General features: G+C 55.9%; 49 protein-coding genes. 17 read left to right on the top strand and 32 right to left on the bottom strand.

Features of this window, described 5'->3' with window-relative positions; translation table 11 throughout:
* The 9 genes from tuf to fkpA form a co-directional block, all read right to left on the bottom strand.
* A partial coding sequence (gene tuf, locus ACTJI7_RS22360; protein ID WP_048957925.1) for an elongation factor Tu occupies positions 1 to 1,178 on the bottom strand: 1,178 nt, incomplete at its 3' end.
* Positions 1,179 to 1,247: 69 nt separating this feature from the next.
* Positions 1,248 to 3,362: an elongation factor G gene (gene fusA, locus ACTJI7_RS22355; RefSeq protein WP_028014637.1), complete on the bottom strand. Its 2,115-nt coding sequence runs from the start codon at positions 3,360 to 3,362 to the stop codon at positions 1,248 to 1,250.
* Positions 3,363 to 3,458: 96 nt separating this feature from the next.
* Positions 3,459 to 3,929, bottom strand: coding sequence for a 30S ribosomal protein S7 (gene rpsG / locus ACTJI7_RS22350; protein ID WP_003861706.1), 471 nt, complete (start codon positions 3,927 to 3,929; stop codon positions 3,459 to 3,461).
* A gap of 96 nt (positions 3,930 to 4,025) precedes the next feature.
* Positions 4,026 to 4,400, bottom strand: coding sequence for a 30S ribosomal protein S12 (rpsL, locus tag ACTJI7_RS22345; RefSeq protein WP_000246815.1), 375 nt, complete (start codon positions 4,398 to 4,400; stop codon positions 4,026 to 4,028).
* A gap of 124 nt (positions 4,401 to 4,524) precedes the next feature.
* Positions 4,525 to 4,812 carry a sulfurtransferase complex subunit TusB gene (gene tusB / locus ACTJI7_RS22340; protein WP_041911943.1) on the bottom strand — a complete coding sequence of 96 codons (288 nt, stop codon included), beginning with the start codon at positions 4,810 to 4,812 and terminating at the stop codon, positions 4,525 to 4,527.
* 7 nt (positions 4,813 to 4,819) lie between these two features.
* Entirely contained in the window at positions 4,820 to 5,179 is a 360-nt protein-coding gene (gene tusC / locus ACTJI7_RS22335; RefSeq protein ID WP_028014639.1) for a sulfurtransferase complex subunit TusC, read from the bottom strand.
* Complete coding sequence (gene tusD / locus ACTJI7_RS22330; protein ID WP_063155644.1) at positions 5,179 to 5,565, bottom strand: sulfurtransferase complex subunit TusD; 387 nt, start codon at positions 5,563 to 5,565, stop codon at positions 5,179 to 5,181. The genes tusC and tusD overlap by 1 nt, the downstream gene beginning before the upstream one ends.
* The gene (locus tag ACTJI7_RS22325) at positions 5,565 to 6,287 is read right to left on the bottom strand and encodes a helix-turn-helix transcriptional regulator (RefSeq protein WP_014885489.1); all 723 of its coding nucleotides are present in this window, start codon (positions 6,285 to 6,287) and stop codon (positions 5,565 to 5,567) included. The genes tusD and ACTJI7_RS22325 overlap by 1 nt, the downstream gene beginning before the upstream one ends.
* A 165-nt stretch (positions 6,288 to 6,452) precedes the next feature.
* The gene (fkpA, locus tag ACTJI7_RS22320) at positions 6,453 to 7,274 is read right to left on the bottom strand and encodes an FKBP-type peptidyl-prolyl cis-trans isomerase (RefSeq protein WP_047027061.1); all 822 of its coding nucleotides are present in this window, start codon (positions 7,272 to 7,274) and stop codon (positions 6,453 to 6,455) included.
* Between the two features lie 238 nt (positions 7,275 to 7,512).
* Here fkpA and ACTJI7_RS22315 point away from each other — a divergent pair, with 238 nt between their 5' ends.
* Positions 7,513 to 7,731 (top strand): protein SlyX, encoded by a 219-nt coding sequence (locus tag ACTJI7_RS22315; RefSeq protein ID WP_028014642.1) that lies wholly within the window; start codon positions 7,513 to 7,515, stop codon positions 7,729 to 7,731.
* 51 nt (positions 7,732 to 7,782) lie between these two features.
* Here the strand turns inward: ACTJI7_RS22315 and slyD are convergent, their stop codons facing one another.
* From slyD to kefG, 4 genes are all read right to left on the bottom strand, one after another.
* Positions 7,783 to 8,373 (bottom strand): peptidylprolyl isomerase, encoded by a 591-nt coding sequence (gene slyD, locus ACTJI7_RS22310; RefSeq protein ID WP_003861691.1) that lies wholly within the window; start codon positions 8,371 to 8,373, stop codon positions 7,783 to 7,785.
* A 94-nt stretch (positions 8,374 to 8,467) separates the two neighbouring features.
* Positions 8,468 to 8,668 (bottom strand): YheV family putative zinc ribbon protein, encoded by a 201-nt coding sequence (locus tag ACTJI7_RS22305; RefSeq protein ID WP_003861689.1) that lies wholly within the window; start codon positions 8,666 to 8,668, stop codon positions 8,468 to 8,470.
* A gap of 13 nt (positions 8,669 to 8,681) precedes the next feature.
* Positions 8,682 to 10,487, bottom strand: coding sequence for a glutathione-regulated potassium-efflux system protein KefB (kefB, locus tag ACTJI7_RS22300; protein ID WP_047362518.1), 1,806 nt, complete (start codon positions 10,485 to 10,487; stop codon positions 8,682 to 8,684).
* Entirely contained in the window at positions 10,487 to 11,038 is a 552-nt protein-coding gene (kefG, locus tag ACTJI7_RS22295; RefSeq protein ID WP_006812200.1) for a glutathione-regulated potassium-efflux system ancillary protein KefG, read from the bottom strand. Before kefG ends, kefB begins: the two co-directional genes overlap by 1 nt.
* Before the next feature lie 132 nt (positions 11,039 to 11,170).
* On the opposite strand from kefG, the gene ACTJI7_RS22290 reads away from it, so the two are divergent.
* The 4 genes from ACTJI7_RS22290 to ACTJI7_RS22275 all read left to right on the top strand — a co-directional run bounded on the left by ACTJI7_RS22290 (position 11,171) and on the right by ACTJI7_RS22275 (position 15,324).
* The gene (locus ACTJI7_RS22290; RefSeq protein ID WP_028014644.1) at positions 11,171 to 13,075 is read left to right on the top strand and encodes an ABC transporter ATP-binding protein; all 1,905 of its coding nucleotides are present in this window, start codon (positions 11,171 to 11,173) and stop codon (positions 13,073 to 13,075) included.
* A 111-nt stretch (positions 13,076 to 13,186) separates the two neighbouring features.
* Positions 13,187 to 14,209: a hydrolase gene (locus ACTJI7_RS22285; protein ID WP_063155645.1), complete on the top strand. Its 1,023-nt coding sequence runs from the start codon at positions 13,187 to 13,189 to the stop codon at positions 14,207 to 14,209.
* The gene (locus tag ACTJI7_RS22280) at positions 14,206 to 14,424 is read left to right on the top strand and encodes a YheU family protein (RefSeq protein WP_013099053.1); all 219 of its coding nucleotides are present in this window, start codon (positions 14,206 to 14,208) and stop codon (positions 14,422 to 14,424) included. Before ACTJI7_RS22285 ends, ACTJI7_RS22280 begins: the two co-directional genes overlap by 4 nt.
* A gap of 30 nt (positions 14,425 to 14,454) precedes the next feature.
* Entirely contained in the window at positions 14,455 to 15,324 is an 870-nt protein-coding gene (locus ACTJI7_RS22275; RefSeq protein WP_028014646.1) for a phosphoribulokinase, read from the top strand.
* Positions 15,325 to 15,390: 66 nt separating this feature from the next.
* Here the strand turns inward: ACTJI7_RS22275 and ACTJI7_RS22270 are convergent, their stop codons facing one another.
* Positions 15,391 to 15,795 carry an OsmC family protein gene (locus ACTJI7_RS22270; RefSeq protein WP_039024075.1) on the bottom strand — a complete coding sequence of 135 codons (405 nt, stop codon included), beginning with the start codon at positions 15,793 to 15,795 and terminating at the stop codon, positions 15,391 to 15,393.
* A 311-nt stretch (positions 15,796 to 16,106) separates the two neighbouring features.
* Here ACTJI7_RS22270 and crp point away from each other — a divergent pair, with 311 nt between their 5' ends.
* Both crp and ACTJI7_RS22260 read left to right on the top strand, forming a co-directional pair.
* The gene (gene crp, locus ACTJI7_RS22265; protein WP_000242758.1) at positions 16,107 to 16,739 is read left to right on the top strand and encodes a cAMP-activated global transcriptional regulator CRP; all 633 of its coding nucleotides are present in this window, start codon (positions 16,107 to 16,109) and stop codon (positions 16,737 to 16,739) included.
* A gap of 57 nt (positions 16,740 to 16,796) precedes the next feature.
* On the top strand, positions 16,797 to 18,884 hold the full coding sequence (locus ACTJI7_RS22260) for a YccS/YhfK family putative transporter (RefSeq protein ID WP_440671040.1): 2,088 nt from the start codon (positions 16,797 to 16,799) through the stop codon (positions 18,882 to 18,884).
* Here the strand turns inward: ACTJI7_RS22260 and argD are convergent.
* The 4 genes from argD to ppiA form a co-directional block, all read right to left on the bottom strand.
* On the bottom strand, positions 18,881 to 20,101 hold the full coding sequence (gene argD / locus ACTJI7_RS22255) for a bifunctional acetylornithine/succinyldiaminopimelate transaminase (protein WP_440671034.1): 1,221 nt from the start codon (positions 20,099 to 20,101) through the stop codon (positions 18,881 to 18,883). The two genes, ACTJI7_RS22260 and argD, sit on opposite strands and share 4 nt — an antisense overlap.
* An 86-nt stretch (positions 20,102 to 20,187) precedes the next feature.
* Positions 20,188 to 20,751 (bottom strand): aminodeoxychorismate synthase component 2, encoded by a 564-nt coding sequence (gene pabA / locus ACTJI7_RS22250; RefSeq protein ID WP_028014649.1) that lies wholly within the window; start codon positions 20,749 to 20,751, stop codon positions 20,188 to 20,190.
* Between the two features lie 30 nt (positions 20,752 to 20,781).
* A complete protein-coding gene (locus ACTJI7_RS22245) occupies positions 20,782 to 21,366 on the bottom strand; it encodes a putative adenosine monophosphate-protein transferase Fic (protein ID WP_028014650.1) in 585 nt (194 codons plus the stop codon).
* 105 nt (positions 21,367 to 21,471) lie between these two features.
* Positions 21,472 to 22,044, bottom strand: a complete 573-nt coding sequence (gene ppiA / locus ACTJI7_RS22240; RefSeq protein WP_041911929.1) for a peptidylprolyl isomerase A — start codon at positions 22,042 to 22,044, stop codon at positions 21,472 to 21,474.
* Positions 22,045 to 22,322: 278 nt separating this feature from the next.
* Here ppiA and tsgA point away from each other — a divergent pair, with 278 nt between their 5' ends.
* The 5 genes from tsgA to ACTJI7_RS22215 all read left to right on the top strand — a co-directional run bounded on the left by tsgA (position 22,323) and on the right by ACTJI7_RS22215 (position 28,457).
* Positions 22,323 to 23,507, top strand: a complete 1,185-nt coding sequence (tsgA, locus tag ACTJI7_RS22235) for an MFS transporter TsgA (RefSeq protein WP_045259345.1) — start codon at positions 22,323 to 22,325, stop codon at positions 23,505 to 23,507.
* Positions 23,508 to 23,766: 259 nt separating this feature from the next.
* Positions 23,767 to 26,310 (top strand): nitrite reductase large subunit NirB, encoded by a 2,544-nt coding sequence (nirB, locus tag ACTJI7_RS22230; RefSeq protein WP_041911927.1) that lies wholly within the window; start codon positions 23,767 to 23,769, stop codon positions 26,308 to 26,310.
* A complete protein-coding gene (gene nirD, locus ACTJI7_RS22225; protein ID WP_045259347.1) occupies positions 26,307 to 26,633 on the top strand; it encodes a nitrite reductase small subunit NirD in 327 nt (108 codons plus the stop codon). Before nirB ends, nirD begins: the two co-directional genes overlap by 4 nt.
* A gap of 135 nt (positions 26,634 to 26,768) precedes the next feature.
* Positions 26,769 to 28,142, top strand: coding sequence for a siroheme synthase CysG (gene cysG, locus ACTJI7_RS22220; protein WP_063155648.1), 1,374 nt, complete (start codon positions 26,769 to 26,771; stop codon positions 28,140 to 28,142).
* A gap of 144 nt (positions 28,143 to 28,286) precedes the next feature.
* Positions 28,287 to 28,457 carry a YhfL family protein gene (locus tag ACTJI7_RS22215; protein ID WP_008503029.1) on the top strand — a complete coding sequence of 57 codons (171 nt, stop codon included), beginning with the start codon at positions 28,287 to 28,289 and terminating at the stop codon, positions 28,455 to 28,457.
* Between the two features lie 72 nt (positions 28,458 to 28,529).
* On the opposite strand, the gene trpS is transcribed toward ACTJI7_RS22215, so the two are convergent.
* From trpS to ACTJI7_RS22155, 12 genes are all read right to left on the bottom strand, one after another.
* Complete coding sequence (gene trpS, locus ACTJI7_RS22210; RefSeq protein WP_041911924.1) at positions 28,530 to 29,534, bottom strand: tryptophan--tRNA ligase; 1,005 nt, start codon at positions 29,532 to 29,534, stop codon at positions 28,530 to 28,532.
* Complete coding sequence (gph, locus tag ACTJI7_RS22205; protein ID WP_048959300.1) at positions 29,527 to 30,288, bottom strand: phosphoglycolate phosphatase; 762 nt, start codon at positions 30,286 to 30,288, stop codon at positions 29,527 to 29,529. The genes trpS and gph overlap by 8 nt, the downstream gene beginning before the upstream one ends.
* On the bottom strand, positions 30,281 to 30,958 hold the full coding sequence (gene rpe, locus ACTJI7_RS22200; RefSeq protein WP_023333698.1) for a ribulose-phosphate 3-epimerase: 678 nt from the start codon (positions 30,956 to 30,958) through the stop codon (positions 30,281 to 30,283). Before rpe ends, gph begins: the two co-directional genes overlap by 8 nt.
* A 41-nt stretch (positions 30,959 to 30,999) precedes the next feature.
* On the bottom strand, positions 31,000 to 31,812 hold the full coding sequence (dam, locus tag ACTJI7_RS22195) for an adenine-specific DNA-methyltransferase (protein WP_028014659.1): 813 nt from the start codon (positions 31,810 to 31,812) through the stop codon (positions 31,000 to 31,002).
* A 67-nt stretch (positions 31,813 to 31,879) separates the two neighbouring features.
* Positions 31,880 to 33,181, bottom strand: a complete 1,302-nt coding sequence (gene damX, locus ACTJI7_RS22190; RefSeq protein ID WP_041911922.1) for a cell division protein DamX — start codon at positions 33,179 to 33,181, stop codon at positions 31,880 to 31,882.
* Between the two features lie 92 nt (positions 33,182 to 33,273).
* Complete coding sequence (aroB, locus tag ACTJI7_RS22185; protein ID WP_048998971.1) at positions 33,274 to 34,362, bottom strand: 3-dehydroquinate synthase; 1,089 nt, start codon at positions 34,360 to 34,362, stop codon at positions 33,274 to 33,276.
* Between the two features lie 57 nt (positions 34,363 to 34,419).
* Positions 34,420 to 34,941: a shikimate kinase AroK gene (gene aroK / locus ACTJI7_RS22180; RefSeq protein WP_003861630.1), complete on the bottom strand. Its 522-nt coding sequence runs from the start codon at positions 34,939 to 34,941 to the stop codon at positions 34,420 to 34,422.
* Between the two features lie 286 nt (positions 34,942 to 35,227).
* On the bottom strand, positions 35,228 to 36,466 hold the full coding sequence (gene hofQ / locus ACTJI7_RS22175; protein WP_440671038.1) for a DNA uptake porin HofQ: 1,239 nt from the start codon (positions 36,464 to 36,466) through the stop codon (positions 35,228 to 35,230).
* Positions 36,378 to 36,782 carry a HofP DNA utilization family protein gene (locus ACTJI7_RS22170; RefSeq protein ID WP_199887122.1) on the bottom strand — a complete coding sequence of 135 codons (405 nt, stop codon included), beginning with the start codon at positions 36,780 to 36,782 and terminating at the stop codon, positions 36,378 to 36,380. Before ACTJI7_RS22170 ends, hofQ begins: the two co-directional genes overlap by 89 nt.
* Complete coding sequence (locus ACTJI7_RS22165; protein WP_047367192.1) at positions 36,772 to 37,227, bottom strand: HofO family protein; 456 nt, start codon at positions 37,225 to 37,227, stop codon at positions 36,772 to 36,774. The genes ACTJI7_RS22170 and ACTJI7_RS22165 overlap by 11 nt, the downstream gene beginning before the upstream one ends.
* Positions 37,228 to 37,230: 3 nt before the next feature.
* Positions 37,231 to 37,725 (bottom strand): PilN domain-containing protein, encoded by a 495-nt coding sequence (locus ACTJI7_RS22160; protein WP_224066056.1) that lies wholly within the window; start codon positions 37,723 to 37,725, stop codon positions 37,231 to 37,233.
* Positions 37,722 to 38,498, bottom strand: a complete 777-nt coding sequence (locus ACTJI7_RS22155; protein WP_224066057.1) for a DNA utilization protein HofM — start codon at positions 38,496 to 38,498, stop codon at positions 37,722 to 37,724. Before ACTJI7_RS22155 ends, ACTJI7_RS22160 begins: the two co-directional genes overlap by 4 nt.
* A 120-nt stretch (positions 38,499 to 38,618) precedes the next feature.
* Between ACTJI7_RS22155 and mrcA the strand changes: the two genes are divergently transcribed.
* Positions 38,619 to 41,171 (top strand): peptidoglycan glycosyltransferase/peptidoglycan DD-transpeptidase MrcA, encoded by a 2,553-nt coding sequence (gene mrcA, locus ACTJI7_RS22150; protein ID WP_440671039.1) that lies wholly within the window; start codon positions 38,619 to 38,621, stop codon positions 41,169 to 41,171.
* A 79-nt stretch (positions 41,172 to 41,250) separates the two neighbouring features.
* Here mrcA and nudE read toward each other — a convergent pair whose 3' ends face one another.
* Entirely contained in the window at positions 41,251 to 41,811 is a 561-nt protein-coding gene (gene nudE, locus ACTJI7_RS22145) for an ADP compounds hydrolase NudE (protein WP_028014666.1), read from the bottom strand.
* A 322-nt stretch (positions 41,812 to 42,133) separates the two neighbouring features.
* On the opposite strand from nudE, the gene ACTJI7_RS22140 reads away from it, so the two are divergent.
* The 4 genes from ACTJI7_RS22140 to hslO all read left to right on the top strand — a co-directional run bounded on the left by ACTJI7_RS22140 (position 42,134) and on the right by hslO (position 46,321).
* Positions 42,134 to 44,269, top strand: a complete 2,136-nt coding sequence (locus ACTJI7_RS22140; protein ID WP_028014667.1) for an intracellular growth attenuator family protein — start codon at positions 42,134 to 42,136, stop codon at positions 44,267 to 44,269.
* Between the two features lie 67 nt (positions 44,270 to 44,336).
* Positions 44,337 to 45,020 carry a GMP/IMP nucleotidase gene (yrfG, locus tag ACTJI7_RS22135; protein WP_028014668.1) on the top strand — a complete coding sequence of 228 codons (684 nt, stop codon included), beginning with the start codon at positions 44,337 to 44,339 and terminating at the stop codon, positions 45,018 to 45,020.
* Positions 45,017 to 45,418 (top strand): ribosome-associated heat shock protein Hsp15, encoded by a 402-nt coding sequence (gene hslR, locus ACTJI7_RS22130; RefSeq protein ID WP_028014669.1) that lies wholly within the window; start codon positions 45,017 to 45,019, stop codon positions 45,416 to 45,418. The genes yrfG and hslR overlap by 4 nt, the downstream gene beginning before the upstream one ends.
* 18 nt (positions 45,419 to 45,436) lie before the next feature.
* Positions 45,437 to 46,321, top strand: coding sequence for an Hsp33 family molecular chaperone HslO (gene hslO / locus ACTJI7_RS22125; protein ID WP_161495995.1), 885 nt, complete (start codon positions 45,437 to 45,439; stop codon positions 46,319 to 46,321).
* Positions 46,322 to 46,403: 82 nt separating this feature from the next.
* Here the strand turns inward: hslO and ACTJI7_RS22120 are convergent, their stop codons facing one another.
* The gene (locus ACTJI7_RS22120) at positions 46,404 to 47,546 is read right to left on the bottom strand and encodes an IS481 family transposase (RefSeq protein WP_028013617.1); all 1,143 of its coding nucleotides are present in this window, start codon (positions 47,544 to 47,546) and stop codon (positions 46,404 to 46,406) included.
* Between the last annotated feature and the right edge of the window lie 3 nt (positions 47,547 to 47,549).

Genomic DNA, 47,549 nt, shown 5'->3' with positions numbered 1-47,549 from the left:
AGAACTTTAGCAACAACGCCCGCGCCAACGGTACGGCCGCCTTCACGGATTGCGAAACGCAGACCGTCGTCCATCGCGATTGGGTGGATCAGAGTCACAACCATCTTGATGTTGTCGCCTGGCATTACCATCTCTACGCCTTCTGGCAGTTCGATGGTACCGGTCACGTCAGTTGTACGGAAGTAGAACTGTGGACGGTAGCCTTTGAAGAACGGAGTATGACGGCCGCCTTCGTCTTTGGACAGGATGTACACTTCAGATTCGAACTTGGTGTGTGGCTTGATTGAGCCTGGCTTCGCCAGAACCTGACCACGTTCGATTTCTTCACGTTTGATACCACGCAGCAGAACACCAACGTTCTCACCAGCACGGCCTTCGTCCAGCAGTTTGCGGAACATTTCAACGCCAGTACAGGTAGACTTCGCAGTCTCTTTGATACCAACGATTTCAACTTCTTCACCAACTTTGATGATACCGCGCTCTACACGACCGGTAACAACGGTACCACGACCGGAGATGGAGAATACGTCTTCGATTGGCAGCAGGAATGGCTTGTCAATCGCACGCTCTGGTTCTGGGATGTAAGAATCCAGGAAGCCAGCCAGTTCGATGATTTTCGCTTCCCACTCTGCTTCGCCTTCCAGCGCTTTCAGCGCGGAACCGCGAACGATTGGAGTGTCGTCGCCCGGGAAATCGTACTGAGACAGCAGTTCACGAACTTCCATCTCTACCAGTTCCAGCAGCTCTTCGTCATCAACCATGTCGCATTTGTTCAGGAACACGATGATGAAAGGAACGCCTACCTGACGACCCAGCAGGATGTGCTCACGAGTCTGAGGCATTGGGCCGTCAGTCGCAGCAACAACCAGGATCGCGCCGTCCATCTGCGCAGCACCGGTGATCATGTTTTTAACATAGTCGGCGTGGCCTGGGCAGTCTACGTGTGCGTAGTGGCGAGTCGGGGTGTCGTACTCAACGTGAGAGGTGTTGATGGTGATACCACGAGCTTTTTCTTCTGGCGCGTTATCGATCTGGTCGAATGCACGAGCAGAACCACCGTAGGTTTTAGCCAGAACGGTAGTGATTGCAGCGGTCAGGGTAGTTTTACCATGGTCAACGTGGCCGATAGTACCAACGTTGACGTGCGGTTTTGTACGTTCAAATTTTTCTTTAGACACGGCTATATTCCTTACTATAGTGCTCTCCCCTCTGGAGAGAGCACGGGACTTAGGTTTTAATCCTGTGGATTACTTACCACGGGCTTCAATAACGGCCTGAGCAACGTTGTTAGGCGCATCATCATACTTCAGGAATTCCATGGTGTATGATGCACGACCTTTGGTCAGAGAACGCAGCTGAGTTGCATATCCGAACATTTCAGACAGCGGAACTTCAGCGTGGATCTTAACGCCAGTTACTTCGGATTCCTGACCACGCAGCATACCGCGACGACGGCTCAAGTCACCGATAACGTCACCGGTGTTCTCTTCAGGAGTTTCTACTTCAACCTTCATGATTGGCTCAAGCAGAACTGGTTTTGCTTTCTTAAAGCCTTCTTTAAAGGCAATAGACGCAGCCAGTTTAAACGCCAGTTCAGAGGAGTCAACGTCGTGGTAAGAACCGAAGTGCAGACGGATACCCATGTCAACAACCGGATAGCCAGCCAGAGGGCCCGCTTTCAGCTGTTCCTGGATGCCTTTATCAACGGCTGGGATGTATTCGCCAGGAATTACACCACCTTTGATGTCGTTGATGAACTCGTAACCTTTCGGGTTAGAGCCCGGCTCCAGTGGGTACATGTCGATCACAACGTGACCGTACTGACCGCGACCACCAGACTGCTTAGCGTGTTTACCTTCAACATCGGTAACTTTCGCGCGAATCGCTTCGCGGTAAGCAACCTGAGGTTTACCCACGTTCGCTTCAACGTTGAATTCACGCTTCATACGGTCAACGATGATGTCCAGGTGCAGTTCACCCATACCAGCGATGATGGTCTGGTTAGATTCTTCATCAGTCCATACGCGGAATGATGGGTCTTCTTTCGCCAGACGGCCCAGAGCCAGACCCATTTTTTCCTGGTCAGCTTTGGTTTTTGGTTCAACCGCGATGGAGATTACCGGCTCAGGGAATTCCATACGCTCCAGAATGATCGGGTGATCCGGGTCACACAGGGTGTCACCAGTGGTCACGTCTTTCAGACCGATAGCTGCAGCGATGTCGCCCGCACGAACTTCTTTGATCTCTTCACGTTTGTTAGCGTGCATCTGTACGATACGGCCAAAACGTTCACGCGCCGCTTTCACGGAGTTCAGGATGGTGTCACCAGAGTTAACCACACCAGAGTAAACGCGGAAGAAGGTCAGGTTACCCACGAATGGGTCGGTAGCAATTTTGAACGCCAGTGCAGAGAACGGCTCGTCATCACTTGCGTGACGCTCAGCCGGAGTATCTTTACCGTCGTCCAGGATGCCGTTGATCGCAGGAACGTCAACCGGGGATGGCAGGTAGTCAACTACCGCATCCAGCATCGCCTGAACACCTTTGTTCTTGAACGCAGAACCACAGGTTACCAGGATGATTTCGTTGTTCAGAACGCGCTGACGCAGAGCTTTTTTGATCTCTTCTTCAGACAGTTCTTCACCACCCAGGTATTTCTCCATCAGCTCTTCAGAAGCTTCAGCAGCGGATTCGATCAGGTTCTGGTGCCATTCGTCAGCCAGGTCCTGCATCTCAGCCGGGATATCTTCGTATTCGAAGGTAACGCCCTGGTCTGCATCGTTCCAGTTGATGGCTTTCATTTTCACCAGGTCGATAACGCCGGTGAAGCCTTCTTCAGCACCAATTGCCAGCTGCAGCGGAACAGGGTTCGCGCCCAGACGGGTTTTGATCTGGCCAACAACTTTCAGGAAGTTAGCACCCATACGGTCCATTTTGTTAACGAACGCGATGCGTGGAACTTTATATTTGTTCGCCTGACGCCATACGGTTTCAGACTGTGGCTGAACACCACCAACTGCGCAATAAACCATTACCGCGCCGTCAAGAACACGCATGGAACGTTCTACTTCGATGGTGAAGTCAACGTGGCCCGGGGTGTCGATGATGTTTACGCGATGCGGTTCGTACTGCTTAGCCATACCTGACCAGAATGCAGTAGTCGCTGCGGAGGTGATGGTAATACCACGCTCCTGCTCCTGTTCCATCCAGTCCATGGTGGCTGCGCCGTCATGAACTTCACCGATTTTATGGTTTACACCGGTGTAGAACAGAATACGTTCGGTAGTAGTGGTCTTACCGGCGTCGATGTGCGCACTGATACCGATGTTACGGTAGCGTGCGATGGGTGTTGTACGAGCCATTTGATTCCTCGTTTGTTTCTTTAGGCGTTCAGTTAAGTTACCCAGAGCGGGCAGCTTCTCTGAAGCGCCCGCCTGGTGACTAATACTCCGAAGGGATTACCAACGGTAGTGTGCGAACGCCTTGTTGGCTTCTGCCATACGGTGAACGTCTTCACGTTTCTTAACTGCAGTACCTTTGTTTTCTGCAGCATCAGAAAGTTCGTTCGCCAGACGCAGAGCCATGGATTTATCACCGCGTTTACGAGCAGCTTCAACGATCCAACGCATTGCCAGGGCATTACGACGAACCGGACGAACTTCAACTGGAACCTGATAAGTAGAACCACCAACGCGGCGGGACTTAACTTCTACAGTTGGGCGAACGTTGTCGAGAGCGACTTCGAAAGCTTCCAGTTCATTTTTACCAGAACGCTGAGCCAGGGTCTCCAGCGCGCTGTATACGATTGCTTCTGCAGTAGATTTTTTACCATCTACCATCAGGATATTTACAAATTTTGCCAGCAGTTCTGATCCGAACTTCGGATCTGGAAGAATTTTACGCTGACCAATGACGCGACGACGTGGCATGGGAATACTCCGTTGTTAATTCAGGATTGTCCAAAACTCTACGAGTTTAGTTTGACATTAAGATAAATCAGTTTGGCCTTACTTAACGGAGAACCATTAAGCCTTAGGACGCTTCACGCCGTACTTGGAGCGAGCCTGCTTACGGTCTTTAACACCTGAGCAGTCCAGCGCACCACGAACGGTGTGGTAACGAACACCCGGAAGGTCTTTAACACGACCGCCACGGATCAGGATCACGGAGTGCTCCTGCAGGTTGTGACCTTCACCACCGATGTAGGAAGTCACTTCGAAACCGTTAGTCAAACGCACACGGCATACTTTACGCAGTGCGGAGTTTGGTTTTTTAGGAGTGGTGGTATATACACGAGTACATACGCCACGTTTCTGCGGGCAGGCTTCCAGCGCAGGCACGTTGCTTTTTGCAACTTTGCGTGCACGTGGTTTGCGTACCAGCTGGTTAACTGTTGCCATTAAATAGCTCCTGGTTTTAGCTTTTGCTTCGTAAACACGTAATAAAACGACCTCATACAATATGAGGACGCGAAATTTTAGGGCTACGTCGAAAAGGTGTCAAGAAATATACAGCGATCTCAAATCACCAGTTCATTTGACTGGCGTGCGTCACAGTAAGATTGACGAAATCAGTATAGCCAACCACGTCAATTTTGGCTGAAATTTGACCAGAAAGACCCCGCGCATCCAGATCGTCCTTCAGCGCTGAGACCGTTATGGGGGCATTCGTGAGAATTTCAACGAAACGGCCGCCTTCAAGCGCAGCGAGCACGCCATCCTGAATCAGTAGCAGATCGTCACCTTCGCGCAACATGCTCAACAGCGTGTCGATATCACATTGCCATGGTGAATGGCTGAGAATATGGAGCATGGAAGCCTCAGAAAGTCAGAATGGTGTCGTAGTGGGATAGTTGTTCACGCAGTGCTGCGGCAGGTAAGGTCGTCACATCCAGCACAAAAGGCGTCTTATCGCTTAAACCGCGCGCCGTTAAAGAGTCGGCACAGACATAGCAGGTTTCGATATCGTAAAGCGGCAGCACTTTGAAGGTGGCGATGTAGTCGCGCGCCAGAATGGCCTGCGGCTGTTGGCCGGCCAGAAGCTGAAGCACGCCGTCCCCCAGAAAGAAGACACCGATATCTTCTGTTAACGCCGATGTTGCAAGCAGCGCATCCAGGCCTTCGCGGCCAGAGGTGCTGCCATGCGGCGCAGAAGTAAAAACAAATGCCACACGCTTCATCAGAATTGCACCACTCTGTCGCAGGTTAACGTCGCCTGAGCCAATGCGCCCAGACCACTCAACGTAAAACCAGGCTGCAGGTTAGCGCCTGATAATCCCAGGCGCTCGGCTTCGGCTGCATCCGTCACGCCGCGACGCAACGCCGCCGCCACGCAGATATGCAGCTCAACGCCCTGCTTTTCATTTAACGCCTGCCAGGCGCGGACCAGATCAAATTCGTCGCTCGCTGGCGACGTAAACTGGTTCGCGTTATACACCCCTTCCCGATAGAAGAAGACGCTCGCCAGTTCGTGTCCGGCCGCCAGCAGCGCATGCGCAAACTGCAGCGCGCTGCTGGCCTGTTGAGTCCCATACGCCGGGCCCGTCACCATTAATGCAAAACGCATTACTTATCTTGCCCCACGAAATCGCCGCTTTTGAACTGACGGATGTAGAGGTAAACCGTATGCTTGGAGATGTTCAGACGATCGGCCACCTGGTTGATGGCATCTTTAATGTCGAAAATCCCTTTCTCGTAGAGATTGAGTACGATCTGGCGATTCTTGGCGTTGTTCGATACGTTGCGGTCAGCATTGACCTCTTCAATGGTGAACTCAAGCGTCTGCGTGACGAGATCTTCAACGGAGGAGGCAAAGTTAACAGAAGAGCCAACGTCTGGCGTTTCTGGCGGAATAAAGGTGCTCATGATCTGCGAGAATGGCACATCAAGGTTCATGTTGATGCACAGCAGCCCAATCACACGATGCTCGCGATTTCGAATCGCGATGGTTTCTGATTTCATCAGCACGCCGCTTTTGGCGCGGGTGAAATAACATTTTGAGACGCTGCTGTCCGCGCCGGTCATGTCATGCAACATACGCAATGCAAGGTCGGTAATTGGCGAACCAATTTTACGGCCGGTATGCTCACCATTAGCAATGCGGATGGCGGAACACTTCAGATCTTGCAGGGAGTGCAATACGATTTCGCAGTGGGAACCAATGAGCATCGCTAACCCGTCCACTACCGCTTCATAGGATTTCAGAATATCGAAGTCGGTCTGGTCAAAAGGACGTTGATCCAGCAAATCAAGTTCACTGGTTTCGTTGGTTAAAAGCGACCTGGACATGAAAAAAACACTCCTTTTCAGGAGCCTGTCGTTAGGTTTTCAGGGCAGGCTCATTATCTACACGGACAACTAAATTAATACAGCGTGCCTAACGCTTTCCAGTGTTAATTATATCTGCCCCACAATAAAAAACCGCCGCCTTAAAAGGCGGCGGTTTGCATCACATTACTTCTTAGTGTCTGTCGCAGCTTTCTGATCTGCCTGCGCTTCCGGTTTCGCATCCGCTTTCGGCGCTGGTTTGATGTCCAGCAGCTCTACGTCGAAGACCAGCGTGGAGTTAGCCGGGATACCCGGAACGCCAGTTTTGCCATAGGCCAGATCCGGTGGGATAACCAGCTTGATTTTGCCGCCTTTTTTGATGTTTTTCAGGCCTTCAGTCCAGCCTGGGATCACACCGTCAAGACGGAAGGAAAGAGGTTCACCACGGGTGTAAGAGTTGTCGAACTCTTTACCGTCGATCAGCGTACCTTTGTAGTTCACCACAACGGTGTCGCTGTCTTTAGGCGCATCACCGGTACCTTCTTTCTCAACTTTGTACACCAGACCAGTAGAAGAGGTTTTCACACCCTTCTCTTTAGCAAAGGTGTCGCGGTAGGCTTTGCCTTTCGCTTCGTTGTCTTTAGCGTCCGCTTCCATCTTGGTCTGAGCGGCACCCTTCACGCGCGCTTCGAACGCCTGCAGAGTCTGTTCGATTTCCTGGTCAGACAGTTTGCTCTTATCAGCAAAGGCGTCCTGAACACCCGCGATCAGCTGGGCTTTGTCCAGTTTGATGCCCAGTTTCTCTTGTTCTTTCAGAGAGTTTTCCATGTAGCGGCCCAGAGATGCGCCCAGTGCGTAGGCGGATTTCTGGTCGTCATTTTTGAACGCCGCTTTGCTGTCTGCAGTGGCAGCAGGCTTCGCAGCAGTATCAGCAGCGAATGACAGCGGCGCGTTCAGTGCAACAGCCATCGTCGTCGCCAGCAGCGTTACTTTAAACAGTGATTTCATCCATATCTCCAGGGCCTGGGGACTCTCACCCCAGCGTTAAACGTAAATGAGTGACGTACTATAAAACGTTGCGGAAGAAATCTACAGACAGACACTTCCAATTCTCGCCACTTTTCAGACTATTTTTGTTTAAATAAGTTTCTTGCCAACGGGATAGAGACTGCACTTAAGGATAAACTCAGTTAAACTGCGCCGCCGCTGGGCCAATATGGCGTATCAGATATAAACGAGGTGAATGATGAAGGACACAATGATAGAAGCGAGAATGGCTGAGCTGGAAAGCCGCCTGGCTTTTCAGGACATCACCATCGAAGAGCTTAACCAGACCGTGACCGCGCACGAACTCGAAATGGCGAAACTGCGGGATCATATGCGCCTGCTGACGGAAAAGCTGAAGGCGACGCAGCCGTCAAATATTGCCTCTCAGTCGGAAGAGACGCCACCACCTCATTATTGAGGCGTAAAAAAAGCGGGATTATCCCGCTTTTTTATTTTCCGCATGACGGAATTAGTGGCAACCGCAGCCGCCGTTGCCGCAACCACCTTTACCGTGGCCGTGGTCATGACCATGGTCGTGGCCGTGACCACCGCAGCAGCCGTCGTGGCCGTGATCGTGATCATGGTCGTGACCATGCGCACCGTGAACGTGGCCATGAGCCAGTTCTTCTTCGGTCGCTTCACGGATCGCAACAACTTCTACGTTGAACTTCAGGTTCTGGCCAGCCAGCATGTGGTTGCCGTCAACCACGACGTGGTCGTCTTCAACTTCAGTGATTTCAACAGGAACCGGACCCTGGTCAGTTTCAGCCAGGAAGCGCATGCCAACCTGCAGCTCGTCAACGCCCATGAACACGTCTTTAGGAACGCGCTGAACCAGGTTGTCATCATACTGACCGTAAGCGTCGTTAGCGCCTACAGCAACGTCGAATTTATCGCCAACTTCATGACCTTCCAGCGCAGTTTCCAGGCCGGAAATCAGGGAACCGTGACCATGCAGGTAGTCCAGCGGCGCACTCACCGGAGACTCATCAACCAACACACCGTCTTCTGTACGTACCTGATAGGCCAGGCTGACCACCAGGTCTTTTGCTACTTTCATGATATCTCCTGAGCGTGGGAAAATTGCTGGCGCAGATTGTAGCGGAAATCTGCACCCGTGTACCCTTAAGCTTAAAAAAACTCAGAGCATATCGCTAGTCTGGATGAAAAATGCCGATCACTTGCTCTTCTTTGCGAACGTGATCGCGTGCTTCTTTGTCGGCCTCACGCATCTGGTGACCGCACTTAACGCACTCAACTATATCAATATTATTTTCGCGCCACATGGCCAGCGTATCTTGAGCCTGGCAAGACGGGCACTTTGCACCCGCGATAAAGCGTTTACGTACAGCCATCTTTCGTTACCTTTTATTCAAATTCATCCCAGCCGTCGAGCTGGCGTCGTTCCTGTTGCATCTCTCGCTGAAAGATCTCCTCCAGCTCGCGCCGCGCTTCCCGCACGCGGGAGATCTGCGCCGTATCGGTATGCACAGGCATTAATTCGCGCAGCATGCGCATATCCAGCCGGCGGAAGTGCATCTGGGCGCGCTGCGCCTGGTGAGGATGCATCCCCAGGGAGATTAACGCCTTGCGCCCCAGTTCCAGCGCACTGGAGAACGTCTCACGGGAGAAGTGTTTCACACCTGCCTGCAACAATTCGTGAGCTTCAACACGCCCCCGGGCACGCGCCAGAATATTCAGGTGCGGAAAGTGCTGCTGACATAGCTCCACCAGCTTCATCGTATCTTCCGGATCGTTGCAGGTGATGACGATAGACTCCGCGGCTTCCGCCCCGGCCGAGCGCAAAAGCTCAAGCTGAGTGGCATCGCCGTAATAGACCTTGTAGCCATATTTGCGCATCAGGTTGACCGCGCTGATATCGCGCTCCAGCACCGTAATGCGCATTTTGTTCGCCATCAACAGGCGGCCAATCACCTGCCCGAAGCGGCCGAAGCCCACGACGATCACCTGCGGCTTATCGTCTTCTACCCACGGCGCTTCATCTTCATCGTCTGCCGGATTCAGGCGGCGCGACAGGAGTTTATCCACCATCTTCATCAGCAGAGGCGTGGTCATCATCGACAGCGTTACCGTCACCAGCAGCAGCGCCATCTGGTCATCTTTAAACAGCTTCTGGGAGGAGGCGGTGGAGAACAGCACAAACGCAAACTCGCCACCCTGGCTCAACACGCTGGCAAACTGCATGCGTTCCGAACTGCGCAACCCGTAGATACGCGCCATGACGTACAGCACCAGCATTTTCACCGCCACCAGGATCGCAACACTCACCGCAACCCAGAGCAGATGGGTATAAAGCACGCCAAGATTGAGCGCCATTCCCACCGAAATAAAGAACAGGCCTAACAGCAGCCCTTTGAAGGGATCGATGGCAATTTCCAGTTCGTGCCGATATTCACTCTCCGCCAGCAGCACGCCGGCAATAAAGGTGCCCAGCGCCATCGACAGCCCCAGCGCGTCCATAAACAGCGCCGAGCCGAGCACCAGCAGCAGCGTCGCGGCGGTAAACACCTCGCGCACGCCCGAGGCGGCAATAAAGCGGAACACCGGACGTAACAGGAAACGTCCGCCAATCAGCATGCCCGCGAAGGCCAGCACCTTCATGGAAATTTTTGCCCAGTCGAAGTGATCGTCGCCCGAGCCCGCCAGCAGCGGCACCAGCGCCAGCGCCGGGATCACCGCTAAATCCTGGAACAGCAGCACCGAAAAGCCCAGCTGTCCGGCCTCATTGCGGTTCATCCCCTTGTCGCGCATCAGCTGCAGCGCCATCGCCGTCGACGACATTGCGAGACCAATCCCGCCAATCACCGCCGCCTGCCAGGAAAAGTTGGTCAGCATTAACAGGCCAGCCAGAATCGCGGCGCTAAACAGCACCTGCGCGGCGCCCACGCCAAAGATAGAGCGTCGAAGCTGCCACAGCTTCGAGGGGTTCAGTTCGAGGCCGATGATGAACATCAGGAACACCACGCCGAGCTCCGAGAAGTGGAGAATTTCATCCACGTCGCTGATGAAACCCAGTCCCCATGGGCCAATGGCGATCCCCGCGAGCAAATACCCCAGCACCGCCCCGATGCCGATACGGGCGGCAAGCGGCACCGCGACGACGGCGGCAAATAAAAACAGCACCCCGGCGAGGAGTAAATTCGATCCTTCCATTAACGACCTCCTGCCGGAATCGGTGATGCCAGCCATTCGCCGTAGGCTCTGGCGTGGCTTGCGAGCGCTTTCGGGTCCTGACGCCGCGCCCAGTAAACAATAATCGGGCTCATCCAGTGCATGCGGCACATGGCCGCCGTCAGCTCGAATGGCCTCAGGATGTCGCTCATGGGGTAGCGGTTCAGCCCGTCGTGACGGTAAGCGCTTTCCGGCTCACCGGTGGTAATGACGCTCCGCCAGTACTTTCCCGCCAGCTGGTTGCCCCCCACCCCGCTGGAGAAGCCCCGGCTCAGCACGCGGTCCAGCCACTCTTTCAGCAGCGCCGGACAGCTGTAGGTATAAAGCGGATGCTGAAATACAATCACGTCATGCTGACGCAGCAGTTCCTGCTCGTAAGGAATATCGATAAAGAAATCAGGATAGTGCGCGTAGAGATCGTGCACCGTGACGTTACTGAGCTGTGTGGCCGGCTTAAGCAGCACCCGGTTCGCCACCGAGTCCTGAGATTCCGGATGGGCATACAGCAGCAGCACTTTCGCTGTCTGAGACATCACTCCCCTCCCGGTTCTGTTTTTGTGTATTGTTGTCGTTTTGGGCTACCATGGCGGCCCGGTGGGGAAAATGGCCCACACCTTACATTATCATAATGACAAATTAACATAGTCGGAACATACGGCGCTTCTATGATTGTTTTCTCCTCGTTACAAATTCGTCGCGGCGTGCGCGTCCTGCTGGATAACGCCACTGCTACCATCAACCCGGGCCAGAAAGTGGGTCTGGTCGGCAAAAACGGCTGCGGTAAATCCACCCTGCTGGCGCTGCTGAAAAACGAGATTAGCGCGGATGGTGGTAACTTTACCTTCCCGGGGAACTGGCAGCTCGCGTGGGTAAACCAGGAGACGCCAGCCCTGAGCGAACCGGCGCTCGACTATGTTATCGACGGAGATCGCGAGTACCGTAAGCTCGAAGCGGAACTCAACGCGGCCAACGAGCGCAACGACGGTCACGCCATCGCTACCGTTCACGGCAAGCTGGACGCCATCGACGCGTGGACCATTCGCTCCCGCGCCTCCAGCCTGCTGCACGGCCTGGGCTTTAGCAATGAACAGCTTGAACGCCCGGTAAGCGACTTCTCCGGCGGCTGGCGCATGCGCCTCAACCTGGCGCAGGCGCTGATCTGCCGCTCAGACCTGCTCCTGCTCGATGAACCGACCAACCACCTCGATCTCGATGCGGTTATTTGGCTGGAGAAGTGGCTCAAGAGCTATCAGGGCACTCTGATTCTCATCTCCCATGACCGCGACTTCCTCGACCCGGTGGTGGATAAAATCATTCATATCGAACAGCAAACCATGTTCGAGTACACCGGCAACTACAGCTCCTTTGAGCGCCAGCGCGCGACGCGCCTTGCCCAGCAGCAGTCGATGTATGAAAGCCAACAGCAGCGCGTGGCGCATCTGCAGAGCTTCGTGGATCGCTTCAAAGCTAAAGCGTCAAAAGCCAAGCAGGCCCAGAGCCGCATCAAGATGCTGGAACGCATGGAGATGATTGCCCCGGCACACGTGGATAACCCGTTCCACTTCAGCTTCCGCGCGCCGGAAAGCCTGCCGAACCCGTTGCTGAAGATGGAAAAGGTCAGCGCGGGTTATGGGGATCGCATCATCCTCGACTCAATCAAGCTTAACCTGGTGCCGGGTTCGCGCATTGGCCTGCTGGGGCGCAACGGCGCCGGTAAATCAACGTTAATTAAGCTGCTCGCGGGCGAGCTTAACCCAACCAGCGGTGAAATCGGCCTGGCGAAGGGCATTAAGCTTGGCTATTTCGCCCAGCATCAGCTGGAATTTTTACGCGCGGATGAATCGCCGATTCAGCATCTGGCGCGTCTTGCGCCGCAGGAAATGGAGCAGAAACTGCGCGACTACCTCGGCGGCTTCGGCTTCCAGGGCGATAAGGTGACCGAAAACACCGAGCGTTTCTCCGGCGGCGAAAAAGCCCGTCTGGTGCTGGCGCTGATCGTCTGGCAGAGACCCAACCTGCTGCTGCTCGATGAACCGACCAACCACCTGGATCTCGACATGCGTCAGGCGCTGACCGAAGCGCTGATTGAGTTCGAAGGCGCACTGGTTGTCGTGTCGCACGATCGCCACCTGATCCGCTCCACCACCGACGATCTCTACCTGGTACACGGCGGCAAAGTCGAACCGTTCGACGGCGATCTTGAAGACTACCAGCAGTGGCTGACGGACGTACAAAAGCAGGAAAACCAGCCGGAAGAGTCAGCGAAAGACAACGTCAACAGCGCACAGTCGCGTAAAGACCAGAAGCGCCGCGAAGCGGAACTGCGCACCCAGACCCAGCCGCTGCGTAAAGAGATTGCCCGTCTTGAAAAAGAGATGGAAAAGCTCAACGCCACGCTTGCCGCCGTCGAAGAGAAGCTGGGCGACAGCGACCTGTACGATCAGAGCCGTAAAGCGGAGCTAACGGATTGTCTGCAAACGCAGGCGAAAGCTAAATCCAGCCTCGAAGAGTGCGAAATGGCATGGCTGGATGCCCAGGAACAGCTGGAAGCGATGCTGCAGGCAGACTGAATTTTTACCCCGTTGTGCGAACGGAATCTATCTCTGGTTCGGAAATCCAGGCTAAACGGGGTACAATTCGGAAGGTATAGTGAATTTCTGACAAGAATCAGCATCGTCCTTATGACCCAAATCATTCCATCAGACTTCGACATTACAGCCGAAGACAGCACCGAGTTCGTGCCCATGCGCGGCGTGGCCAACTGCCATTTGCAGACCATGCTGCCGCGGCTGATCCGCCGCAAGGTCCAGTTCACTCCGCACTGGCAACGGCTCGATCTGCCGGACGGTGATTTTCTGGATCTCGCCTGGAGCGAAGCGCCGGAACAGGCTCTTCATAAGCCGCGTCTGGTGGTTTTTCACGGTTTAGAAGGCAGCCTGCACAGTCCGTATGCGCATGGGTTAATTGAGGCCGCCAAAGCGCGCGGCTGGCTCGGCGTGGTGATGCATTTTCGCGGCTGTAGCGGCGAGCCGAATCGTCAGAAACGCATTTATCACTCGGGTGAAACCGAAGATGGCACGTGGTTTCTGCACTGGCTGCGGGAAAATTATGGCGCCGCGCCAACGGCCGCCGTGGGCTACTCGCTGGGCGGTAATATGCTCGCCTGTCTGCTGGCCAAAGAGGGCGACAGCGTACCGCTGAATGCAGCAGTGATTGTCTCCGCACCGTTTATGCTGGAGCAGTGCAGCTACCACATGGAAAAAGGCTTTTCTCGCGTCTATCAGCGCTATCTGCTCAACCTGCTGAAAGCCAACGCGGCGCGAAAGCTGAAGGCCTATCCGGATACCCTGCCGGTAAGCCTGCGCCAGCTGAAAAAGGTACGCTGCATCCGTGAATTCGACGATCTGATCACCGCCAAAATTCACGGCTTCGCCGATGCTATCGACTATTACCGACAGTGCAGCGCCATGCCGCTGCTCAGCAAAATCACGCAGCCGACGCTGATTATTCACGCCAAAGATGACCCGTTCATGGATCATCACTCAATTCCCGCGCAGGAATTCCTGCCTGACAATGTTCACTACCAGCTGACCGAACATGGTGGCCACGTGGGGTTCATCGGCGGCACGCTGCGCAGGCCGAAAATGTGGCTGGAAGCGCGCATTCCTGACTGGCTGACTCCTTATCTGGATGGTGCAAAATGATCATTCCCTGGCAGGATCTGGCTCCCGAAACGCTCGATAATCTGATTGAAAGCTTTGTATTACGCGAAGGCACCGATTATGGTGAACATGAGCGTTCGCTTGAGCAAAAGGTCAACGATGTAAAACGCCAGCTGAAAAGCGGCGACGTGGTGCTGGTGTGGTCAGAACTGCATGAGACGGTCAATATCATGCCCCGCAACGCGTTTCACGGCTGATCTTCCAACCTTTTCCGTCAGGGAGTTGCTATGTCTGCCAGACATCCCATTATTGCCGTTACGGGGTCGAGTGGTGCGGGAACCACCACCACCAGCCTCGCTTTTCGCAAGATTTTCGCCCAGCTGAATCTCCGTTCGGCGGAGGTCGAAGGCGACAGCTTTCACCGCTATACGCGGCCTGAGATGGACATGGCGATCCGCAAGGCACGCGATTTGGGTAAACACATCAGCTACTTTGGCCCGGAAGCCAATGATTTCGGCCTGCTGGAGCAAACCTTCCGCGAATACGGTCAGAGCGGTACCGGGCAGTCCCGTAAGTATCTGCACACCTACGACGAAGCCGTACCCTGGAACCAGGTGCCGGGCACCTTTACCCCCTGGCAACCGCTGCCGGAACCCACCGACGTGCTGTTTTATGAAGGATTGCACGGCGGCGTTGTCACACCTCAGCACGACGTGGCGCGCCATGTGGATCTGCTGGTCGGGGTGGTGCCGATCGTTAACCTGGAGTGGATCCAGAAGCTGACGCGCGACATGAGCGAGCGCGGCCATTCGCGCGAGGCGGTAATGGACTCGGTGGTGCGCTCCATGGAAGATTACATCAACTATCTCACGCCGCAGTTCTCCCGCACGCACATTAACTTCCAGCGCGTGCCGACGGTGGACACTTCCAATCCGTTCGCGGCGAAAAGCATCCCGTCGTTGGATGAGAGCTTTGTGGTGATCCACTTCCGCAATCTTGAAGGCATTGATTACCCCTGGCTGCTGGCGATGCTGCAGGGCTCGTTTATTTCCCACATGAATACGTTAGTGGTTCCCGGTGGAAAAATGGGGCTGGCAATGGAGCTGATCATGACGCCGCTGGTGGAGCGACTGATGGAAGGGAAGCAGATCGCGTGAACATGTTCCCTCTCCCTGTGGGAGAGGGTTAGGGTGAGGGCATCAACACGCACGATGCCCCAATAATTAGGCCTCGATCACTTCATACGAATGGGTGATTTTTACCGCTTTCTCCAGCATTAACGCCACAGAGCAGTATTTCTCCGCAGAGAGATCCACCGCGCGTGAGACCGCCGCGTCTTTCAGTTCTTTCCCGGTGACAACAAAGTGCAGATTAATGTGGGTGAACAGGCGTGGCGCCTCTTCGCGACGCTCTGAGGTGAGTTTAACCTCGCAATCCGTCACGTCATGACGGCCTTTTTGCAGAATCGACACCACATCAATCGCGCTGCATCCGCCTACCGCCATCAGCACCATTTCCATTGGGCTTGGAGCTTTATCGCCGGAGTTACCATCCATCAAAATTTGGTGTCCTGATGCGGACTCGCCCAGGAACGTTAAACCTTCAACCCACTTCACGCGCGCTTGCATATTCATTAACTCCAACGTTGCATTTTTGGTGACAGATTACGCGTGCGTTACATTTCTCGCAATGGAAGGCGACCTGCATCATGCTGAAGCGAGACACCAGGAGACACGCGGCAAAAGCTATGCTAAAACACTCAGGATGCTACAGTAATACATTGACGTTACACATGTATGCAGAGGACATCAAACTTTACTGGCTGCGAAACGTTACGACAGCCGACTTCCCAGGGTATGGGTAAGAATTCGATTGCAACCCCAGAGTCCGGATGCATCTGATGACTCTGGTGACAGCTTATAACAGAGGATAACAGCGCATGGTGCTTGGCAAACCGCAAACAGACCCGACTCTCGAATGGTTCTTGTCTCATTGCCACATTCATAAGTACCCATCGAAGAGCACGCTGATTCACCAGGGTGAAAAAGCGGAAACGTTGTATTACATCGTCAAAGGCTCGGTGGCAGTGCTGATCAAAGATGAGGAAGGCAAAGAGATGATCCTTTCCTATCTGAACCAGGGCGATTTTATCGGTGAACTGGGCCTGTTTGAAGAAGGCCAGGAACGTAGCGCCTGGGTTCGTGCAAAGACAGCATGTGAAGTGGCTGAAATTTCTTATAAGAAATTCCGTCAGCTGATTCAGGTAAATCCTGACATCCTGATGCGTCTTTCTTCCCAGATGGCGCGCCGTCTGCAGGTGACGTCAGAGAAAGTGGGTAACCTCGCCTTCCTGGACGTGACTGGCCGTATTGCGCAGACTCTGCTGAACCTGGCGAAACAGCCAGACGCGATGACCCACCCGGACGGCATGCAAATTAAAATTACCCGTCAGGAAATCGGTCAGATCGTCGGTTGCTCCCGCGAAACGGTGGGCCGTATTCTGAAAATGCTGGAAGATCAAAACCTGATCTCCGCCCACGGTAAAACCATCGTGGTTTACGGAACCCGTTAATCCTGCCTAAACGGCGTGCCATCGCGAGGTGTCACGCCGTTTTTGTCTCTTTTCCCCATGTGGCGCAGGCTGATCTATCACCCGGAAGTTAACTACGCACTACGACAAACGCTGGTGCTGTGTCTTCCCGTGGCCGTGGGCCTGATCCTGGGACATCTTCAGCAGGGCCTGCTGTTTTCTCTCGTCCCCGCCTGCTGTAACATTGCCGGTCTGGACACGCCCCATAAACGCTTTTTCAAACGTCTGATAATTGGCGGCTCGCTGTTTGCTGGCTGTAGCCTCGCGGTGCAGCTTCTGCTGGCTCGTGATATTCCCCTGCCGCTGATCCTGACCGTGCTGGCGATGACCCTCGGCGTCACCGCCGAAATCAGCTCGCTCCATGCCCGTCTGCTTCCCGCGTCACTCATTGCGGCCATCTTCACCCTGAGCCTCGCCGGTAATATGCCCGTGTGGGAGCCGCTGCTGATCTACGCCCTCGGCACGCTGTGGTACGGGCTGTTTAACTGGTTCTGGTTCTGGCTGTGGCGGGAGCAGCCGCTGCGCGAATCTCTAAGCCTGCTCTACGTGCAGCTTGCGGATTACTGTGAAGCCAAATACACCCTGCTCACCCAGCATACGGATCCGGAGAAATCCTTACCGCCGTTGCTGACGCGCCAGCAAAAGGTGGTAGACCTGATAAGCCAGTGCTATCAGCAGCTGCATATGCTCGCCGCCAACAAGAACCACGAATATAAACGGCTGTTGCGCACCTTTCAGGTGGGGCTGGATCTTCAGGAGCATATCTCCGTTAGCCTTCACCACCCGCAGGAGGTGCAAAAGCTGGTTGAGCGCAGCCATGCCGAAGCGGTGATCCGCTGGAACGCGCAAACCGTCTCCGCGCGCCTGCGGGTGCTGGCCGATGATATTCTCTACCACCGCTACCCCACGCGCTTTAACATGGACAAACAGCTCGGCGCGCTGGAGAAAATCGCCCGTCAGCACCCGGATAACCCGGTCGGCCAGTTTGCCGCCTGGCACTTCAGCCGCATCGCCCGCGTGCTGCGCACCCAGCGCCCGCTTTATTCCCGTGACCTGATGGCGGATAAACAGAAACGTCTGCCGCTGCTGCCGGCGCTGAGAAGCTACCTGTCTCTGAAATCTTCCGCTCTGCGCAACGCTGCAAGGATTAGCGTCATGCTCAGTATCGCCAGCCTGATGGGCATGGCGCTCCACCTGCCGAAACCGTACTGGATCTTAATGACCGTGCTGTTTGTTACCCAGAACGGCTATGGCGCCACGCGGGTGCGCATTCTGCACCGGGCAGGCGGCACGATGGCGGGGCTGATTATTGCGGGCGTGACGCTGCATTTTCACGTGCCCGAAGGCTATACCCTGGCGGGCATGCTGGCGATCACCCTGGTAAGCTATCTAATCATTCGCAAAAACTACGGCTGGGCGATGGTGGGCTTTACGGTGACGGCGGTATATACCCTGCAGCTGCTGACGCTTAACGGCGAACAGTTCATCGTTGCCCGCCTGATCGACACGCTGATTGGCTGCCTGATCGCCTTTGGCGGCATGGTCTGGCTGTGGCCGCAGTGGCAGAGCGGGCTGCTGAGGCAGAACGCCCACGACGCGCTGGAGGCCGATCAGCAGGCCATTCGTCTGATCCTGAGCGACGATCCGCAGCCTTCCCCGCTGGCGTATCAGCGGATGAAGGTCAACCAGGCGCACAACGCCCTGTTTAACTCGCTCAACCAGGCGATGCAGGAGCCGGGCTTTAACTCACACTATCTTGCCGATATGAAGCTGTGGGTCACGCACAGCCAGTTTATCGTCGAGCACATTAACGCCATGACCACGCTGGCGCGCGAGCACACCATGCTGACGCCGGATCTGGCGCAGCGCTATTTGCAGTCCTGTGAAATTGTCCTGCAGCGGTGTCAGCAGCGTCTGGAGTATGACGCGCCGGGCGAGTCGGGGGATTCGAACATTCTGGAGGCACCGGAGACGCTGACCCACGGCCCGATGAGCACCCTGGAGCAGCATTTGCAGCGCGTGCTGGGACATCTGAACACCATGCACACCATTTCGTCGGTGGCATGGCGTCAGCGCCCGCATCACGGCATTTGGTTAACGCGGCGGTTAAAGCGAACCGAGTATTAGCCTTTTACGATCTTCTCGACCGCCGCGGCAAAGCGGGTTAACCCGTCGTCAATATCTTTCTCTTCCACCACCAGCGACGGCGCAAAGCGCATCACGTCCGGCCCGGCGTTGAGCACCATCACCCCTTCGCGAGCGGCGGCATGCAGGAAATCGCACGCGCGGCCTTTGTACCGCGGCTTAAGCTCCGCACCAATCAGCAGCCCCATGCCGCGGATCTCGCTGAACACGTCGTACTTATTGTTAATCTGCTGGAGATGCTGCACAAACAGCTCGCGCTTCGCGCTAACGCCGTTCAGCACCTCTGGCGTGTTGATGATGTCGAACGCGGCGCCCGCCACGGCGCTCGCCAGCGGGTTACCGCCGTAGGTTGAACCGTGAGAACCGACGTGGAACGCCGAGGCGATCTCCTGGGTCGTCAGGACCGCACTCACCGGAAAACCGCCGCCGAGCGCTTTCGCGCTGGTCAGAATATCCGGCGTCACGCCGTAGTGCATGTAGGCAAACAGCTCTCCGGTACGCCCCATCCCGCACTGCACTTCATCAAACACCAGCAGCGCCTGATGTTCGTCGCACAGTTCGCGCAGCCCTTTCAGGAATTCCGGGGTTGCCGCGGTCACGCCGCCTTCGCCCTGAATCGGCTCCACCACCACCGCGCAGGTGTGGTCGTCCATCACCGCTTTCACCGCGTGCAGATCGTTAAACGGCACGTGGATAATGTCGGCTGGTTTCGGACCGAAGCCGTCGGAATACTTCGGCTGGCCGCCAACGGAGACGGTAAAGAAAGAGCGTCCGTGGAAGGCGTTATGGAAGGCGATGATTTTAGTTTTGTACGGGCTGTGGCGCGTGGTGGCGTAGTAACGCGCCAGCTTAAAGGCGGTTTCGTTGGCTTCGGTGCCGGAGTTCATAAACAGCACGCGCTCGGCAAAGGTCGCATCAATGATCTTACGGCCCAGTCGCAGCGCAGGTTCGTTGGTGAACACGTTGCTGGTGTGCCACAGGGTTTCGCCCTGGGTTTTCAGCGCGTCCACCAGCGCAGGATGGCAGTGGCCCAGCGCCGTGACCGCAATACCGCCCGCGAAATCCACATACTCTTTGCCCTGCTGATCCCAGACGCGGCTGCCTTTCCCCTTCACCGGGATAAACTCAGCCGGTGCATAAATCGGCAGAATCACTTCATCGAATGTCGCGCGGGTAATTGCTGGTTGTTCAGTTGCCATGTCATGCCCATCCATTTTATGTCACATTCATTGTGAAAATATAATCACAAAATATGCATAAAAACTCACAACAAGGCAACAGATATTCAGCGATTGAGGAAATTTGCCAGCAGGGCGTGCCCCTGCTCGCTGAGGATACTTTCAGGGTGGAACTGGACGCCTTCGAGATCCCACTCGCGGTGGCGAATCCCCATGATCTCCTGCGTATCGCTCCAGGCGGTCACGTCAAAGCAGTCGGGCAGCGTCGGTGGGTCAATCACCAGCGAATGGTAGCGCGTCACGGTTAGCGGGTTATTCAGCCCGGTGAATACGCCCGTGCCGGTGTGGGTGACCGGCGAGGTTTTGCCGTGCATCACTTTCGCGGCACGCACGATGGTAGCCCCAAATGCCTGGGCAATCGCCTGATGACCGAGACAGACGCCCAGGATCGGCAGTCTGCCGGCATAGTGGTGAATAACCTCCAGAGAAATGCCCGATTCCGATGGCGTACACGGCCCCGGCGAAATGACGATTTTCTGCGGAGCCAGCGTCTCAATATCAGACAGGCTGAGTTCGTCGTTGCGGCGGACAACCACCTCTGCACCCAGTTCACAAAAATACTGGTAAAGGTTCCAGGTGAAGGAATCGTAGTTATCAATCAGCAGAATCATGGCGGCTCCCGAAAAAAATGCCGCCCTATTCTACTCAGATTCCCGCGCTTCGCTCACTACTTTGGCAAAGATAGCGCTCAGCGCGGTCAAATCGCCCGTGGCACCGCTTCGGTTCGCCGCCACCCACTGCTCGGGATCAATATCCCGCCAGTCCAGCGCGTAATTCGCGTGGATGGCCAGCTGCTCAAAGAAGACGCGCTGAGCAATGCCATTACCGCGCATAAAGGGATGCAGCATATTGATTTCACAGTAGTAATGGCTCACTTTTTCAACAAACGCCGCTTTTTCAAGACCCACAAGATACTTATCACTTTCCAGCGCCGCCATCAGTTCGTTACCCATCGTCTCGATGTACTCAAAATGGCAGAAGGGAATGTCACCCTTAAAAATATCGTCGGTACGGAATTCGCCTGCCTGCTTCATCTCTCTGTGATACAGATGGCGATGAATGAGGCACAGATGCGGTAGCCCGGGTGCTGAGGGCCCAAGCTCCAGCGTCTCAATGCCGGGCTCTGAAGGACCATTACCTTTTTCAAGGAGACAACTGGCCTGAAAATTGACGTTACGCTGTTGCTCCCAGAGACGGGATTTTTGCTTATCGGTGAGTTTTTTCACTTAACGCCTCCCTGAATAGTCCGTTTGCCACAAGTATAAGCAGCAAAACGCGCTTTCGCAGGGAGGGGTCACAACACGGGCGAGGATCGCCCATGTCAAAGAGGATTACGGCAGAACTTTTGCAGAGATGATAACGACAGGTTTAGACGGCACATTCTGGTATGGACCGACATCGTGGGTCTGAACCTGAGAGATTTTGTCCGCCACGTCCATCCCTTTCACAATTTTACCGAAGACCGCATAGCCGAAGTCGCGCTGGCCGTGGTCGAGGAAAGCGTTATCCGCCACGTTGAGGAAGAACTGGCTGGTGGCGCTGTCTTTATCCGCCGTGCGCGCCATGGAGATGGTGCCGCGCTTGTTCAGCAGGCCGTTGTCCGCTTCGTTTTTGATGGGTGGGTTAGGCTGTTTCTGCTGCATCTGCTCGTTGAAGCCGCCGCCCTGAATCATAAAGCCAGGGATCACGCGGTGGAAGGTGGTGTTGTTATAGAAACCACTGTTCACATAGTCGAGGAAGTTTTTCACAGAAACCGGAGCTTTCTGGCTATTTAGTTCCAGCTCAATGTTCCCGGCAGAGGTGGTCAGCAGAACGTGAGGGTCCCCTTTGGCTGCCAGCGCAGCAGGGGAAACGGCAGAAAGAGCAAACACAGCTGCGACAGCCGCCAGTGTTGATTTGAGCATGAGAATTCCTTAACAAAGCGCAGTATAAAAAGCGAATGGCTTGATTCTAAAGAGCAGTATGAACCGAGACCAGCCTTTTACCTAATTTTACGAAATTGAAACAATTATTACTGCGCAAACGATTGGTTATACCGCCATTTAGTGTGACTTAGATCACACTAAAACCTGCAATGGCATATTCATTTCCCTTAAAAGATAGGAATAGATCACTTTAGCGACTAAAATCTGCCCGCTCTCAGCGCCCTCCCGGCGCTTTTCTTTTTCTGAACAGGCCAGACATGACTAACAGCAATCGCATCAAGCTCACATGGATAAGCTTCTTCTCCTACGCCCTGACCGGCGCGTTGGTGATCGTCACCGGGATGGTGATGGGAAATATCGCAGACTACTTCCAGCTGCCCGTTTCCAGCATGAGTAACACCTTCACCTTCCTCAACGCGGGGATCCTGATCTCAATTTTCCTGAATGCCTGGCTGATGGAAATCGTCCCGCTGAAAACCCAGCTGCGCTTCGGCTTCGTGCTGATGGTTGCCGCCGTGGCGGGCCTGATGTTGAGCCACAGCATCGCCCTGTTCTCCGCCGCCATGTTCGTGCTGGGCCTGGTCAGCGGGATCACGATGTCGATCGGTACGTTCCTTATTACGCACATGTATGAAGGCCGCCAGCGCGGCGCGCGCCTGCTGTTTACCGACTCCTTCTTCAGCATGGCCGGGATGATTTTCCCGATGGTCGCCGCGTATCTGCTCGCGCGCAGCATTGAATGGTACTGGGTATACGCCTGTATCGGTCTGGTCTATGTCGCGATCTTCATTCTGACCTTCGGCTGTGACTTCCCGGTGCTGGGCAAAAAAGCGCAGACCACCTCAGAGCCGGTGGCGAAGGAAAAATGGGGTATCGGCGTGCTGTTCCTCTCCATTGCCGCCCTGTGCTACATCCTTGGTCAGTTGGGCTTTATCTCGTGGGTACCTGAATACGCCAAAGGTCTGGGCATGAGCCTGAACGACGCGGGCAAACTGGTGAGCGATTTCTGGATGTCTTACATGTTCGGCATGTGGGCCTTTAGCTTCATCCTGCGCTTCTTCGACCTGCAACGTATTCTGACCGTCCTGGCGGGTCTGGCGACCGTGCTGATGTATCTGTTCATCAACGGTGCCCCGGAGCATATGCCATGGTTCATCCTGACCCTGGGCTTCTTCTCCAGCGCGATTTACACCTCAATCATCACCCTGGGCTCCCTGCAGACCAAAGTGGCTTCGCCAAAACTGGTGAACTTCGTGCTGACCTGCGGCACCATCGGCACCATGCTGACCTTCGTGGTCACGGGCCCGATTGTGGCGCACAGCGGCCCGCTGGCCGCGCTGCACACCGCTAACGGTCTGTATGCCGTGGTATTTATCATGTGTTTCATTCTGGGCTTCGTGACCCGTCACCGCCAGCACAATACGGCAACGGCTACCCACTAATCGTCAAAACCCCTTTGCGTTCTGCAAAGGGGTTTTACACTGCTTACCCGCTCTGACTGCCGATTCGTAAAAACCCCGTCAAATTTGTGCGAAAAACAAGCAAGCACAAAAATCAAACAATATCCGTTACTTATAAAAAACCTGACAAATCATAGATATACCCACTAAGGGGTAGGTGAAGGCGTATTTGATTTGCATCAATAAGTGCCCCTGCTGAATCGTTAAGGTAGGCAGTAATAGAAAAGAAATCGAGGCAAAAATGAGCAAAGTCAGACTCGCTATCATCGGTAACGGCATGGTCGGCCACCGCTTTATTGAGGATCTTCTCGATAAAGCCGATGCTGACCAGTTCGATATTACCGTGTTCTGTGAAGAACCCCGCAAGGCGTACGACCGTGTGCACTTGTCTTCCTACTTCTCTCACCATACCGCCGAAGAGCTCTCTCTGGTGCGCGAAGGTTTCTACGAGAAGCATGGCGTAAAAGTGCTGGTGGGCGAACGCGCTATCACCATCAACCGTCAGGAGAAAGTGATCCACTCCAGCGCCGGGCGTACGGTTTTTTACGATAAGCTGATCATGGCGACTGGCTCGTATCCGTGGATCCCGCCGATTAAAGGGTCGGAAACCCAGGATTGCTTCGTTTACCGTACCATTGAAGACCTCAACGCCATTGAATCCTGCGCACGTCGAAGCAAACGCGGTGCGGTTGTTGGCGGTGGCCTGCTGGGCCTGGAAGCAGCAGGCGCGCTGAAAAACCTCGGCGTTGAAACCCACGTTATCGAATTTGCCCCGATGCTGATGGCGGAACAGCTGGACCACATGGGCGGCGACCAGCTGCGTCGTAAAATCGAAAGCATGGGTGTGAAGGTTCACACCAGCAAGAACACCAAAGAGATCGTACAGGAAGGCACAGAGGCGCGTAAAACCATGCGCTTTGCCGACGGCAGCGAGCTGGAAGTGGACTTCATCGTCTTCTCCACCGGTATTCGTCCGCGCGACAAGCTCGCCACGCAGTGCGGCCTGGCGGTAGCGCAGCGCGGCGGGATCATGATTAACGATACCTGCCAGACCTCCGATCCGGATATCTACGCCATCGGCGAGTGCGCCAGCTGGAATAACCGGGTATACGGTCTGGTGGCGCCAGGATACAAAATGGCGCAGGTCGCCGTGGACCATATCCTCGGCAGCGAAAACGCCTTCACCGGCGCAGACATGAGCGCGAAGCTGAAGCTGCTGGGCGTGGACGTAGGCGGTATCGGCGATGCGCATGGCCGCACCCCGAACTCCCGCAGCTACGTCTATCTGGACGAAAGCAAAGAGGTCTACAAACGCCTTATCGTCAGCCAGGACAACAAAACCCTGCTCGGTGCGGTGCTGGTGGGCGATACCAGCGACTTCGGTAACCTGCTCCAGCTGGTGCTGAACGCCATTGAGCTGCCGGAAAACCCGGACGCGCTGATCCTGCCGGCGCACGCCTCCAGCGGTAAACCATCTATCGGCGTAGATAAACTGCCGGACAGCGCGCAGATTTGCTCCTGCTTCGACGTCACCAAAGGCATGCTGATCTCCGCCATCAACAAAGGCTGCCACACCGTTGCGGCGCTGAAGGCCGAAACCAAAGCCGGTACCGGCTGCGGCGGCTGTATTCCACTGGTGACTCAGGTGCTGAACGCTGAACTGGCGAAACAGGGCATCGAAGTGAACAACAACCTGTGCGAGCACTTCGCCTACTCTCGCCAGGAGCTGTACCATCTGATCCGCGTGGAAGGCATCAAGTCCTTCGACGAACTGCTGGAGAAACACGGCCAGGGTTACGGCTGTGAAGTGTGTAAGCCGACCGTCGGTTCCCTGCTCGCGTCCTGCTGGAATGAGTACGTGCTCAAACCAGAACACACGCCGCTGCAGGACACCAACGATAACTTCCTGGCGAACATCCAGAAAGACGGTACTTACTCCGTCATTCCGCGTTCCGCCGGTGGCGAAATCACCCCGGAAGGGCTGGTCGCCGTGGGCCGTATCGCCCGTGAGTTTAATCTGTACACCAAAATCACCGGTTCCCAGCGTATCGGCCTGTTTGGTGCGCAGAAAGACGATCTCCCGGAAATATGGCGTCAGCTGATTGAGGCGGGCTTCGAAACCGGTCACGCGTATGCCAAAGCGCTGCGCATGGCGAAAACCTGCGTGGGCAGCACCTGGTGCCGCTACGGCGTAGGCGACAGCGTGGGCTTCGGCGTCGAGCTGGAAAACCGCTACAAAGGCATCCGTACTCCGCACAAAATGAAGTTCGGCGTCTCCGGCTGTACCCGTGAATGTGCGGAAGCGCAGGGTAAAGACGTAGGGATCATCGCCACCGAGAAAGGCTGGAACCTGTACGTGTGCGGCAATGGCGGGATGAAGCCTCGCCACGCGGATCTGCTGGCGGCGGATCTCGATCGCGATACGCTGATCAAGTATCTCGACCGCTTCATGATGTTCTACATTCGTACCGCCGATAAGCTGACCCGTACCGCGTCCTGGCTGGATAATCTCGAAGGCGGTATCGACTACCTGAAGTCGGTCATCATTGATGACAAGCTGGGTCTGAACGAACAGCTGGAATCCGAGATGGCTCGCCTGCGCGAGGCGGTGATCTGCGAGTGGACCGAAACCGTCAACACCCCGGCGGCGCAGACGCGCTTCAAACACTTTATCAACAGCACCCAGCGCGACCCGAACGTGCAGGTGGTGCCGGAGCGCGAACAGCATCGTCCTGCAACCCCGTATGAACGCATTCCGGTGATGCTGGTGGAGGAAAACGCATGAGCCAGTGGGTAAACATCTGCAACATTAACGACATTCTGCCAGCAACCGGCGTCTGTGCTTTGCTGGGTAACGAGCAGGTAGCTATTTTCCGCCCTCGCCACGATGAACAGGTCTTTGCCATCAGCAATATCGATCCGTTCTTTGAGGCCAGCGTGCTCTCCCGCGGTCTGATTGCTGAACACCAGGGTGAGCTGTGGGTCGCCAGCCCGCTGAAAAAGCAGCGTTTCCGCTTAACCGACGGGCACTGCATGGAAGATGAAAGCTTCTCGGTGAAGCACTACGACGCCCGCGTGAAGGACGGCAAGGTGCAGCTCAAAGCGTAACCCTCAGCCTTTCCAATAGGAAAGGCTTATGACCCCTTATGGGTAACGGCAGGAAAAACCGTATGTTCTGTACGATTCCTGCTGTTATCCTGACGTCAATTCTTACCCCCTCCTTGAATGCTGTGAGGTAACGTCGTGGACCACCTGCCGATTTTCTGTCAATTACGCCATCGCTACTGCCTGCTTGTGGGCGGCGGCGATGTGGCTGAACGCAAAGCGCGCCTGTTGCTGGATGCTGGAGCCCGACTGACCGTCAATGCCCTCACCTTCGCTCCGCAGTTTGACGTCTGGGCTCAGGAAGGGATGCTCACGCTGGTGCAGGGGGAGTTTGATGAGTCCCTGCTGGATACCTGCTGGCTGACGATTGCCGCGACGGATGACGATGAAGTGAACCAGCGCGTCAGCGACGCCTGCGAAGCGCGCCGGATCTTCTGCAACGTGGTGGATGCGCCGAAAGAGGCCAGCTTTATCATGCCGTCGATTATCGACCGTTCACCGCTGATGATCGCGGTGTCTTCCGGCGGCCGCTCGCCCGTACTTGCCCGCCTGCTGCGGGAGAAACTGGAAGCTATTTTGCCGCAGCATCTCGGCCAGATAGCCCACTACGCCGGGCAACTTCGCTCCCGCGTGAAGCAAACCTTCTCAACCGTGGGTGAGCGTCGTCGCTTCTGGGAGAAATTTTTCGTTAACGACAGGCTGGCGCAGTCGCTGGCGAATCAGGACGCGAAAGCGGTTGAAGAGACGACCGAGCAGCTGCTGAGCGAGCCGCTGGATCACCGTGGTGAAGTGGTGCTGGTCGGGGCTGGTCCGGGAGATGCGGGTTTACTGACCCTGAAAGGGCTCCAGCAGATCCAGCAGGCGGATATCGTGGTGTATGACCGCCTGGTCTCCGATGACATCATGAACCTGGTGCGCCGCGACGCCGACCGCGTCTTCGTCGGTAAACGGGCAGGCTACCACTGCGTGCCGCAGGAGGAGATTAACCAGATCCTGCTGCGTGAAGCGCAAAAGGGAAAACGCGTGGTGCGCCTTAAGGGCGGCGATCCGTTTATCTTTGGCCGCGGCGGCGAGGAGCTGGAAACCCTGTGCAATGCAGGCATTCCGTTCTCCGTGGTGCCGGGCATAACGGCGGCGTCCGGCTGTTCAGCCTACTCAGGCATTCCGTTGACCCATCGCGACTACGCCCAGAGCGTGCGTCTGGTGACGGGCCATCTGAAAACCGGCAGCGAGCTGGACTGGCATAACCTGGCCGCTGAAAAGCAGACGCTGGTGTTCTACATGGGGCTGAACCAGGCCGCCACCATCCAGGCGAAACTGCTGGAACACGGCATGGAGGCTGATATGCCCGTTGCGCTGGTGGAAAACGGGACGTCAATCAAGCAGCGCGTGGTGAATGGCGCGCTGACGCAGCTCGGTGAGCTGGCGCAGCAGGTCGAAAGCCCGGCGCTGATTGTGGTGGGTCGCGTGGTTGAACTGCGCGATAAGCTGAACTGGTTCTCGAATCACTAACGCATATTCTCCCCCCTTCGAGTAGTCCTTAAGCGGACTACTCCCTTCATACCCCAGTCGATAACATACCGCTCGCATAGTGGAACTTTTCCATTTATTCCCTCGTGTTACATCCAATTTAAGATTTTTAGACAAGGAATGCGTATGTTCAAGCTGGCAAAAGCCGCCGTTCTGGTTGGCCTGTTATCGACTCTGACCGCCTGCACCGGTCACGTTCAAAATACTAAAAATAACTGCAGCTACGATTACCTGCTGCACCCGGCGATCTCCATTTCGAAGATCATCGGCGGTTGCGGCCCGGCGGCACAGCAGTAAGCGTTTTTCAGGCGTAAAAAAACCGGGGATTTCCCGGTTTTTTTATTGAGTCCGTATTTGTCGGGTGGCGGCTTAAGGTTTCGCCACAAACCCAATCGCCTCGTACACCGCTTTCAGAGTTTCGGACGCGCGCGCGCTGGCTTTTTCTGCGCCCTCTTTCATCACCTTCTGCAGGAAGGCTTCGTCGTTACGGTAGCGGTTGTAGCGCTCCTGCAGCTCGGTCAGCATGCCGGAAACCGCCTCTGCCACTTCACCCTTCAGGTGGCCGTACATCTTGCCTTCGAAGTGTTTTTCCAGCTCGGGAATGCTCTGGCCGGTCACGCCGGAGAGAATGTCCAGCAGGTTGGAGACGCCCGCTTTGTTCTGCACGTCGTAGCGCACCACAGGCGGCTCGTCGGAGTCGGTGACCGCGCGCTTGAGCTTTTTCACCACCGATTTCGGATCTTCCAGCAGGCCGATAACGTTGTTGCGGTTATCGTCAGACTTGGACATCTTCTTGGTTGGCTCCAGCAGCGACATCACGCGCGCGCCGGATTTCGGAATAAACGGCTCTGGCACTTTGAATACGTCGCCGTAAAGCGCATTAAAGCGCTGGGCGATATCACGGCTCAGCTCCAGGTGCTGCTTCTGGTCTTCACCCACCGGCACCTGGTTGGTCTGGTACAGCAGGATGTCGGCCGCCATCAGCACCGGATAGTCGAACAGGCCAGCATTGATGTTTTCAGAGTAGCGGGCAGACTTATCCTTGAACTGGGTCATGCGGCTCAGCTCGCCGAAATAGGTATAGCAGTTCAGCGCCCAGCCCAGCTGCGCATGCTCCGGCACGTGAGACTGAACGAAAATGGTGCTCTTTTCAGGATCGATACCGCAGGCCAGATAGAGGGCCAGGGTGTCCAGGGTAGCTTTGCGCAGCTTCTCAGGATCCTGACGCGCGGTGATAGCATGCAAATCTACGATGCAGTAAATGCAATGGTAGTCATCCTGCATGCTGACCCACTGACGCAACGCACCCATGTAGTTACCAATGGTCAATTCACCTGAAGGCTGTGCGCCACTAAAAACGATGGGCTTAGTCATTATTCAATTCCTGATGTTCACTGTGCGAAAGCCCGAGTGCGGGCAACAAATCTTTGAAGTGGTCGAACACAACATCCGGCTCACTCAGCGTAATGGCCTCACCGTAGTTGTAGCCATAGGTTAAACCGACGGAAGGACACCCAGCCGCTCGGGCAGCCAGAATATCATTACGCGAATCCCCGACAAAGAGCAGCTCCGCAGGCGTTAAGGATAATTTTCCTGCCACCAGCAATAGCGGCTCCGGATGCGGCTTTTTGTTCTGCACGTCATCCCCGCCTACAATCACGGAGAAATATTTCGCGATATTGAGCGCTTCCAGCAGCGGCGCAACAAACGGCGTCGGCTTGTTGGTCACCAGTCCCAGCGGGATGCCTTTCGCGTGCAGCACGCTCAGAGTTTCCTGGACGTCCGGGAACAGGAAGCTTCCCTCCTCTACGGCCTCTTCGTAGAAGCGATCGAACAGTTTGCGCAGAATACGCAGCTGCTCATCCTGCGGGATATCGGCGTGATCGACGCTTGGTTTCCCCTGCGCGGAACGTTGCGACGCGCGTTCCTGACGAGCCCACGTCAACGCGCGCTCCATCAGGACATCGGCACCGTTGCCAATCCACGTAATCACACGATCTTCGCCCGCAACGGGCAGTTCCAGTGCATACAGCGCCTGATCGACGGCGCTCGTTAAGCCCGGCGCGCTGTCCACCAGCGTGCCGTCGAGGTCGAATGCCACACCCCGAATTGCCTGCAATTTATCCATGACTTACCTTCGCCAGCTCGCGGCGCATTTCATCAATGACTTTTTTGTAATCCGGTTGGTCGAAAATTGCCGAACCTGCAACGAACATATCCGCGCCCGCTGCCGCAATTTCGCCAATATTATTCACTTTCACACCGCCGTCCACTTCCAGACGAATATCGTAGCCAGACTCGTCAATGCGACGGCGCACTTCGCGCAGCTTATCCAGCGTGTGAGGGATGAACGACTGACCGCCAAAGCCCGGGTTAACGGACATCAGCAAAATCACGTCCAGCTTGTCCATCACGTAATCGAGATAGCTCAACGGTGTTGCCGGGTTAAACACCAGCCCCGCCTTACAGCCGTTCTCTTTGATCAGCTGCAGCGTGCGGTCAACGTGCTCGGAGGCTTCCGGATGGAAAGTGATAATGCTGGCGCCCGCTGCGGCGAAGTCAGGCACGATGCGGTCGACAGGCTTCACCATCAGGTGAACGTCGATCGGTGCGGTAATACCGTAGTTACGCAGGGCCTTGAGCACCATCGGACCGATGGTCAGATTGGGAACGTAGTGGTTATCCATAACGTCGAAATGGACGACATCTGCGCCAGCTGCGAGAGCTTCCGCCGTGTCTTCACCCAGGCGGGCAAAATCGGCCGACAGAATTGAGGGGGCAATCAAAAACTGTTTCATCCGCATCTCCTTGAAATGTGTTTACCGGCGGGCAAAACGGCTCAGGGGCGATAAAGAGCCAGGAGTTCGTCCACCTTTTTACGTGTGCCGCCGTTGCTGCTAATGCTACGCCGCACCTTAACCTGAAAATGCTTCGCGGCTTTGTACCATTCGCGCGTATCAGGGGTATCGTGATTTGAAATTAACACCGGAATTCTTTTGCTGACCAGTTTTTCCGCCATCTCCGCCAGGCGGGCCTGTTCGGCCGGGCTGAAGCTATTGGTGTGGTAGGCGGTGAAGTTCGCCGTCGCAGACAGCGGCGCATAAGGCGGATCGCAGTAAACCACCGAGTTTACGCCTGCCAGTTCCATGCACTCTTCATAGGAGAGGCAGTGGAACTCTGCATTCTGCGCTTTCTTCGCAAAATGATACAGCTCGTCCTGCGGGAAGTACGGGCGCTTATAACGACCAAACGGCACGTTAAATTCGCCGCGCAGATTATACCGGCACAGGCCGTTGTAACCATGACGGTTGAGGTAAAGGAACAGCAGCGCGCGGCGGAACGGATCCTGGCTCTGATTAAATTCCGTGCGGAACTGATAGTAAACGTCAGGGCTGTTGTTCTCTGGCGTAAACAGCTTGCGCGCCTCTTCCACATACTCATCGGTACGCAGCTTAACGATGTTATAGAGGCTGATAAGGTCGCTGTTGATATCCGCCAGGATATAACGAGAAAAATCGGTGTTCAGGAACACCGATCCCGCACCCACGAAGGGCTCGATAAGACACTCGCCTTTTGGCAGGTGCTTTTTAATATCATCGAGCAGGGGGTATTTCCCCCCTGCCCATTTCAGAAAAGCGCGATTTTTTTTCATGCTGACTAACTGATTACACCTTCTCCGGCTGTGGAGAAAGCTCCGACAGCATCCTGCGCTTTAAACATTACTTCAGATCGGCCTGCACCTGATGAATCGGCTTCGCCCACGGGTTTTTCGCCTGAACGTCTGCTGGCAGTGTCGCCACGGCGCGCTTCGCTTCATCTTTGGAAGCATACACACCGCTCACCAGCACGTACCACGGCTGCCCGTTACGGGTTGTCTGATAAACCACGTAGTTTTTCAGATTCGATTTCTTCGCCCAGCCGTTGAGGTTGTCATAGTTAGACGAACTGCTCAACTGCAGCGTGTAGTTGCTGGACGGTGCAGATTTCAGCGAACCGACGTTGCCAGCTGTTTTACCTGCTGCAGCACTGGAAGCCGTCGCCGTTGCGGCAGGCGCAGCGGTGGCAGCAGGTGCCGTTGTGGTTGCCGTCGCTTTCGGCGCAGTCTGCGTGACTGGCGCTTTAGCCGGCTCGCTCACGGCAGCCGTTTCAGTGCGTTTCGGCTGTGCCGGTGCGGCTTTCACTTCAGGCGCTTTTACCACGGCCTGAGGCTTGGTTTCACGCTTCGGCTCAATGACCGCCTGCTTACGTTCAGGACGCGTCGCAGTTTGCGTCTGGCGCGGTTTAGTTTCCGTTGCTGCCGTCTGCGGCTGCGCGGTAGCACCGTGGATCGGCGCGACGGTTGCAGGTTCAGTTGGCAGCGTAGAGTTAACCACAACGTTATCAACCTGCTGCTGGTTTTGCGGCTGCATAAGCGCATTGTTCAGGTCTCCCTGAACTTCAACACGCTGCTGGCCTTCGGGCGTGACAGGTGCCTGGCCCTGAGCAGGCGTTGATGAAACGGGCGGCAGAGAAACATCCTGCGGCGTCGTTGTGTTGCTGGCAGTCTGCTCAGCGGAAGTGGTGCCCGGCGCTGGCTGTGCACCATTCGCCTGATCCGTCGCATCATTACCGGAGAGGTTGATGCTCTTCTCTGCGGAGGCGGTTTGTTCGGTTGAGTTGGTGGACGGTGCTTTCAGCGCAGAGCCAATTCCAACAATCAGCAGCACAAGCACCAGAACGCCAAGTCCCATCATGATGTACTGACGGGAGGCCGGTTTCTGCGCAGCGGCTTTTTTACGTTTACGCGGGCGACGCTCTACAGGCTGTTCGTCCATTGAATCTTCTTCGGACTCATAATCCTCTTCTTCTCGCTCATCACGCGCGTTGCGGCTGCGCGAAGGGCGACGATCGTCTGCATCCAGATCAACATCGTCAAAGTTGATCTGCGGCTCGTTATCACGTTCTGAAGATTGACGAGAACGACCAGTACGACGATCGCTGGGATCGGGTTTCAGCTCGTCTTCTGGTTTGAATTCATCCATTTAACACCCCACTCAAAGGCTTATGCCTACGTCTTTGCATTTCGCCTGAAGCTAAACGACCACCGATAACAGTGGCCTGACCTTTCTAGTTGTTACGCCTGCTGGCAATCAGCAATGGCGCCAAGAACGACATCGTGCGACACTCCGCCGCGCACTTCACTCTTCCCTATTGCAAGCGGGAGTACAAGACGCATCTCACCTGCCAATACTTTTTTATCGCGCATCATGTGGGGTAAATACGCCTGCGCCGACATCTCCTGCGGCCCGGTTACCGGCAAACCTGCACGTTCAAGTAGCGCAATGATACGTGCCGTCTCTTCCGGTTTAAACTGCCCAAGACGTTCAGAGGTGCGGGCTGCCATGACCATGCCAGCCGCGACGGCTTCACCGTGCAGCCAGTTGCCGTAACCCATTTCGGCTTCAATGGCGTGGCCAAACGTATGCCCAAGATTCAGTAAAGCACGTAAGCCGGTTTCACGCTCGTCTGCCGCGACAACTTCTGCTTTCAGCTCACAACAACGACGAATGCAGTATGCCAGTTTCGCCTCATCCAGGCGCAGCAGCGCATCCATATTCTCTTCAAGCCAGTTAAAGAACTCGCCATCCAGAATAATGCCGTATTTGATCACTTCAGCCAGGCCAGAGGCCAGCTCGCGTTTCGGCAGGGTTTTCAGACAGTCGAGATCCACCACCACCGACGCAGGCTGGTAGAACGCGCCAATCATGTTTTTGCCGAGGGGATGGTTGACTGCCGTTTTGCCACCGACAGAGGAGTCGACCTGAGACAGCAACGTGGTAGGGATTTGAATAAACCGAACGCCACGCTGATAGCTTGCGGCCGCAAAGCCGGTCAGATCGCCCACAACACCGCCGCCCAGGGCAAGCAGTGTTGTATCGCGACCGTGCGGTTTTTGCAGCAATGCGGTAAAGACGGTATCGAGTACCGTCAGGCTTTTATACTGCTCGCCATCGGGCAGAATCACATTGTCGACTTTTACGCCTGCCTGCTCAAGCAGGTGGCGCACGCGGTCGAGATAAAGCGGAGCCAGCGTCTCATTGGTGACCAGCATCGCCTGATCACCCGCTTTTAGTGGTAAAAAGGAAGCTGGGTCGTTAAACAAACCAGCCGCGATGGTGATAGGGTAACTACGTTCCCCGAGAGTAACTGTAATCCTCTCCATGACGCGACATCCACCTTTAATGCTTTTACCCGCAGGCGAGTGTATATAAAGCCAGAATCAGTTGCTTTCCAGCATATGAATAATCTGGTTTGCAACCACTTTAGCGCTCTGATCGTCAGTACGAATGGTCACATCGGCAATCTCTTCATACAGGGGATTGCGTTCGTCGGCCAACGCTTCCAGAACTTCGCGTGGTGGCGTTTCAACCTGCAGCAGCGGGCGCTTTTTATCGCGCTGCGTACGTGCCAGCTGTTTCTCAATGGTCGTCTCAAGATAGACCACTACGCCACGGGCGGAGAGACGGTTGCGGGTTTCGCGAGATTTCACAGAGCCGCCGCCTGTTGCCAGTACGATGCCCTGTTTTTCCGTGAGTTCGTTGATCACTTTTTCTTCTCGGTCACGGAAACCTTCTTCGCCTTCTACATCGAAAACCCAGCCCACATCAGCTCCGGTTCGTTTCTCAATCTCTTGATCAGAATCGTAAAATTCCATATTGAGTTGTTGAGCTAACTGACGCCCAATAGTGCTTTTGCCGGCACCCATAGGCCCAACCAGAAAGATATTGCGTTTCTCTGCCATTTTATCGGTACTACTAAGACTATTCGTTAATGGTAATCCCCGCTTCGCAGACACCCGGCGTAGCAGGACATGAACTGAAACCTCATATGCAATAGAGCGAGAGTCAGACTAAAAATTATCTCAATACTCCGGCTTGTTTGGCAACTGATTAAATCACCGCGCCGGACGCATAAGATAATAAGACGTAAGTCCAACTCAAATCGGTACTCCTTGTATGCTAATTCATGCCCCACGTCAAACATCTGCAACAAACTGAATGCAAAATCATTGCGGGGATCGTTACCCGTTAGTGAATACCGACCAGACGTGGCGTAATAAACACCACTAACTCACGCCGCTCATTATCTTTTCCATCATGGCGAAAAAGGTGTCCCAACCAGGGGATGCTCCCAAGCCCGGGCACGCTGTCACTGCCGGTTTTGTTCTTTTGCGAGAAAATTCCCCCCAGCGCCAGCGTTTCTCCACTTTTTACCTCCACCTGGGTTTCTATCTCCTGTTTATCGATGGCAAGCGTTTCGCCATCGGCCTGCTGCAGCACCTGTCCCGGCATGTTTTCACTGATGTGTAGTTTCAGGCGCACGCGCCCACCGGGCAATACTACCGGCGTGACATCCATTCCGAGTACCGCCTCTTTGAACTCCACCGAGGTCGCCCCGCTTTCACCGCTTGAAACCTGATACGGGATCTCACTCCCCTGCTTAATGCTGGCCGGTTGCATGTGCGAGGCCAGCAGCCGCGGGCTGGCAATGATATCGACCTGCTGTTTTTGCTCCAGCGCAGAGAGCTCCAGATCCAGCAGCCTGCCGTTAATCCGCCCGATGTTAAACCCCACATTCGTGGTAGCACTGGCTACAGAAAGATCGCTGCCAAGCGTCGTGAGCTGTCCAACCTTGCCCGCCTCAGTGGCCTCGGCAAGATTCCACTTCACCCCCAACTCTCGCAGGCTTTTTTCATTAATGGTGACAATGTGCGCCGCCAGTTCGACCTGCTCGACGGGAATATCCATCTGAGCCGCCCACTGCTGCAGCGCCTCCAGCACCGCCTGGTTATCCCTGATGAGCAGACGGTTGGTGCGTTTGTCGACAGATAAACTCCCCTTTGGGCTCAGGAGCTTTTCAGCCGCTTTTTGCAGTTCTCCGGCATCCGCATAAGAAAATGGGATGCTGTGCGAGACCAGCGGAGCATCAAGCTGTCGACGCGCTCGCTCCTGCTCTAAACGTTCCCGCTGTTCACGCTGCCAGGCCGCGGTATGGACATAATAAATACCGCCCTCCTCTCGTAAAACGAGTCCGGCGCTGGTGACTACCGTCTGTAACGCCTGCCGCCAGGAAACGCGCGTCAGGTTGAGCGAGAGCGTGCCGCCGACATCCGGCGATACCACCAGATTACGGTTCTCCTGCGCAACCAGCGCCTGTAGCACCTGAACCACCGGCACGTCATCCACCACCAGCGTGACCGGCTTTGGCGCGACTGCCCACAGCGGGCGGCTGAACGCCAGCAGCAACAGCACTATCCTTAACTTCATTTTTATCCTTTCCTTCTCGTTGCCACGCCCATTCTTCGGGATCGCATGTGTCACCCACATCAACAACCAGTTCCGTTTCATTGATGGCCGTTATCTGCCAGCCCGCCGGGAAACGATCGTGCTCTTTCAGACGATGCCAGCGCCGTTGCCCATCCAGCAAAATACCAACGCGCTGCTGCCCTCCCACCATTCCGCGGTAGTGCCACTGTGCCAGTTCGGCTGTGGCGCAGGGGTCGTCCGGCGGGCGAAACGGATCGCGCATGCCGGTCAACAGCAGCGCCGAGCAAACCAGCAGGTATCTCGCGCTATTTCGCATGTTCCAGCTCCAGCCTCAGGCGTAACGCCGTACTTTGTGGCGCAAGCGTGAAAGCAGCGACCCGCACATCCCGCTGCGCCAGCCGGGAAAAAAGAGGCGGGATCGCCTGCCACTGCGCCTCCAGCGCCAGTTCACCGCCGTTTTGCAACGGCTTCCAGTGAAGAAGCCTTGTGCCCTCCCCCTGAAAATCGAGCGGTGAAAAGGGCTTTATCTCCAGTGCCGTCCGGGTTTGCGGGCTAAACGGCACCTGACTGGCGGTGGGCCACAGCGACGCGTTAGTCCGCGCCGCCTGGCTCAACTGCTGCCGCTGATCCGCACACTGCCTCTCTGCTGGCCGGAGCAATACACCCCATGCTGTCAGGCCCATCAGGAGAATACCCAGCCCCCCGCAGACCAGCCGACACCAGGGACGACTTTCACACCAGCGTTCTAGCAAGGTCTCCACGCATTACCCCTCGCTTTTCAGGTGCAGAGTGAACATCCAGCGCCCCTGGCTATCCTGCCGGAGTTCCCCCTCAGAACCGGGCGTAAAGCCGTCTATGTGCTCCAGCCCATTACGCAAGGCAGAAAGCGCCTGCAGGGTAGTGGCATATCCGATCAACATCAGAGCAGGAGGCTGATAACGCAGCTCTGTCAGCCATACCTGCGCAGGCATGGCCTCAGAAAGTGACTCCAGCACCGGTTGCCATGCGCGGCGCTGCGGCGTGCCCGCAGGGTTTTGCACCTCTGCGGTGGGTCGCTGGCGAGACACAAGACCACGCTGCACGAACTGCGTACCCGCCAGTTGAGCCTGCAGCGCGCGCAGCGTTACCAGATGATTCATCCTTACGCTAAAAACGGCCATCAGCATGAGCAGCAATGCGCCGACAAATACGCCGCCCCAGAAACGCAGGCATCGCGCGCGCCGCTGCTGACGCCAGGGCAGGAGGTTGGTCACGTTCATTCAGGCACCTCGCTCATGGCCAGCGCCAGCGCGACGGTATAGTCAGCCCCGCATTCGGGAAGAGGCGCATGCCAGCGCTGCAGCGTTTCCCATGGGGTTCGTTCGGCATCAAAGAACGCGATGTCATTCTGATTGAGGGCCAGCAGCGCCGCCAGCTCAGTGACGTTTTCTGCTTCAGTGGTATAACGACGCCCCCACTGATGGCGCATAGCCCACAGCCAGTAATGCGCATCCCGCCAGGCGACGCACTGCGTCGGCGCTAACGCAGGCAGCAGGTTCGCCAGCGCGCTGGCATCCGGGGTGATGGTCGCCAGCCGCAAACGTAGCGTTTTCGCCAGATCAAGAAGCGTTTCAATCTCTTTGTTTTGTGCAGCAGTCACGTGAAACGTATTGCTGAAGGTGTCCTGGGTGTAGTCGAAACAGAGGGACTCTGTCGACATCTCCAGTTCGCGCGAAAGCGCCGCCCCCATCCACGAGAGCTGCTCGCTGTCGCGCAATGCAAGAGCCGGTCGGGGCAACGTTTTTTGCAGAGTCCGTGCAGCAGGAAAGGAGAGAAATACCCGGTGGTAGTGCGGGAGCGCTTTTCGCCAGTCGCGTAAGGCATCGGCCAGCGCTTCTGGCTGACAAATTTTGCCGTCACGAATGATGCCTTCGGCCAGAGAAATGGCCCACCAGCGGCGTAAGCACCAGCCGCCTCTCTCCCGGACCAGTGCCGTAATCAGCACCTTATCCTGTTGAATATGAACGCCCGTTTGCCATGTTTTGAAAGCCATGCTTCACGATCTCCTTATCGCCCGTCGCCTTGACGGCTATATCAATGAATCAGGCTTGCCTTTATACTACCGCGCGATTGTTTAGAAACTGCCCAAGTGAAACCAAATGGGAAATCTCCGGTGAAGTTCGTAAAGTATTTATTCATCCTTGCAGTCTGTTGCATTCTGCTGGGAGCAGGCTCGATTTACGGTTTGTACAAATATATTGAGCCACAGCTACCTGATGTCGCCACGCTCCGCGATGTGCGTCTCCAGATCCCAATGCAGGTCTATAGCGCCGATGGCGAGCTGATGGCGCAGTATGGCGAGAAGCGTCGTATCCCGCTGACCTTAAACCAAATTCCCCCCGTGATGGTGAAAGCTTTTATCGCCACGGAGGACAGCCGTTTCTACGAGCACCACGGTGTCGATCCGGTCGGGATTTTCCGTGCTGCAAGCATTGCGTTGTTCTCCGGTCACGCCTCCCAGGGGGCGAGCACCATTACGCAACAGCTGGCGCGTAACTTCTTCCTCAGCCCTGAAAAGACGCTGACGCGTAAGATCAAAGAGGTGTTCCTGGCGATCCGTATTGAGCAACTGCTGAACAAGGACGAGATCCTTGAGCTGTACCTCAATAAAATCTATCTGGGCTACCGTGCCTATGGCGTGGGGGCAGCCGCGCAGGTGTACTTCGGTAAGCCTGTTGAACAGCTCACCCTAAGCGAAATGGCAACCATTGCCGGTCTGCCAAAAGCGCCGTCCACGTTTAACCCGCTTTACTCGCTCGATCGCGCTACCTCACGTCGTAATGTCGTCCTGTCACGTATGCTGAGCGAAGGCTATATCAGCCAGAGCGAGTACGACCAGGCGCGTAACGACGTCATTGACGCCAATTATCACGCCCCTGAGATCGCCTTCTCTGCCCCTTATTTGACCGAAATGGTGCGCCAGGAGATGGTGAGTCGTTATGGCGACAAGGCCTATGAAGATGGCTATCGCGTGTACACCACCGTTACCCGTAAAGTGCAGCAGGCGGCTCAGGACGCGGTGCGCAATAACGTGATGGACTACGATATGCGTCACGGCTATCGCGGACCGTCGAACGTGCTCTGGAAAGTGGGCGAAAGCGCATGGGACAGCAAAAAAATCACCAGCACGCTGAAAGCGCTTCCAACCTATGGCCCGCTCCTTCCAGCCGTAGTGACGCAGGCCGATCCTCAGGAAGCCGTTGCGACGCTGGCGGACGGCACGTCCGTCTCCCTGCGCATGGACGGTATTCGCTGGGCGCGTCCATACCGTTCGGACACCCTGCAGGGGCCAACGCCGCGCAAGGTGACCGACGTGGTACAGGCCGGGCAGCAGATTTGGGTGCGCAAGTCAGGCGATGCCTGGTGGCTGGCGCAGGTACCGGATGTGAACTCGGCTCTGGTTTCCATCAACCCACAGAACGGGGCGGTAATGGCGCTGGTCGGCGGGTTCGATTTCAACCAGAGCAAATTTAACCGCGCCATGCAGGCGCTGCGTCAGGTGGGTTCCAACATCAAGCCGTTCCTCTACACGGCTGCGATGGATAAGGGACTGACCCTTGCCAGCATCCTAAACGACGTGCCGATCTCCCGCTGGGATGCCGGTGCCGGTTCCGACTGGCAGCCGAAGAACTCTCCTGCGGAGTATGCCGGTCCTATTCGTCTTCGCCAGGGTCTGGGGCAGTCGAAAAACGTGGTGATGGTGCGTGCCATGCGCGCGATGGGCGTCGACTATGCGGCAGAGTACTTGCAGCGCTTCGGCTTCCCGGCGCAGAACATCGTTCGCACCGAGTCGCTGGCGCTGGGCTCAGCCTCCTTTACGCCGCTTCAGGTCGCCCGCGGATACTCGGTGATGGCCAACGGCGGCTTCCTGGTTGACCCGTACTTCATCAGCAAAATCGAGAACGACCAGGGCGGCGTGCTGTTTGAAGCGAAGCCGAAAATTGCCTGCCCTGAGTGTGATATTCCGGTCATTTACGGCAATACGCCGAAATCCGAGGTGCTCGAAAACAAGGACATGGAAGACCCTGCCGTTTCTCAGGAGCAGCCAAATATCGTCTTGCCGCAGCCGCAGCTGGAGCAGGCTAACCAGTCGCTGGTGGCGCAGACCGGCGCGCAGGAGTACGCCCCGCATGTGATCAACACGCCGCTGGCGTTCCTGATCAAGAGCGCGCTGAACACCAACATCTTCGGTGAACCCGGCTGGCAGGGTACCGGCTGGCGAGCAGGGCGCGATCTGCAGCGCCATGATATCGGCGGTAAAACCGGGACAACTAACAGCTCGAAAGATGCGTGGTTCTCCGGCTATGGGCCGGGCGTGGTGACGTCAGTCTGGATCGGTTTCGACGATCATCGCCGTGATTTAGGCCGTACCACGGCATCCGGCGCGATTAAAGATCAGATTTCCGGCTACGAAGGCGGCGCCAAAAGCGCGCAGCCGGCCTGGGATGCCTACATGAAATCCGTTCTTGAAGGCGTGCCGGAGCAGCCGCTGACGCCGCCACCGGGCGTGGTGACGGTCAATATTGACCGCAGCACCGGCCAGCTCGCTAACGGCGGTAATAGCCGTGCCGAGTATTTTATCGAAGGTACGCAGCCAACCACACAGGCGGTGCATGAGGTGGGTACAGAGATTATTGATAACGGCGAAACGCACGAGCTGTTTTAAGCATAAAAATGCCCGGTAAAAACCGGGCAAAGAATTGCAGGCCGGGTAAGGCGAAGCCGCCACCCGGCTTTTTTATGGCCTACAGCCGCCCTTGCCCCTTCAGCCACTCGCGAACCAGGAACAGCGCGCTCACGTTGCGAGCCTCGTTAAAGTCAGGGTCTTCAAGCAGATCCATCAGATGCGCCAGCGGCCAGCGAACCTGCGGCAGCGGCTCTGGTTCATCTCCCTCCAGCGATTCAGGATAGAGATCTTCAGCCACCACAATGTTCATTTTGCTGGAAAAATAGGACGGCGCCATGCTCAGCTTTTTCAGGAACGACAGTTCGTTCGCGCCAAAACCCACCTCTTCTTTCAGCTCGCGGTTTGCTGCTTCAAAGACCGTTTCACCCGGATCGATGAGCCCTTTCGAGAACCCAAGCTCGTAAGATTCCGTCCCCACGGCGTATTCGCGGATCAAAATCAGATGATCGTCGACGATAGGGACAATCATCACCGCTTCGCGCGAAGAGGGGCGCATACGCTCATAAACACGACGCACACCGTTGCTGAACTCCAGATCCACACTCTCGACGTTAAACAGGCGCGATTTGGCGACAGTTTCAACGTGCAGAATGGTGGGTTTTTGTAGTGGTTTGCTCATCTTGATGGGGTCTTAGCAGTGTGAACTGGCGTTATTGTGCGATATGCCGCACGGTTTCGGCAATGTCAATTGTTCTTTATTTACATTTATGCAACGCAACAGGGATCAATCCTCAATTCAAAACAAATGTCAAGAGGTTGAAATGTTTCCAGGAATTTGCTGATATCGCGCCATGACAGGCTTTGCTATCATCACCGGTCACTGGGATGCGCTTTAGAATGCTCAAGTTCGACTCCATACTTGCCGATAGCCAGCCACAGACTCTCATTCAATGTAAAGGTGCTACTGACTACACCTGTAAGATAAGTAAGATGGGGAAAGCATGAGCACCATTTTGATTGTTCTCGCTGCTATGCTGGTCAGCGCATTGATTGCAGGGTGGCTGTACAGGCGACGCATACAGCGCCGTTACCGGCTGCCCTTTTTAAATGCCTTCGCGGGTGCGACAACGCGTAAACTCACGCAAGACGAGCGCGATGCAGTTGAAAACTATCTCGAAACGCTGAACCGTTCTCAGTTAACGCCTGGGCCGACGGGAGCCACGACTGCACCTGTCGCGCTTAAGCTTAACGCGCAAAGTGACACCGTGCTCTGCGTGACGCGCTCCATCACGCGCTACGGCATTACGACTGACGACCCCAACAAGTGGCGCTACTACCTGGATTCGGTTGAGGTGCATCTGCCTCCGTCCTGGGAGCAGTACATTAACGACGAAAACAGCGTTGAGCTGATTCACACCGATTCGCTGCCGCTGGTAATCTCGCTCAACGGCCATACCCTGAATGACTATCTTCACGAAGCCCCGCGCTTTGCGCTGGAACGCGCGAGTTCAACGCAGGCCTCTATTCGTGGTGAAGAGACCGAGCAGATTGAGCTGCTGAATATTCGTCAGGAGACGCATGAAGAGTACGCCCTGAGCCGTCCGGACGGTATTCGTGAAGCCATCCTGATCGTTGCCGCTTTCCTGCTCTTTTTTGTCTGCCTGCTGACGCCGGACGTCTTTGTCCCATGGCTGGCGGGTGGCGCGGTGTTGCTTCTTGCGGCCGGGCTGTGGGGGCTCTTTGCCCCGCCGGCCAAAACCTCGCTGCGGGAGATCCACTGCCTGCGCGGCACGCCAAAGCGCTGGGGCCTGTTCGGTGAGAACGATCAGGAGCATCTCAACAATATCTCACTCGGGATTATCGACCTGATCTACCCGCGCCACTGGCAACCGTGGATTGCGCAGGATTTAGGGCAGAAAACCGATATTGATATCTATCTTGACCGCCACGTTGTGCGACAGGGGCGCTTCCTGTCTCTGCATGATGAAGTGAAAAATTTCCCGCTTCAGCACTGGCTCCGCAGCACGGTCATCGCCGCCGGCGCCGGGCTGGTGTTTATCATGCTGCTGCTTTTCGTGCCGCTGGATATGCCCATCAAATTTACCCTGTCGTGGATCAAAGGCGCGCAGACCATCGAGGCGACCAGCGTCAACCAGCTCGATGAAGCGGGTGTACGGGTGGGCGATACGCTGCGCCTGAAAGGCACCGGAATGTGTAATATCCATACCCCGGGAGCGTGGAACACGCGCCAGAATTCACCGTTCACGCCGTTCGACTGTTCGCAAATTATCTGGAACGACGCCCCGCCGCTGCCGCTGCCGGAATCCGAAGTGGTGAATAAAGCCACAGCGCTGACCCAGACGGTCAACCGCCAGCTGCACCCGAAACCGGACGATGATTCACGCGTTAGCCCCGCGCTGCGTTCCGCCATCCAGAAATCAGGCATGATTCTGTTGGATGATTTTGGCGACATTGTCCTGAAAACCCAGGACTTATGCTCCTCGCAGGATGAGTGCATACGCCTCAAGAACGCGCTGGTTAACCTCGGGAACAGTAAAGACTGGGACTCGCTGGTGAAACGCGCCGAGGCGGGACGACTGGATGGCGTCAACGTGCTGCTGCGTCCGGTCAGCGCGGAATCGCTTGATAACCTGGTCGCCACCTCGACATCGCCGTTTATGATGCGCGAAACCACCCGGGCGGCTCAGGCGCTCAACAGTCCGGCACCGGGCGGCTTTGTGATTGCCAGCGATGAAGGCAGCGACCTGGTCGATCAGCCTTACCCGCAGGTAGCGCTTTATGACTACCCGGCCCAGGAGCAGTGGAGCCAGTTCCAGCGTCTGGCGCAGATGCTGATGCAAACGCCGTTCAGTGCCGAAGGGATTGTCACAAGCATCTACACCGACGCCAACGGCACACGCCATATCGGCCTGCACCGGATGCCGGACAGCGCAGGATTGTGGCGTTACATTGGCACCTCTCTGCTGATGATCGCCATGCTGATCGCCATTTTCTGGAACGGTTTTATGGCCCTGCGCCGCTACCAGCGCTCCCGCACGCGTCTGGCTGAGATCCAGCAATATTATGAGAATTGCCTCAATCCTAAGCTGATCCCCTCCTCTGAGAGCCTGATCTGATAACGTCGTTGCGCGACAAGATGTGCTACCCTGTCGCGCACGTTTCTTCTGGCTGGAGTTCCCCCCTATGCATCTTGATATCGACTGGCAGCAGGTCGACACCGTTCTGCTGGATATGGACGGCACGTTGCTCGATCTCGCCTTTGATAACTATTTCTGGCAAAAGCTGGTGCCGGAAACCTATGGTGAGCAGCAGGGTATCTCCCCGGCAGAAGCGCAGGCGTTCATTCGTTCGCAATATAGCGCAGTGCAACATACGCTAAACTGGTACTGTCTGGACTACTGGAGCGAGCGCCTCGGTTTGGATATTTGTGCCATGACCACTGCCCAGGGACCACGCGCCGTGCTGCGCGAAGATACGGTTCCCTTCCTGGACGCGCTGAAAGCAAGCGGCAAGCGCCGTATTTTGCTGACTAACGCGCATCCACATAACCTGGCCGTGAAGCTGGAGCATACGGGACTGGCGTCGCACCTTGATTTATTACTTTCCACCCACACATTTGGTTATCCGAAAGAGGATCAGCGGTTGTGGCATGCGGTGAAGGAAGAGACCGGCCTGCAGCCGGAGCGCACGCTGTTCATTGACGACAGCGAGCCTATTCTGGATTCTGCGGCAACGTTTGGCATTCGCTACTGTCTGGGTGTCACTAATCCTGACTCTGGCCTGGCTGAAAAAAGCTATCTGCGCCATCCGGGACTGAACGACTACCGCCAGATGATCCCCTCACTGACCGTGAAGGAGACGCCATGAAAGAAAAGCCCTCAGATGGGGTAAGACTGGATAAATGGCTGTGGGCAGCCCGTTTTTATAAAACGCGCGCCCTTGCCCGTGAAATGGTTGACGGCGGTAAAGTGCATTACAACGGCCAGCGCAGCAAGCCGAGCAAGCTGGTTGAGCTGAACGCCACCTTAACGCTGCGCCAGGGCAACGACGAACGTACGGTAGTGATTAAAGCCATTACCGAACAGCGGCGGCCCGCATCGGAAGCCGTACTGCTTTACGAAGAGACGGCTGAAAGCGTTGAAAAGCGCGAGAAGACCGCGCTGGCGCGCAAAATGAATGCGCTGACCATGCCCCACCCGGACCGGCGACCGGATAAAAAAGAGCGCCGCGATCTGATGAAATTTAAACACGGTGAGAGCGAGTAACCCTCACCCGCACGAGAGATGAAAATGGCCCAACACGACCAATTACACCGCTATCTGTTTGAACAATTCGCCGTGCGCGGCGAGCTGGTCACCGTATCCGAAACCTGGAAACAGATTCTGGAAAACCACAACTACCCGCTGCCGGTGAAGACCCTGTTGGGCGAACTGCTGGTTGCCACCAGCCTGCTGACCGCAACGCTGAAGTTTGCCGGTGATATCACCGTGCAGCTGCAGGGTGACGGCCCGATGACGCTGGCGGTGATCAACGGCAATAACCAGCAGCAGATGCGCGGCGTAGCGCGCGTTCAGGGCGACGTTCCTGAAAATGCTGATCTCAAAACGCTGGTGGGCAATGGCTACCTGGTGATCACCATCTCCCCGGAGGAAGGTGAACGCTATCAGGGCGTGGTCGGTCTGGAAGGCGATACCCTGGCAGCCTGCCTGGAAGATTACTTCATGCGCTCCGAACAGCTGCCGACGCGTCTGTTCATCCGTACCGGTGAAGTGGACGGCCAGCCTGCTGCGGGCGGCATGCTGCTGCAGGTTCTGCCAGCGCAGGACGCGCAGACCAATGACTTTGAGCATCTGGCGACGCTGACCGAAACCATCAAGGCGGAAGAGCTGTTCAACCTGTCGGCGACCGACGTGCTGTGGCGTCTGTACCACGAAGAAGAAGTGACCGTGTACGATCCGCAGTCCGTGGAGTTTAAGTGCACCTGCTCGCGCGAGCGCTGCGCTGGCGCACTGAAAACTCTGCCGGATGAAGAGATCGACAGCATCATGGCTGAAGACGGCGAAATTGATATGCACTGTGACTACTGCGGTACGCACTACGTGTTCAATTCAATGGATATCGCCGAAATCCGCAATAACGCCTCTCCGGCAGATCCGCAGGTTCATTAATACGCTACCCCTCACCCTGCCCTTTCCCTTGTACAGTCCGGGGACATGGTAGACAGGTGTTCGGGGACATGGTGAACACTTTTTAACATCCTTTACCCATGGTGATCGACTTTTTCTTCAGGTCGATCACCCCCACTTTCGTGCTGTACCACCACACTTCATAGCAGCCGTCATCCTGCGTCTCCCTCAGCCCGACCCGTTCTCCCCTGAACGCCTTGCCTGCGCTCAGACTGACACCCTGTATGCTCAGCTTTCCGCTGACATCCACTTTCCTGACCTTCACCCCTTCATCGTACTCAGGTGGCGTTACGCTGCCGCTGTACTGCCGGGCAGACGGCTGATAACGCGAGGCCGGTACCGCCATATCCAGCGCCTCGTGCGGGCGTTCAAGGTTGTACACCGTGCGCCAGTGATCGAAAGCGCGTTGCAGCTCTCCGCTGTCCGCGAACCATTTTCCCTGCAGCACTTCCGCCTTCAGGCTGCGGTGAAAACGCTCCAGCTTGCCCTGCGTCTGCGGATGATAAGGCCGGGAGTGCCCCACCCGGATACCGTGGCGCATCAGCCACAGCTCCAGCGCCGTCCAGGTGCCGGTGGTGTCGCCCCACGGTGAGCCGTTGTCCATCGTCATCCTGTCCGGCAGGCCGTAGCGTTCAAACGCGCTGACCAGCTGCTGCTGCACGGTCTCGCGCCGTTCATCGGTACAGTGCGCCAGGCACAGGGAAAAACGGGAGTGGTCGTCCAGCAGGGTGAGCGGATGGCAGCGGCCACCGCCAAAGGGAAAGTGGCCCTTAAAATCCATCTGCCAGAGCCGGTTCGGCGCGTCATGTTCGAAGCGTCCCGTAGCCGGAACGCCCGGTGATGCGCCCGGCAGCAGACCGTGACGGGCCATCAGATTATGGACGGTGCTGAAGGCGGGCATACGGTGCCCCTGGTCTTCAAGCCAGCGCTTAATCTTGCGGGCGCCCCAGCGTTGATGACGGTCATGCGCCATGCGCAGCAGGGCCGTGATGTCGTCAGATGAGCGGTTCGGGGAATGATGAGGTGCGCGGGAGCGGTCCTGAAGACCGGAGGCACCTTCCTCAGCCCAGCGCTGAAGCCACTTGTAGCCGGTGGCAGGAGAAATGCCGAACTGACGGCAGAGGAAACGGATGTTCGCCCCGTCCTGCGAGGCGAACAGCACAAACTCGGTACGTAATGACATGGTATCTCTCGCATCCCAGGGCATAAG

The sequence above is a fragment of the Enterobacter sp. 22499 genome (genome assembly GCF_052044815.1).
GTDB classification, from domain to species: domain Bacteria; phylum Pseudomonadota; class Gammaproteobacteria; order Enterobacterales; family Enterobacteriaceae; genus Enterobacter; species Enterobacter bugandensis.
This window is presented reverse-complemented; position numbering and strand designations above follow the sequence as displayed.

Bases quoted from the DNA above. Each gene is read 5' to 3' on its own strand.
- fkpA (WP_047027061.1), bottom strand. From the start codon at position 7,274: ATGAAATCACTGTTTAAAGTAACGCTGCTGGCGACGACGATGGCTGTT.
- ACTJI7_RS22285 (WP_063155645.1), top strand. From the start codon at position 13,187: ATGACCCAAATCATTCCATCAGACTTCGACATTACAGCCGAAGACAGC.
- argD (WP_440671034.1), bottom strand. From the start codon at position 20,101: ATGGCAACTGAACAACCAGCAATTACCCGCGCGACATTCGATGAAGTG.
- ACTJI7_RS22170 (WP_199887122.1), bottom strand. From the start codon at position 36,782: ATGCGAAATAGCGCGAGATACCTGCTGGTTTGCTCGGCGCTGCTGTTG.
- pabA (WP_028014649.1), bottom strand. From the start codon at position 20,751: ATGATTCTGCTGATTGATAACTACGATTCCTTCACCTGGAACCTTTAC.
- rpsG (WP_003861706.1), bottom strand. From the start codon at position 3,929: ATGCCACGTCGTCGCGTCATTGGTCAGCGTAAAATTCTTCCAGATCCG.
- ACTJI7_RS22290 (WP_028014644.1), top strand. From the start codon at position 11,171: ATGATTGTTTTCTCCTCGTTACAAATTCGTCGCGGCGTGCGCGTCCTG.
- ACTJI7_RS22325 (WP_014885489.1), bottom strand. From the start codon at position 6,287: ATGTCCAGGTCGCTTTTAACCAACGAAACCAGTGAACTTGATTTGCTG.
- yrfG (WP_028014668.1), top strand. From the start codon at position 44,337: ATGCATCTTGATATCGACTGGCAGCAGGTCGACACCGTTCTGCTGGAT.
- ACTJI7_RS22275 (WP_028014646.1), top strand. From the start codon at position 14,455: ATGTCTGCCAGACATCCCATTATTGCCGTTACGGGGTCGAGTGGTGCG.
- tusC (WP_028014639.1), bottom strand. From the start codon at position 5,179: ATGAAGCGTGTGGCATTTGTTTTTACTTCTGCGCCGCATGGCAGCACC.
- fusA (WP_028014637.1), bottom strand. From the start codon at position 3,362: ATGGCTCGTACAACACCCATCGCACGCTACCGTAACATCGGTATCAGT.
- aroK (WP_003861630.1), bottom strand. From the start codon at position 34,941: ATGGCAGAGAAACGCAATATCTTTCTGGTTGGGCCTATGGGTGCCGGC.
- nirD (WP_045259347.1), top strand. From the start codon at position 26,307: ATGAGCCAGTGGGTAAACATCTGCAACATTAACGACATTCTGCCAGCA.
- gph (WP_048959300.1), bottom strand. From the start codon at position 30,288: ATGGATAAATTGCAGGCAATTCGGGGTGTGGCATTCGACCTCGACGGC.
- ACTJI7_RS22160 (WP_224066056.1), bottom strand. From the start codon at position 37,725: ATGAACGTGACCAACCTCCTGCCCTGGCGTCAGCAGCGGCGCGCGCGA.
- nudE (WP_028014666.1), bottom strand. From the start codon at position 41,811: ATGAGCAAACCACTACAAAAACCCACCATTCTGCACGTTGAAACTGTC.
- rpsL (WP_000246815.1), bottom strand. From the start codon at position 4,400: ATGGCAACAGTTAACCAGCTGGTACGCAAACCACGTGCACGCAAAGTT.
- ACTJI7_RS22155 (WP_224066057.1), bottom strand. From the start codon at position 38,498: ATGGCTTTCAAAACATGGCAAACGGGCGTTCATATTCAACAGGATAAG.
- ACTJI7_RS22120 (WP_028013617.1), bottom strand. From the start codon at position 47,546: ATGCCCTGGGATGCGAGAGATACCATGTCATTACGTACCGAGTTTGTG.
- ACTJI7_RS22215 (WP_008503029.1), top strand. From the start codon at position 28,287: ATGTTCAAGCTGGCAAAAGCCGCCGTTCTGGTTGGCCTGTTATCGACT.
- ppiA (WP_041911929.1), bottom strand. From the start codon at position 22,044: ATGCTCAAATCAACACTGGCGGCTGTCGCAGCTGTGTTTGCTCTTTCT.
- aroB (WP_048998971.1), bottom strand. From the start codon at position 34,362: ATGGAGAGGATTACAGTTACTCTCGGGGAACGTAGTTACCCTATCACC.
- hslR (WP_028014669.1), top strand. From the start codon at position 45,017: ATGAAAGAAAAGCCCTCAGATGGGGTAAGACTGGATAAATGGCTGTGG.
- hslO (WP_161495995.1), top strand. From the start codon at position 45,437: ATGAAAATGGCCCAACACGACCAATTACACCGCTATCTGTTTGAACAA.
- dam (WP_028014659.1), bottom strand. From the start codon at position 31,812: ATGAAAAAAAATCGCGCTTTTCTGAAATGGGCAGGGGGGAAATACCCC.
- slyD (WP_003861691.1), bottom strand. From the start codon at position 8,373: ATGAAAGTAGCAAAAGACCTGGTGGTCAGCCTGGCCTATCAGGTACGT.
- ACTJI7_RS22305 (WP_003861689.1), bottom strand. From the start codon at position 8,668: ATGGCTGTACGTAAACGCTTTATCGCGGGTGCAAAGTGCCCGTCTTGC.
- kefB (WP_047362518.1), bottom strand. From the start codon at position 10,487: ATGGAAGGATCGAATTTACTCCTCGCCGGGGTGCTGTTTTTATTTGCC.
- tsgA (WP_045259345.1), top strand. From the start codon at position 22,323: ATGACTAACAGCAATCGCATCAAGCTCACATGGATAAGCTTCTTCTCC.
- crp (WP_000242758.1), top strand. From the start codon at position 16,107: ATGGTGCTTGGCAAACCGCAAACAGACCCGACTCTCGAATGGTTCTTG.
- ACTJI7_RS22260 (WP_440671040.1), top strand. From the start codon at position 16,797: ATGTGGCGCAGGCTGATCTATCACCCGGAAGTTAACTACGCACTACGA.
- ACTJI7_RS22270 (WP_039024075.1), bottom strand. From the start codon at position 15,795: ATGCAAGCGCGCGTGAAGTGGGTTGAAGGTTTAACGTTCCTGGGCGAG.
- kefG (WP_006812200.1), bottom strand. From the start codon at position 11,038: ATGTCTCAGACAGCGAAAGTGCTGCTGCTGTATGCCCATCCGGAATCT.
- hofQ (WP_440671038.1), bottom strand. From the start codon at position 36,466: ATGAAGTTAAGGATAGTGCTGTTGCTGCTGGCGTTCAGCCGCCCGCTG.
- tusB (WP_041911943.1), bottom strand. From the start codon at position 4,812: ATGCTCCATATTCTCAGCCATTCACCATGGCAATGTGATATCGACACG.
- ACTJI7_RS22140 (WP_028014667.1), top strand. From the start codon at position 42,134: ATGAGCACCATTTTGATTGTTCTCGCTGCTATGCTGGTCAGCGCATTG.
- rpe (WP_023333698.1), bottom strand. From the start codon at position 30,958: ATGAAACAGTTTTTGATTGCCCCCTCAATTCTGTCGGCCGATTTTGCC.
- ACTJI7_RS22315 (WP_028014642.1), top strand. From the start codon at position 7,513: ATGAAGGACACAATGATAGAAGCGAGAATGGCTGAGCTGGAAAGCCGC.
- damX (WP_041911922.1), bottom strand. From the start codon at position 33,181: ATGGATGAATTCAAACCAGAAGACGAGCTGAAACCCGATCCCAGCGAT.
- tusD (WP_063155644.1), bottom strand. From the start codon at position 5,565: ATGCGTTTTGCATTAATGGTGACGGGCCCGGCGTATGGGACTCAACAG.
- ACTJI7_RS22280 (WP_013099053.1), top strand. From the start codon at position 14,206: ATGATCATTCCCTGGCAGGATCTGGCTCCCGAAACGCTCGATAATCTG.
- trpS (WP_041911924.1), bottom strand. From the start codon at position 29,534: ATGACTAAGCCCATCGTTTTTAGTGGCGCACAGCCTTCAGGTGAATTG.
- nirB (WP_041911927.1), top strand. From the start codon at position 23,767: ATGAGCAAAGTCAGACTCGCTATCATCGGTAACGGCATGGTCGGCCAC.